A 50,182-nucleotide genomic window follows, 5' to 3' on the forward strand; every position below is an offset into this window, starting at 1 on the left:
CTTCTTCGACTGGTAGGAGAGGTCGGGGTGGTTGAAGGTGTGCAGGCCGATCTCGTGGCCCTCGTCCACCATGCGCCGGACGAGGTCGGGGTGGCGGCTGGCCATGGTGCCGGTGATGAAGAAGACGGCGTGCGCGTCGTACTTCTTCAGGACGTCCAGGACCCTCGGGGTCCAGCGCGGGTCGGGGCCGTCGTCGAAGGTGAGGACGATCCGGCCGTCCGGCACGTCCATGCTGGTGGCCCGTCCGCCACGGGTGTCGACGACGGGGCCGCCGTCCAGGATCCGGCGCGGCACCCGGTCGGCGGCGGCGTCGGGGCGGACCCGGTGGTCGGCGAGGACCTCGCTGTGGACGTACCCGCGCAGCATCAGCATCGCCATCATCGCCATGAGCACGAGCAGGGGGAGCAGGTGCCGCAGGCGTAACGGCCGGAGCAGACGCCGGCGGACGGTCCCGCGGGCCTCGCCGGGAGTCCCGCCGGGCGCCCCGCCGGATATCCGGCGCCCTGGCGACCGGCGGCGGCCGGGCGGTCCTCCGGGCCGCCCGGAGGACCGCCCGGAGGACCGCCCTGTGGAACGTCCGGCGGAACGGCGGCTGCGCGGGCGAGGCTCGGCGCACTCGGCCTCGGCCTCGGTGCCGTCGCCGTCGCCGGGTGTGGGATGGACGGACTGACCGGCGGGGCGTCGGGACGCGCGCCGGCTGGTGCGTGGGGACATGAGAAGTCGTTCTTTCGGGGAAATCGGCAGAACCGGGGAAATCGCAGAATCCGGGGATCCGGGGATCCGGGAATCCGGGAATCCGGGAATCCGGGAATCCGGGAATCCGGGATCTCAGGGACGGCGGTCAGGCCGCAGGGCCCTCGGCTCCTCCGGCCGGTGACGGGGAGGAGGCGGGCGAGGGTTCGGCGCTGGCCGAGGGCGACGGGTCCGGCGGCGGGGAGGCGGCCGGGCTGCTCGGCACCGGGGCCGGGCTCTCGCTGCCGGCCACCGGGGTCGGCCGGGCGGGAGCGCTCGGCGCGGGCCGCGGCGGTACGGCGGCCGCCGACGCGCTCGGCGTCACCGCACCGCCCGACGCCCTCGGCGCCGCGCTCGCCGCTCCCGGCGCCACCGCGGCGGGCCCGGAGGCGGTGACGCCCGGGCGGCCGGGCGCGGCGAAGCCCGGCGAGGCCGGGTCCGCCGCCGACGCGCTGGGTGCCGGGGAGGTGTCGACCCGGCCGGCCGGCTCGTCGTCCTTCTGGCCCGGCACCGGCAGCCAGGGCGCGCCGGCGTTGCCCGAGAGGAGCGTGGCGACGATGACGACGGCGTAGGCCGAGCAGGCCAGTGCGACGAGGATGCCGATCCGGCGGAACGTACGGCTGCGGCGGCCGGACTCGTCGACGAACACGGGCACGTCGGACGCCTCCGGGCCGTCGCCGCGCGCGCCCGGGACCCGGTGCGGGGAGTCGAGCTGGACGGTCACCTCGTCGGGATCGTGATCCTGCCCGCCCTCCCCGGTCACCGCGTCGGGCGGCAGCCCGTCCGCGATGCCGACGGAGACCTCCGCCCAGGGATCCCGAAGACCTCCGCTCAACCGTTCGTTTTCGGACAGGGCGTTCGAGGTCGCCGGGCGACCGGTTCGCGGCGATATCTCCGCCGATGCCCCCCGGTCACCGCCGAACGGCCCCGCGGTCGACACCGAGGACCGTGACGCCGACAGTGACGAGGACAGTGACGAGGACAGTGACGACGACAGCGAGGGCGAACCCGGGGCATTCACCCCCGGGACACCCGACGAGGACTGCTTCGCGACCTCGGTGAACGCCTGGGTGTTCCCCTCCACGACCGGTACGTCTCCGGTCGGCGATGCCGCCTCCGGCCACTCCGGTTGGGCATCTTCCCGCCAATTCTTCACGTGCGTGTTTCCCCCCACGGGACACCAGGGGTGAGGAACGGATGCGCCTGCGGCGACGTGGCAGATGTCGGCGGCCCCGGGCCCCCACCCGGTCCGCGCGCCCCCGTTCACCCCTTCTTGCTCAGGCCGCCGAATCTAGCGCAGGCGCTTCACCCGTACGCGCGATGTCTTATTTGTCCGTTGATATCATGTTCATGTCTATGGCTGGAATCCATCCCTTGACAGGTCGCTCCAGCCACGACTCGGCGAACCCGAGTTCGACCGCCGCGCGGCGCAATGCGTCGAGGGCCGGATGGACCAGCCCCTTTCGCCACACCAGCGACACGGGGGAGAGCGGGACCGGGTCGACGAGCGGCCGCAGCACCGTTCCAGGCATGGCCGGAAATCCCACCACCACGAGGATCGGAACGGCATCTTTTGCCATGATTCGCTGGAATTCCTCGACCCCGACGACCAGCGGGGCGGCCGGGGCGATCTCGATGCCGAACCCCTCGAACAGGAGCCGGGCCAGGTCGGTCCACTCCGGCGTCCGCCAGTTGCCGGCGCCCGCGTACACCCGCTCCCCCGCCAGCGCGCCCAACGGCACCTCCGCCGACGCGGCCAGCCGGTGCCCCTCGGGCAGCAGGACCGCCATCGGCTCGTACCGCACGAGCTGGTGCTCCAACTGGGCCCGCAGCGCCGCCTCCAGGCCCGCGAACCGGCCGAACGACGCGTCCAGCCGCCCCGCGACGATCTCGACGGCGGCACCGGTCAGGCCGCTCTCGTAGCGGGCCATCAGCTCCTGCTCGGGGGCGAGTTCACGGGCCCGGTACAGCACCCGGCGCCCGGTCTGCAGTCCCGGGGAGTTCAGGTCGACCAGCAGGGGGCGGGCCTGGCGGAAGGCCGCGAGCAGGTCCTCCTGGGCCTGGAGCACCCGGCGCGCGTGCGGTACGAGCCGTTCGCCGTCCGGGGTGAGCGTCACGTGCCGGGTGGTCCGCACGAACAGTTCGGTGCCCAGCTCGCGCTCCAGCCGCCGTACGTCCCGGCTGAGCGCCTGCTGGGCGACGTACAGCCGGGCCGCGGCACGCGTGAAGTGGAGTTCCTCGGCGACGGCGAGGAAGCCGCGCAGGAGTCGGGGGTCGAGGTGAGCGGGCATCCGGTGAACTTACAACGCCGGTGCGTCAATCGGTACGCAGAAGGTGTTGGACCCCCGGATCGGCGGCGGACGACGGTGGAACCATGCCTCACCTGCCGCAGCCCGGCCCCGACCGGACCCCGACCGGCGCCCCCCACCCGGCCCCCACCGGCGCCCCCGACCGACCCCCCGCACACACCCCAGCCGGCACCTACCGCCACCTCCTCGCCCTCCCCGGCGCCCGCGCCTTCACCGCGGGCAACCTCCTCGCGCGGCTGCCCATGGGCATGTTCAGCGTGAGCGCGGTCGTGATGATCGCCGGCACGCGCGGCTCGTACGCCCTCGCCGGCGCGGTCACCGCGACCGGGCTCGCCGCTACCGCGCTGGTCGGGCCGTGGACCGCCCGGCTCGTCGACCGGTACGGGCAGGCCCGGATCGCCGTGCCCGCCGCGCTGTTCGCGGCGCTGGGCAGCCTCGCGCTGGTGCTGTGCGTCCGCCGCGGCGCGCCGGACTGGACGCTGTTCGCCTCCTACGCGGCCACCGCGACGACGCCCAACACCGGCGGCATGTCCCGCGCCCGCTGGGCCCACCTGCTCAAGGACGTCCCGTCGGGCGGCGCCGCCCTGCACACCGCGAACTCCTTCGAACAGGCCGTCGACGAGCTGTGCTTCATGCTGGGCCCGGTCCTCGCGGCCTTCCTGTGCGGCACGTTCTTCCCCGAGGCCGGCACGCTCGTCGGCGTGGTGCTGCTGGTGACCGGCGTCCTGCTCTTCGCCGCCCAGCGCTCGACCGAACCGCCCCCGCACCCCCGTACGCAGGCCGGATCGCCGCTGCGCAGCCCCGGCATCCCCGCGCTGCTCGTGGTCTGTCTGGCGCTGGGTGCCGTGTTCGGGGCGACGGAGGTCGTCACGATCGCGTTCGCGGACGCGCGCGGGCACGCCACCGCGGCCGGGGCCGTCCTGGCGCTCCAGGCGGCCGGTTCGTGCGCGGCCGGGCTGGTGTACGGGGCCGTGCGGCCGTCCGGGCCGGCCGCACGGCGCCATCCGTGGACCGTGGCCGCGATGACCGCGCTGCTCACCCTCCCGCTGCTCGCGGCGACCGTCGCCGGCTCGCTCCCGCTGCTGGCGGCCGCCCTGCTCGTCGCGGGCATGGCCACCGCGCCCACGATGGTCACCACCATGACCCTCGTCCAGGAGCGCACCCCCGAAGGCCGCCTCAACGAGGGCATCACCCTGGCCGTGACCGGTCTGCTGGGGGGCATCGCCTGCGGCAGCGCGGCCGGCGGGTGGATCGTCGAACACGTCTCCCCGACCGCCGGGTTCGCCGTGCCGGTCACGGCGGCCGCGGCCGCCCTGCTGCTCTCCCTCGCCCCGGTCGCCCCGGTCGCCCCGCGCGCCGGAACCGGCCGTTCCCGTCCATCCCATTGACGCGCACACAACAGCCGCATACCTTCGCCCGTCGAAGCGCTTCGACGTCACGCGTCGAATCGGTTCGACGCACCGGTCGACGCACCGGTCCGACGTACACCGCGTGACGACCGTTCCTGCCCGAAGAACCATCCGGCTCCCCTGGAGGCACAGGATGTGGACGGCACGAAGGCGTGGGAAGGCGAGAGCGGCCGCGGCCCTTGCGGGGGCCCTGCTCCTGGCCTCCTGCGGAGGATCGGGCGACGGCGGCTCCGCCGACGCCCACACCCTGCGACTGTGGCACTACGAGGCTCCGAACAGCGCGATGGGCGTGGCCTGGGCGGCGGCCGTCGAGGAGTTCGAGGCCCAGCACCCGGGCGTGAAGGTCGAGTTCGAGGAGAAGAGCTTCGAACAGATCCAGAAGACCGCCCCGATGGTCCTGAACTCCTCCGACGCTCCCGACCTCATGGAGTACAACAAGGGCAACGCGACGACGGGCCTGCTCTCCCGGCAGGGCCTGCTCACGGACCTGACCGCCGAGGCGTCCGAGCGCGGCTGGGACAAGCTCATCGGTCCCGGCGTACGCACCACCAGCCAGTACGACGCCGACGGCGTGATGGGCTCCGGCAAGTGGTACGGCGTGCCGAACTACGCCGAGTACACGATGGTCTACTTCAACAAGGACCTGTTCGCGAAGTACGGGCTCGGCGAGCCGAAGACGTTCGACGACCTGGTCGCGGCGATGGACACGTTCGTCGAGAACGACATCACCCCGCTCGCCAACTCCGGCGCCGAGTACCTCGCCCACCAGTACCTGTACCAGCTCGCCCTGTCCAAGGCCGACCGCGCCTGGGTGGACGCGTACGAGCTGTACCGGGGGAAGACCGACTTCCACGACGCGGCCTGGACGTACGCCGCCGAGACCTTCGCCGACTGGGTGGAGAAGGGGTACATCGGCAAGAACTCCACCGGCGCCAAGGCCGAGGAGGCCGGCGTCTCCTTCCTCCGGGGCAAGGCGCCGATCCTGTTCTCCGGCAGTTGGTGGTACGGGCGCTTCCAGGACGAGGCGACGTTCGACTGGGGCACGACCCTGTGGCCCGGCTCGGACCTCACCCTCGGCTCCGGCGGCAACCTCTGGGTCGTCCCCGAGAGTGCCGGAAACAAGGAGCTGGCCTACGACTTCATCGACATCACCCTGTCGAAGAAGATCCAGAACCTGCTCGGCGACAAGGGCGGAGTCCCGGTCGCCGCGGACACCTCCGCCATCACCGACCCGAAGGCCAAGAAGCTCATCGCCGACTTCACCACCCTGTCCGACCGGGACGGCCTCGCCTTCTACCCCGACTGGCCGGTGGCCGGCTTCTACGACGTCCTGGTCTCCGAGACGCAGAAGCTGATCACCGGCAGCGAGGAGCCGGACGCCTACCTGGACGCGTTGCAGGAGGCGTACGACAAGGGAGTACCCAAGCGATGAGGGCGCGTGGCGCCCGCGGCTCCTACGCCCTGTTCCTCCTCCCCGGCGTCCTGGCCTTCCTCGCCGTGGTCGTCGTCCCGTTCCTGATGAACACGGGGGTGAGCTTCACCGACTGGCAGGGGGTGGGCAGCCCGACGTGGTCGGGGCTCGCCAACTACCGGGAGCTGTTCGACGACGCGGACTTCTGGGAGTCGTTCCGGCACAGCCTCTTCATGGTCGTCGCCATGGCGGCCGTGCCCACGGCGATCGGGCTGGTCCTCGCGGCCGCCCTGTTCGACCACGTCGGCCGGCACTTCGGCGCCCGGATCACCGCCGTCCTGCGCGCCTGCTTCTACCTTCCCCAGGTGCTGCCGATCGCGGTCGCGGGGATCGTCTGGAGCTGGATCCTCGCCCCCGACGACGGCTCCCTGAACGCGTTGCTGAAGGCGGTCGGGCTCGGGGGATGGCAGCGGGACTGGCTGGGCGATCCCGACCTCGCGCTGTACAGCGTGATGGGCGTGATGGTGTGGGTGCAGCTCGGCTTCCCGCTGGTGATCTTCATGGCCGGTCTGCAACGCGTCGACCCCCAGCTGCACGAGGCGGCCGAACTGGACGGCGCCGGCTGGTGGCGCCGCTTCCGGCACATCACGCTGCCGCAGCTCCGCCCGGAGATCCACGTCGTCCTGACCTGGTGCACGATCGCCGCGCTGAAGGTGTTCGGCGCGGTGTACGTCCTGACGAAGGGCGGCCCGGGCGGCGCGACGAACGTGCCCTCCTACTTCTCCTTCACCACCTACTTCGAGAAGACCCAGGTCGGCTACGGCGCCGCGATCTCCACGGTGCTGACCGTGATCGTCCTGGCCCTGTCCCTGGTCGGCCTGACCCTGCAGACGCGCGCCGAGGACGCCGAGGAAGGGGCACGCGCATGACGACGGGCACGCCTACGAAGACGGACACGCGCATGACGACGGGCACGCCTACGAAGACGGACACGCGCATGCCGACGGGCACGCCTACGACGACGGGCACCCGTACGACGACGGCCCTGCGCCGTTACCCGGTCCTGATCGCCCTCTGTCTCGGCGCGCTCTTCATGGTCGTCCCGTTCCTGATCGTCGTGGTGAACGCGGTCAAGTCCCCCGCGGAGTACGCCCGGAGCGGCCCGCTGAGCCTGCCCGACGGCCTCTACCTCGACGGCCTGAAGGACTTCTGGGAGCGGGTGGACTACAGCCGGAAGCTGTTCAACTCGTTCCTGATCAGCGGCGCGGTGGCGGTGCTCGCGGCGGTCCTGTCGGTCCTGAACGCGTACGCGATCGGCATCGGCAGGATCAGGGGCCGCGCCTGGGTGCTGGCCTTCTTCGTCCTGGCGACCGTGCTGCCGCAGGAGGCGCTGGTCTACCCCGTCTACCACCTGAGCAAGCAGGCGGGCCTGTACGACACCCGGCTGAGCGTGATCATCGTCTTCACGGTGCTCCAGGCGGCCTTCGGCACGTATCTGCTGTCGTCGGTGCTGCGCGAGTTCCCCCGCGAGATCATCGAGGCGGCCCGCATCGACGGCGCGAACACGTGGCAGGTGCTGTGGCGGGTCGTCGTCCCGGTCAGCCGGCCCACCCTCGGCGTGCTCCTGGTCCTCTTCTTCGTCTGGACCTGGAACGAGTTCCTGCTCCCGCTGGTCATGCTGGTCTCCAACGACAACCAGACGGTGTCGGTGGCCCTCGGCGTCCTCCAGGGCCAGCGGCTGATGGACGCCACGATGACCAACGCGGCCGCCCTGCTCGGCGTGCTCCCGGCCCTCGTCTTCTTCCTCCTCTTCCAGCGGACGCTCACCCGCGGCATCGCCGTCGGCGCCGTGAAGTAAGGACCCCCACATGAAGTTCACCGATGGTTACTGGCTGCTGCGCGAGGGGGTCACGGCCGCCCACCCGGCCGGCGTCCTCGACGTCGAGGCGAGCGACGGCGCCCTGGAGGTGCACGCGCCGACCCGGCCCGTCCGCTCGCGCGGCGACCTGCTGACGGGACCCGTCATGACGATCACCGTCCACACCCCGATGCCCGACGTCATCGGCGTCACCCTGACCCACCTCACCGGCGGACAGCCGCGCGGACCGGTCTTCGACGTCGCCGGCGGCGAGACCGACCCCCGGATCTCCCGCGACGACGACCACGCCACCCTCACCTCCGGCGCGCTGTCGGTGCGGGTGGCCCGCTCCGGTCCCTGGCAGGTCGAGTTCCTCGCCGACGGGCGCACCCTCACCTCCAGCGGCCCCAAGGGCATGGGCATCATGCGGGACGCGACCGGCGCCCACTACCTGCGCGAACAGCTCACCCTCGGCGTCGGCACGAACGTCTACGGCCTCGGCGAACGCTTCGGCCCGCTGACCCGGGGCGGCCAGGTCGTCGACATCTGGAACGCCGACGGCGGCACCGCCACCGAACAGGCCTACAAGAACGTCCCGTTCTACCTGACCGACGCGGGCTACGGCGTCTTCGTCGACCACCCCGGCAAGGTCTCCTTCGAGGTCGGCTCGGAGACGGTGTCGAAGGTGCAGTTCAGCGCGGAGACCCAGGAACTGACGTACTACGTCGTCCACGGCCCCACCCCGAAGGACGTCCTGCGCCGGTACACGGCCCTCACCGGCCGCCCCGCGCTCCCGCCCGCCTGGTCGTTCGGCCTGTGGCTGTCGACGTCGTTCACCACGTCGTACGACGAGGAGACGGTGACCTCGTTCATCGAGGGCATGCGGCAGCGCGGACTCCCGCTCTCCGTCTTCCACTTCGACTGCTTCTGGATGCGGGAGCACCACTGGTGCGACTTCCGGTGGGACCCGCGGGTCTTCCCGGACCCGGAGGGCATGCTGGCCCGGCTCAAGGCCAGGGGCCTGCGCGTGTGCGTGTGGATCAACCCGTACATCGCCCAGCGGTCCCCGCTGTTCGCGGAGGGCAAGGCCCTGGGGCACCTGCTCAGACGCCCCGACGGCGGTGTCTGGCAGTGGGACCTGTGGCAGCCCGGCATGGCCCTGGTCGACTTCACCTCCCGGGCCGCCCGCGACTGGTACGCCGCGAAACTGGAGGCGCTCCTCGCCCAGGGCGTCGACTGCTTCAAGACCGACTTCGGCGAACGCGTCCCGCTCGACGTGGTCTGGTCCGACGGCTCCGACCCGGAGCGCATGCACAACTACTACACGTACCTGTACAACCGGACCGTCTTCGAGGTGCTGCGCAAACACCGGGGGGAAGGGGAGGCGGTGGTGTTCGCGCGGTCGGCGACGGCCGGCGGGCAGCGGTTCCCGGTGCACTGGGGCGGGGACTGCGAGGCGACGTACGCGTCGATGGCGGAGTCGCTGCGCGGCGGCCTCTCCCTCGGACTGTCCGGGTTCGGCTTCTGGAGCCATGACATCGGCGGCTTCGAGGGGACGCCGACGCCCGCGCTGTTCAAGCGGTGGGTCGCCTTCGGGCTGCTGTCCTCGCACAGCCGGCTGCACGGCTCCTCCTCGTACCGGGTGCCGTGGCTGTTCGACGAGGAGTCCGTGGACGTGCTGCGCCACTTCACCCGGCTGAAGATGCGGCTCCTGCCCTACCTGTACGAGGCCGCGCGCGTCGCCCACGAGGAGGGCGTGCCGGTGATGCGGGCGATGGTCCTGGAGTTCCCCGACGACCCCGGCTGCGCCCATCTGGAACGGCAGTACATGCTCGGCCCGGACCTGCTGGTCGCGCCCGTCTTCGACGACGAGGGAGACGTCGCCTACTACGTGCCCGAGGGCGCCTGGACCCACTACCTCACCGGACGGACGGTGACCGGGCCGCGCTGGGTGCGCGAGCGGCACGACGTCCTCAGCCTGCCGCTGCTGGTCCGGCCCGGCGCGGTGCTCCCGGTGGGCGCGCACGCCGACCGGCCCGACTACGCCCACGCCGACGGGGTCACGCTGCGCGCGTACGGCCTGCGGCGCGGCGCCCAGGTGAGCGTGCGGGTCGGCGCGGTCACCTTCACCGTCGTCCGGGAGGGCGACACCCTGCGGGCCTCCGCCAGTGACCCCTCGGCGCCGTGGGCGCTGGCCGCGGGGGACCGGACGGCTCGGGCGCGGGCCGGCAGCGGCTTCCTCACCCTGGAGCTGGACCGATGGTGAAGATCACGGACGTGGCCCGGCACGCCGGGGTCTCCCCCAGCACCGTGTCGTACGCGCTCAGCGGCAAGCGCCCGATCTCCGCCGCGACCCGGCGGCGCGTCGAGGACGCCATCCGCGAACTGGGCTACCGGCCGCACGCGGGCGCCCGGGCCCTGGCCGGCAGACGCTCCAACGTGCTGGCGCTGGTGATGCCGCTGCGAACCGGCATCCACGTCCCGGTCGTCATGGGGTTCGCGGTGTCGGTGGCGGTGGCCGCCCGGCGCCACGACCACGATGTGCTGCTGCTCACCCAGGAGGAGGGCGAGGAGGGGCTGCGCCGGGTCGCGGACACCGCGCTGGTGGACGCCCTGATCCTGATGGACGTGCAGCTCCGCGACCCGCGGCTGCCGCTGCTGCGCTCCCTCGACCGGCCGTCCGTGATGATCGGGTTCCCGCACGAGGCGGCCGGGCTGACCTGCATCGACCTCGACTTCCGGGCGGCGGGCGAGGCCTGTGTGGAGCATCTGGCGCAGTTCGGCCACCGGGTCGTGGCGCTGGTCGGCTCGCCGCCGGAGGTGTATGTGCGCGGGACGGCGTTCGCGCAGCGTGTGGTGCAGGGGTTCACCGCTGCCGCCGACCGGGCCGGGCTCTCCTGCGCCGTCCACCCGTGCGAGGCGACGCCCGCCGCCGCCCGCCGGGTCGCGGAGCGGCTGCTGCGCGAGCAGCCCGCGCTGACGGGTGTGGTCGTGCACAACGAGGCGGTCCTGGAGCCCCTGATCGACGCCTTCGGGGAGCTCGGGCTGCGGGTGCCGGCGGATCTGTCGGTCACGGCGATCTGCCCCGACGAGCTCGCCGCGTCCCTGCGCGTGCCCGTCACCTCCGTGGCGCTGCCCGCCGCGGAGGTGGGCACGCGGGCGGTGGAGCTGCTGATGGCGCAGCTCTCCGGCCGCGAGGTGCCCGGGGCGACCCTGCTGCCGCCCCGGCTGACCCGGCGGGAGAGCACGGCACCGCGTCCGGCCTGAGCGGAGCCGGTGAGGACATACGCAGGCCCCGTCTCCCTGGAGGGGGAACGGGGCCTGCGTATACATGGGATGAGGGGGTCCGGGGGTCATGCCCCCGGAAAATACGGCGAGGTGGTTTGTGCTCGCTCTGTCCGCGAGCACAGGCCACCTCCATCTCGTGGAGATGGCGGGAATCGAACCCGCGTCCAACGGTGCAGAACCAGGGCTTCTCCGTGTGCAGTTCGCTTCGATTTTCTCGGCCCCGGCGATCACGCGAACAAGTCGCCGACGGGCCCAGTCACTGTTTGGTTTCCCTCTTCACCCCGTGACCGGGATGGAGGTTTAGTTCCCTAGCTGATGCCAGGATCCGGGTCGGGAACGAGCCCGGGCTGACACTCCCTTGTTAAGGGGCAGTTGCCTAGCTACCTGAGATCAGGCAGCGAGGGCGAACTGCGTCGCCTTGGGAGAATCGCTCTTAACAGTGGCGATTATTTTTTTCGGCCTGTGGTTTACGAGATCATGGCCGCTTCCTCGACACGCTTCCCCTGCTTCGACATCCGCTGTCGAAACCGATCATCCCCATGTTGATTTTTCAATCGTCGTGCCCGCTGTGAGGCACAGGTGCCATCGTACGTGACCAACGCACGACGATGCCAGCCTATTCCCACCGGGCGGCGACCCGCCGCCGGCCGGCCGGTGAACGCCCGGCTCCTACGCGCCCCGCTGCCGCCGCTTCGCCGCCGCGATCGCCCGGTCGGTGTCCCGGCGGTCCTGCTGCTCCCTCAGGGTCTGCCGCTTGTCGTACTCCTTCTTGCCGCGCGCCAGCGCGATCTCCGCCTTGGCCCGGCCGTCCTTGAAGTACAGGGCGAGGGGCACGATCGTGTGGCCCGTCTCCTCCGACTTCACGGCCAGCTTGTCGATCTCCTCGCGGTGCAGCAGCAGCTTGCGCTTGCGGCGCGCGGAGTGGTTGGTCCAGCTGCCCTGGCTGTACTCGGGGATGTGTGCGTTGTGCAGCCACGCCTCACCCCGGTCCACCTGGACGAAGCCGTCGGTCAGCGAGGCCCGCCCCTGGCGCAGCGACTTCACCTCGGTGCCGGTCAGCACCAGACCGGCCTCGTAGGTGTCGATGATCGCGTAATCGTGCCGGGCCTTCTTGTTCTGCGCGACGATCCGGCGCTTGCCGCCCTTCTCGCCGTCCTTGCCCGCGGTCTGCTTGCCCTGCTTCGGCTGGGACTCTTTCGGTACGTACATGCCCTTGCTCATAGTGCGGCCATTTTCGCACCTGCGGGGGGCCTGAGGGAAAGCCGATTACGCGGTCCGCCGCGCGGAGATCCGCGCCGGCTCAGGACGCGTCGCCGAACCCGCTCAGGACGCGTCGCCGAGCCCGCTCAGCACGGTCGCCGCCCGCTCCAGCGCGCCGTCGTCGGCCTCCAGGTCCGGGGTGATGCCGGTGCCGTCGACGGTGTGGCCGGACGGGGTGCGGTAGTGGCCGACGGTCAGCTCGGCGACGGAGCCGTCGGGCAGCTCGCTCGGCATCTGCACCGAGCCCTTGCCGAAGGTGCGGGAGCCCACGACGACCGCGCGGCCGCGGTCCTGCAACGCGCCGGTGAGCAGCTCGGCCGCGCTCATGGTGCCGCCGTCGACGAGCGCCACCAGGGGCCGGTCGGTGTCGCCGCCGGGCTCGGCGTGCAGGGCCCGCTGCTCGCCGTCGACGTCGTAGGTGGCCACCAGGCCGCCGTCGAGGAAGGCGGAGGCGGTGGAGACGGCCTCCGTGACCAGGCCGCCGGAGTTGCCCCGCAGGTCCAGCACGATCCCGGCGTCGGCCGGCACCGACCGGACGGCTTCGCGGACGGTGTCGCCGACGCCCCTGGTGAACGCGGTGACGGTGATGACGGTGACCCCCTCGCCGAGCGCGCGCACGGTGACCGGGTCGGCGGACAGGCGGGCCCGGCGCAGGGTCTGCGTCCACGCGCGCGTGCCGCGCTCCAGACCGAGGCGGACGGTGGTGCCCGCGGGCGCGTCCGTCGCGTCGCCGCGCAGCAGGGCGACGACCTCGGTGACCGGGCGGCCGTCGACCGCCTTCCCGTCGACGCTGCGCAGCCGGTCGCCCGCGCGGATCCCGGCGGCGGCCGCGGGCGACCCGGACCGCACCTCGGTCACCTCGATCAGCCCGTCCCGCTCACGGCGTGCCTCCAGGCCGACTCCGGTGTACCGGCCGTCGAGGGACTCCTCGAACTCCTCGTACTCGCCCTCCGAGTAGACGGCCGCCCAGCGGTCCCCACTGCGGCTGACGGCGCGTTCGGCGGCCTCCAGGGGCGACTTCCCGTCGGCCATCGCCTCCTCGGCGGCCCGGGTCACCGCCTCGGCCTCCGCGCCCGGGGCGGTCGCGCGCGACCGGTCGGCCGGTGCGCCGCGGCCGTCGACGGGCAGTGAGCCGGTCGCCGCACCCGCGACGAGGACGCTCGCGAACACCACCGTCAGGGCGGCCCCGCGGCCGAAGCGGCGGGGCGAACTCAGCGGATCACGGCCTGACATGGCGGCGAGTCTAGGGGAACGCCGAGGGGCCGCACGGTCGCTTGCCCGTACGGCCCCCTTGGCATGCGTCACACCTTCAGGTACTTGCGCAACGCGAAGAACGCGGCCAGCGCGGGCATCAGCAGGCTCGTGGCGAGGATGAGCGGAAGTTTCGTCAGCACGGCGTCCCAGCCGACGAAGTTGATCAGGTTGAGCTTGGAGGACAGGGCCATGCCGTGGTCGATGGTGAAGTACCGGCCGACGACCAGGAAGACACAGGCGAGCGCACCGCCGATCAGACCGGCGACGGCGGCCTCCATGATGAACGGCGCCTGGATGTAGAAGCTGGACGCGCCCACGAGCCGCATGATCCCGGTCTCCCGCCGACGGCTGAACGCCGAGACACGCACCGTGTTGACGATCAGCAGCAGGGCGACGATCAGCATGAGCGCCATGACGCCGAGCGCGGCCCGGTTCATCAGGTTCAGCAGCCCGAAGAGGTTGTCGAGGATGCCCTTCTGGTCCTGCACGGACTGCACGCCGTCGCGCCCGTCGAAGGCGGTCGCGATGACCTGGTACTTCTCCGGGTCCTTCAGCTTGATGCGGTACGACTCCTGCATCTGGTCCGGCGTGAGGGAGGCCGCCAGCGGGGAGTCGCCGAACTGCTCCTTGTAGTGCTTGTACGCCTCGTCCTGGGACTCGTGGGTGACCGTGTCGACGACCGACATCTTCTTCAGGTCGGACGTGATCTGCTTCTTCTGGTCCTCGGTCACCGCGCCCTTGGCGCAGTTGGGGTCGGACTCGGCGTCGCTCTTGTTGCAGAGGAAGATCGAGACGTTGACCTTGTCGTACCAGTAGCCCTTCATGGCGCCGACCTGGTCGCTCATCAGGAGCGACCCGCCGAACAGGGCGAGCGACAGGGCGACGGAGACGATGACGGCGAAGGTCATCGTCAGGTTGCGACGGAGACCGACACCGATCTCCGACAGTACGAACTGGGCGCGCATGGCGTGTTGTTCAGGCCTTTCCGTGGACGGTCGCGGTCAGTGCTGGTAGCCGTAGACGCCGCGTGCCTGGTCGCGGACGAGGCGGCCCTTCTCCAGCTCGATGACGCGCTTGCGCATCTGGTCCACGATGTTCTGGTCGTGCGTCGCCATCACCACGGTCGTACCGGTCCGGTTGATCCGGTCGAGCAGCTTCATGATGCCGACGGAGGTCTGCGGGTCGAGGTTGCCGGTGGGCTCGTCGGCGATCAGCAGCTTGGGCCGGTTCACGAAGGCCCGCGCGATGGCCACGCGCTGCTGCTCACCGCCGGAGAGCTCGCCGGGCATCCGGTCCTCCTTGCCGCCGAGCCCGACGAGGTCGAGCACCTGCGGCACGGACTTGCGGATCTCGCCGCGCGACTTGCCGATGACCTCCTGGGCGAAGGCGACGTTCTCCGCCACCGTCTTGTTCGGCAGGAGCCGGAAGTCCTGGAAAACCGTCCCCAGCTGGCGACGCATCTGCGGCACCTTCCAGTTGGACAGCCGCGCGAGGTCCTTGCCCAGGACGTGCACCTGACCGTGGCTGCACCGCTCCTCGCGGAGGATCAGCCGCAGGAAGGTGGACTTTCCGGAGCCCGAGGACCCCACGAGGAACACGAACTCGCCCTTCTCCACTTCGAGGGAGACATCCCTGAGTGCGGGGTGGCTCTGCTTGGGGTAGACCTTGGAGACGTTGTCGAATCGGATCACGGATGCACCACGGGTCGCCGGGGGTAGATGAGCGTGACCATACGCGAACCGGGTACGCGCGCGCAGGCACCGGTTGCGGTTGCGCGGAGGTTGTGCCCTTTTGTACCGAGGGGCCGCGTCGAAGGGCCCGGCCGGGCGGCTTGCGGGAGCTCCCGCGCAACCTCCGCGGGAACCTGGCACAGTGGGTGGGGGAACGTTCGCGCCTCCGCGAGCGTTGAGTACGTGAGACCGGTGCGAGGAGGGCGAGCGCATGACGTATGACCGGCTGGTGTGCGCCAACTGCGCGGCGCCCGTGAGCGAGGGCCGGTGCCCCGTGTGCCGTGCGAACCGCGAGCGGATGCAGCAGGAGAACTTCTTCGCGGGGCTCAACCCGATGGCGTTGATCGCACTGCTGGCGGTACTGGTGGCGGCGGTGGCGCTGCTGGCCCACCAGAGCGCCTAGCGGTACGACGCCGAAGGGGCCCGGAGCTGTCGGCTCCGGGCCCCTTGGAGTGTCCGCGTACCGTGGGTACGGGCGCGACTACCGTCAGGCGGCCGCCGCCCCGCCGCGGCCCTCGACGAGACGCGGCAGCACACGGAAGCCGATGCCGCCGGCGATCATCGTCGCCGCGCCGATGATCAGGAACGTGGTCTGGCCGGCACCGGTCTCGGCCAGCTCCTCGCCACCGCCCTGGGCGGTGGTGTCGGTGCTGGTGGAGTCCGAGGTGTCGGTCAGCGCGGAGGTACCGGCCTCCTGGACGGAGGTGCCGTCGGGCGTGGTGCCGGAGCCGCCGGTGGTGCTGCTGCCGCCCGTGGTGGAGGTGGAGCCGCCGGTGGAGGAGTCCGAGCCGCCCGTGGTGGTGGTGCTGCCGCCGGAGCTGGAGCTGCTGGAGCCACCGGAGCTGGAGCTGGAGCCGCCGCTGCTGCTGCTGGAGCTGCCACCGCTGCTCGAGTTCCCGTTGCCGTTGCCGCCGGCGTTGTTACCGGGCTCCTCCGTGCCGGGCTCCTCGGTGCCGGGCTCCTCCGTGCCCGGTTCCTCGGTGCCGGGCTCCTCCGTGCCGGGCTCCTCCGTGCCGGGCTCCTCGGTGCCCGGTTCCTCGGTGCCGGGCTCCTCGGTGCTGGGCTCCTCGGTGCTGGGCTCCTCGCACACGCCGACGTCGCAGGCCGGGTCCTCCGTCGAGTTCCCCTCGCCGGACAGGGTCTGGACGAGGCTGTCGTCGCCGCCCTCGTTCGTGCCGGCCGAAGCCACACCCGCCACCGTGAGAGAGGCGCCCGCGGCGATCACTGCGCCCGCGGCGATGCGCGCGATACGGACGCGCGTCTTCCTGGTCATATGGTTGCTACCCCCAGTAGCCGATTCGTCGAAGAGGCCGCGTTCTGGGCGGTGATCGACGGAGGCAGCTGGGATGTAGCCAAGGCCCCCGGTTCACATGCGCCCCAGAGATACGCATGCCAGACTTCACCCTTCCTATTTTTCTAAGCAACGTCAAGGTCGTTGCGTACGCGATGTCCAAGACGACACGCTTTGCCGGAAGTTGAAGCTGTGAGTGTGATGTAAAACCCAGACATCCGGGAAAGCGCGGGCACGACAAAAGGCAACCACCCCCTCCACGGGGGCAGTTGCCTTGTCGACAAACCTACGAGACTACTTCTCCTGCTGCTTGCGCCAGCGAATCCCGGCCTCCAGGAAGCCGTCGATCTCCCCGTTGAACACGGCCTCGGGGTTGCCGACCTCGAACTCGGTGCGCAGGTCCTTGACCATCTGGTACGGGTGCAGGACGTACGACCGCATCTGGTTGCCCCAGGAGTTGCCGCCGTCGCCCTTGAGGGCGTCCATCTTGGCCTGCTCCTCCTGCCGGCGCCGCTCCAGCAGCTTGGCCTGGAGGACGTTCATCGCGGTCGCCTTGTTCTGGATCTGCGACCGCTCGTTCTGGCAGGAGACGACGATGCCGGTGGGAATGTGGGTGAGGCGCACCGCGGAGTCGGTGGTGTTCACTCCCTGGCCGCCGGGTCCGGACGAGCGGTAGACGTCCACCCGCAGCTCGGACTCGTCGATCTCCACGTGGTCGGTCTGCTCGACGACGGGGAGGATCTCGACGCCCGCGAAGGAGGTCTGGCGGCGGCCCTGGTTGTCGAAGGGCGAGATGCGCACCAGGCGGTGCGTGCCCTGCTCGACGGAGAGGGTGCCGTAGGCGTAGGGGACCTGCACGGCGAAGGTGGTCGACTTGATGCCGGCCTCCTCGGCGTACGACGTCTCGTAGACCTCGGTCTTGTAGCCCTTCTGCTCCGCCCACCGCAGGTACATCCGCTGGAGCTTCTCGGCGAAGTCGGCGGCGTCGACGCCACCGGCCTCGGCGCGGATGTTGACGAGCGCCTCACGGGAGTCGTACTCGCCGCTGAGGAGCGTGCGGACCTCCATCTCGTCCAGCGCCTTGCGGACGGCGGCGAGCTCGGACTCGGCCTCGGCGCGGGTGTCCGGGTCGTCCTCCTCCTCGGCCATCTCGAACAGCACCGCGAGGTCGTCGATCCGGCCGCGCAGCGTGTCGGCCTTCCTGACCTCGGCCTGGAGGTGGGACAGCTTGCTGGTGATCTTCTGCGCCTCGTCCGGGTTGTCCCACAGGGACGGCGCGGCCGCCTGCTCCTCGAGCACGGCGATGTCTGCCCTCAGCCTGTCAAGGTCCAGAACGGCCTCGATCGACTCCATGGTCGAGGAGAGGGACTTGAGCTCTTCGGATACATCGACGACTGCCACGCATCCAGCGTAACGGCTCCGCCGGGCGGGGACGGCCGGGGACCGTGCCCCGGGTGCTCCCCGGCACGGACGCGGACGTCACCGGAGGCGGGGACCGCCGGGACGGGACGGGTCACGGCGAGGCCGGTGCCGAGTTCCCCGTGTCCCCGGGGCCGGTGCCGGCGTCGTCTCCCGAGGTCGCCGCCCAGGTGCCGACGCCCACCGCGGCGAGCAGCGCCACCGCGGCCACGCCCAGCGTGATCCGCCGGCGCCGGGTCGCCGCGCGGTTGCGTGCGGAGCCGGGGCGCGGCGCCCCGGCCGCCCTCGGCACCCGTGCCGTCCCGTGCGCGCCCCCGGCCAGCTCGTCCGGCGCCGGCACCCGCATCGACGTGTGCGTGTCCCGGGTGGAGTCCGGCTTGGCGCCGGGCACCAGGGGGACCGAACCCCGGCGGGTCCGCCCGGCGGGGGCGGGGGGCTCGGCGGCGGGTGCCGTCTCCTCCCGGCGGCCCTCCTGCGCCGCCTCCGCGTCGGGCTCGTCGACGTCCAGCGGCGGCATCCCCGCCAGCGTCGGCAGCTGCTCCCGCAGCCGCGCCGCCAGCTCGGAGGCCCGCAGACGGGAGGCCGGGGCCTTGGCCAGGCACTGGACGAGCAGCTGCCACAGCTCGTCGGGGATGCCGGGGAGCGGGGCGACCGTCTCCGTGACGTGACGGCGCAGCACCGCGCCCGGGTGCCCGCCGCCGAACGGGGTGAAGCCCGCGAGCAGCTCGTACAGGACCGTGGCGAGGGCGTAGATGTCGACCGAGGCGCGCGGCGGCAGGCCCTCGACGATCTCGGGGGCGAGGTAGTCCGGGGTACCGATGATCTTCGTGGCGCGGGTCCGCTTCGGGGTGTCGATCAGCTTGGCGATCCCGAAGTCGGTCAGCAGCGCCCGGTGCGAGCCGCCGGGGCCCAGCGGGCCCTGCATGTCCAGCAGCACGTTCTCCGGCTTGACGTCCCGGTGCACGACCCCGGCCGCGTGCGCGGCGGCGAGCCCCTCGGCGACGTCGGCGACGATCGCGACGGCGGCCTCGGGCGCGAGGCGCCGGTCGCGTTCCAGACGGGTGCGCAGGTCCGTGCCGCGGACGAGGTCCATGACCAGGGCCAGGTCGTTGCCGTCGACCACCAGGTCCCGTACGGAGACCACGTTCGGGTGCTCCAGGCCGAGCAGAGCGGTGCGCTCCTGCACGAAGCGGCCGACCAGCTCCTCGTCGGACGCGAGGTCCTCGCGCAGCAGCTTGACGGCGACGGGTCCGTCCGGCCCCTCGCCCAGCCATACCGTGCCGGCGCTGCCCCGGCCCAGGATCTGGTGGGCGGTGTACCGGCTGCCGATCTTCCGTGCCAAGACTGCTCCTACAGACGCGTGTTGCCGACAAAAGTACGCGTCCGACGAGCCAGCCTTCACCGCGAAGACGGAAATCACCCGTCAGGAGTCGACAAATCCCCGAACTCGCGGTCGGGTCCGGTCCCCGCGGCGGGGCCGCCGTCGCTCAGGCGCCACCGCTCAGGCGCCACCGCTCGTGCCGCCGCTCGATCCGCTGCCGCCCAGGTCCTCGATCCACCCGGCGATGTCGCCGACCCACGTGGTCAGCTGGTCCCAGTAGCCCTTGCCGGAGCCGATCCAGTCCTGGAGCGGGCTGAGCTCCCAGATGAGCCACCCGGCCACGAAGAGGATGACGATCGTGAACAGGCAGCCCTTGAGGCAGCCGAGCCCGGGGATCTTCATCGGGTTGGCGCTGCGCTGCCGGGGCTCGCGCGGCGGACGGGCCTGGCGGGGCTCCGGCGCCGGCCGCTGCGGGGGCTGCTGCGGCTGCGGCGCGTACCGCTGGGGCTGCCGCTGGGGCTGCGGGGCGTACTGCTGCGGCTGCTGCTGCGCATGGCCGTAGCCCTGCTGGGGCCGCTGCCGAGGGCTCTGCTGCGGGCGCTGCTGCTGGGGGCGCGGCTGCTGCTGGGGACGGGCGACCTGCCGCTGGGGGCGGCGGCGCAGCGGGTCCTCATTGGGGTCGAGGTACTGGACCTGGGTCTGTTCGTTGCGGTCGCGGGCGGCACGCAGCTGGTTCTGCCAGGGGTGCGGCTCCTCGGGCTGCTGCCCCTGCCCGCCCGGCTGGTGCGGCGGCACCGGCGGCAGGACGGCCGTGGGGTCGGCCGCGCCCGCCGGGCCCCCGGTGCGGGGCAGGACGGCGGTGGGGTCGGCGGCGCCAGGCGGGGTGCCGGGACCGGAGGTGTGCGGCAGGACGCTGGTGGCGGCGTTGGGGTCGTAGGCGCCGGCAGGGTCGCCCGGCACGGGCGCGGGCGCCGGGTCGGGCGCGAGCAGGTGGCCCACGCCGTCGGCGGCGGCGATCTGCATCGAGTTCGCGTGCACCCCGATGCCCTCGGCGACGATCCGCAGCCCGCGCGCGAGGCTCTCGGCGCCGGGGCGTTCGTCGGGGTTCTTGCGCAGGCAGCGCTCGATGACCGTCCACAGCGGGTCGGGGACGGTGGAGGGGCGGCGCGGCTCGGCGCTCAGGTGCTGGTGGAGGACCTCCAGGGCCGAACCGCCGGAGAACGGCGGGCTGCCGGTGACCAGCTCGTACAGCAGGATGCCGGCGCCGTAGACGTCGACGGCGGAGGTCTGCGGGCGGCCCTCGGCGGACTCCGGGGCGACGTACGCGGGCGTGCCGACGAACTCGCTGGTGCGGGTCAGGCCCGGGGAGTCGGCGAGGCGGGCGATGCCGAAGTCGGTGAGCAGCGGGTGCATCTGCCCGCCGTTCTGCATCAGCAGCACGTTGGCCGGCTTCAGGTCGCGGTGGACGACGCCGTCGGCGTGGCTGGCGGCGAGCGCGTCGGCGATCTGCGCGGTCAGCAGCGCCGCGGCGACGGGCGTGAAGGGGCCGTTCTCGCGCAGGTAGCGGTGCAGGTCGGGGCCCTCGACGAGGTCCATGACCAGCGCCAGCAGATCGCCCTCGACGACCAGGTCGCGGACCCGGACGATGTTCGGGTGGGTCAGGCGCAGCAGGACGGAGCGCTCCCGCAGGAAGCGCATCACGACGTCGGGGTCGCTCGCGAGCTCCTCCTTGAGGACCTTGATCGCGACGGTCTCCCCGGGCTGACCGGGCACGGCCGCCTCGGCGCCCGCGGTCTCGCTCCCCCAGTGCGCTGACGCGCCTGGGGGTGCCCCCAGGCGGGCTCGCCAGACGGTGCCCGTGGCGCCGCGTCCGAGCGGCTCCTCGAGCAGGTACTTGCTGCCGACTGGCCGCACGTCACGCGCTCCCTGCTGCTTGCTTGCCTGTGTTGCGATGTTCCGACCCACTGTAGTGCCGGGTCCTTCGTGGCAAGGGTTGGAAGGAAAGACGCACCCGCCGGTCCGGACGGTTGTCGGACCGGGACGTGACCGATCTCAACTGATCACGGGTGGGACACGGGTCAGGCACTTTTGCGGGCAGAGCCGACCAATCAAGATCACTTGTCTTCGGGTGGCGGGCGGATTGTCGGCGGCAGGTGCGAGGATGCGTGCAGTACTGGCCGAGTGCTCGTGCGGGGGTGGGGGAAGTCCGCGCCCGGGCAGAAGGGACCGCTGACGGCGATGCAGATCCGGCTGACGGTCGTAGACCCGACGGGACCGTCCTCCCCCGCGCTCGGCTTCGCTCGCGCGGGGGATCCCCCAGGCCGCGCCGCGAGCTGCGACGTCCTGGTCACCGCGCCCGCCGGCACGGCGCTGGCCGCGGTGGCGTCCGCCCTGGCCGCGGCGGTCTGCGGGGAGGGCGGCGCCGCTCAGTCCGGGGGAGCGCAGCCCGTGCTGTACACGGGCGCGGAGCGGCTGGACGCCGGGCGCTGCACGCTCGGCGAGCCGCCGCTGATCGACGGCGCCGTGCTGGCCCTGGGCGCCCCGGCCGACCCCGAGCCGCATCCGGAGGTCGACGACGCCCCGGCCCGGCTGGACGTGGTGGCGGGCCCGGACGCCGGCGGGGTCCATCTGCTGCACGGCGGCCAGGTCCGCGTGGGCCGCTCCGCCGACGCCGACGTCCCGGTCGACGACCCGGACGTCTCCCGGCTGCACTGCGCGGTCACCCTGGAGGCCGACGGCCGCGTCACGGTCGCCGACCTCGGGTCCACCAACGGCACCACCCTGGACGGCGTCCGCGTCCAGGGCCGCCCCCTGCGTTTCGCCCCCGGCTCCCTGCTCCGGGTGGGTGAGTCCGCCCTGCGGCTGGCTCCGCCCGGGGGACCGGGCGCCCGGGTGGCGACGACACCGGACGGGGAGGGGCACGTCCGGGTGGCGTGCAAGGGCGCGGTGGCCTACGGCGTACCGGAGGCGGGCGCGGCTCACGCGCGCGAGGCGGGAACGGCGGCGGGGCATCCGCGTGCGGCGGGCGCCGGCGGCGCGAGCGTCCCGGCCGCCCGCGCGGGCGGCACCATAGGCCTCCCCCACGCCTCGGCTCCCCGACGCCCTTCGGGCTCTCCCGCGCCCTCCGGCCTCCCTCGCCCCTCCGGCGACCCCTCTCACCCCGAGGGCTCCGCCTCTCCCTCCGGCGGCGCCTCGCACCCCTCGGGCCCAGCTCACCCCTCGGGCCCCACTCACCCCTCGGGCCCCACTCACCCCTCGGGCCCCACTCACCCCTCGGGCCCCGCTCACCCCTCGGGCCCCGCTCACCCCTCTGGCGCCTCGCACCCCTCGGGCCCCGCTCACCCCTCCGGCCCCACCCACCACGGCGACGGCGCGGTCGACTGGAGCGGTTCCGCCCCGGCCCGCCCGGCCCGGGGCGACCGGTCCCCCGGGCCCGGGAGCGCTTCCGTGGTGCCCGTCCAGGGCGCTGTCCCGCGCGGGGAGAGCCCTACGGGCTCCTGGCCCACGGCCGGGGGCGACGGCTCCGGAGACACCCACGGCGGCCGCGCCGGCCTCGGCTCCTTCGCGTCGGACGGGGCGCCCTCCGAGGCCCGCGGCCCGCACGCCCCCGCCCAGCGGCCCGCCGCCCCGCCGTACGGCGACGAGGGCGCCGCCGCCCGCCGCAAGGGCACCCCGCTGCGCGGCACCGACGTGCCGCAGGGCCTGCGCAGACGCGGCGGCCTCTCGGCGTGGGCGCGGCGCCTGACCGGCGGCCGCGGCGGCGACCGGGACACGGCCGCACCCGAGAGCCACCCCGAGGGACCGACCGGCCCCGAGCCGGCCGCCGGCGTGTCGCCGGTGCCGGACACCTGGCCGGACCCGGCCGCGCTGCTGCTGGCCGCGCTCGGCCCGGGCCCGCGGCTGTGGGAGCGCGGGCCGGGCCATCCGGAGGCGCTCGCGATCCGGCTCGGCACCGCCGACCGGGCGACGCCCGACGGCTCGGGCCTGCTGCCCGCCGTACCGGTGACCGTGGGCCTGCGCGAGGCCGGGGCGCTCGGCCTGGCCGGGCCGCGCCCGCGCCTGGCCGGACTGGCGCGGGCCGTGCTGGCCCAGCTCGCCGCGCTGCACTCGCCGGACCTCCTGGAGATCGTGCTGATCAGCACGGACCGCGCGCGTCCGGAGGAGGAGCGGGTCGCCGAGTGGTCCTGGCTGGGCTGGCTCCCGCACCTGCGCCCCGCGCACGGGCAGGACTGCCGTCTCCTCCTCGCCTACGACCACGACCAGGCCGCGGCCCGCGCCGAGGAACTCCTGCGCCGCCTGGAGGACCACCTCACCGACACCGGACGGCCGGCGACGAGCCCGCACACGCCGACAGGGACGGAAACAGGCACAGGCAGAGACACAGGGACCGGGACAGGCACAGGGACAGGCACAGGGACAGAGGCGGGGGCACGGGCAGGAGCGGGAGCGGGAGCAGGCGCTGACGGACGCGGGTCCGCGGCGTCCGTTCCGCCGCCCCGGGGCACCGGCCGGCGCCCCTCCTGGGCGCTGGCCGACGACGCCCGGGACGGCTCCCCGGGCCGGTACACGGTCGTCGTCGTGGACGGCGACCCCGGCGAGGCCGAACTGCGCGAGGGGCTGACCCGGCTGGCGGCGGCAGGCCCCCGCGTCGGCATACATGTCGTGTCGCTCGCCGAGACGGCCGCCGCCTCCCCCGCGCCGCCGGTGACGGAGACGTACGAGGCGGCCTGCGCGGCGGCGCCCACGTTCCGCGCGTGCGGGGCGGTCGCCCTGCTCAGCGGGGACGTGGCGACCGCGCTGCGGCTGCTGAGGGTCGCGCCGGGCGGCGCGGACGCGCAGCGGCCCGGCCCGGTGGGACACGGCACGACCGGGGCCGTGGACGCCGTCTCCCCGGCCTGGGCGGAGCGTTTCGCCCGGGCGCTCGCCCCACTGCGCCCGGACGGCGCGGGCGGCGGCGAGCGCCCCCCGCGCGTCTCCGCGCCCCTCCCCCAGTCGGCCCGCCTGCTCGACGAACTGGGCCTGGCGAGGGCGACGCCCGCGTCCCTGATGGCCCGCTGGGCGGACGCGGCCGACGACACCGAGGCCCTCGGCGGCCGGGCCTGGGCCGTGCTCGGCGCCGGGCCCCGCGGCCCGGTCACCGCGGACCTCGTCGCCGAGGGCCCCCATCTGCTGATCGAGGGCCCGCCCGGCAGCGGGCGCACCGAGCTGCTGCGGGCGGCCGTCGCCTCGCTGGCCGCCGCCGAGCGCCCCGACCGGCTGAGCATCGTCCTGCTCGACGGCCGGGACACCGTGGGCAAGGGCGCCGGCGGCCACGGCGACGGCCTGCGCGTCTGTACGGACGTACCGCACGTCACCACGCACCTCACCGCCAACGACCCGGTGCGGATGCGGGAGTTCGCGCAGTCGCTGAGCGCCGAGCTGAAGCGGCGGGCGGAGCTGCTCGGCCGGTCCGACTTCACCGAGTGGCACACGCACCGCGCGGTCTCGGGCCGTATCGTGCCGCAACGGCAGCCGGGCGGCCCGCAACGGCAGCCGGGCATGGCGCCCTGGCAACCGGGCGGCCCGCAACGGCAGCCGGGCGTGGCGCCCTGGCAACCGGGCGGCCCGCAACGGCAGCCGGGCGTGGCGCACCGGCAACCGGTCGTCCCGCAGCGGCAGCCGGGCGTGGCGCACCGGCAACCGGTCGTCCCGCAGCGGCAGCCGGGTGTGCCGGGGACCGGCGCCGCCGATCTCGACACCCCGCCCAGCTCGACGCTGCGCCTGCGCCCCAAGGCGGCGGCCCGGCAGCGGGCGGAGGCGGCACCGCCGCTGCCCCGGCTCGTGGTCGTCGTCGACGACCTGGACGCCCTGGTCGCACCGGCCCTCGGCTCCCCCGGCCGGCCCGCCGCGGGCTCCGTCATGCGCGCCCTGGAGGCGGTGGCCCGCGACGGCGAGCGGCTCGGCGTCCATCTGGTCGCGGCGGCCGGTCCCGGCGGCCGTACGGCCGAGTCGGAGCCCGCCCGGCAGGCCACGCTGCGGATCACCCTCGACGCCCCCGGTTCCGGCGCTGACGAACCGTCACCGGGGCGCGGGCGCCTGAGGGGCGCGGACGGGCGCCGCACGCCCTTCCAGGGCGGCCGTGTCACGGGCCGCATCCCGCGCACGGCGACCCTGCGCCCCACGGTGGTCCCCCTGGAGTGGCAGCGCATGGGCGACCCCCCGGCCCGCAGACCGGTGCGGGAGCTGGGCAACGGCCCGACCGACCTGGCCCTGCTGGCCAGCGCGCTGGAACGGGCGGCGCGCGAGGTGTCGGCGGTGGAAGTGCCGTCGCTGCTGTAGCGCCGCCCGGCCGTACGGCGCCGCGGCGGGCGGCGTACGGCCGAACGTGCACCCCGCAGTCACGACGCGGTCACGATCGCCCACTTGACACCGCATGCGTACTTGCCGACCTTTCGCACCCGGCGTAGACCAGTGCCCACGGGACAGCGCTCGGACGTTCGACGAGGACGAAGAACGGGGCAGTGATGCGCAGCACGAGCAACACCATCCGGACACGCAGGACCGTAAGGGCCGCCGCCGCACTCCTCGCGGGAGCGCTCGCGCTCACCGCGTGCGGCAGTGACGACGACAAGAGCAGCGGAGGCGAGAGCAGCCCGGGCCAGGAGTCGGGCAGCTCCCTCACCCTCCCGAAGCTGGACGGCACGACACTCTCGGTCGCCGCCGTGTGGACGGGCGCCGAGCAGGCCAACTTCAAGAAGGTCCTGGCCGAGTTCGAGGAACGCACCGGCGCGAAGGTCACCTTCGTGCCCGCCCAGGACCCGATCGTCAACTTCCTAGGCTCGAAGATCGCGGGCGGTCAGCCGCCGGACGTCGCGATGCTCCCGCAGCCGGGCGCGATCCAGCAGGCCGTGGAGAAGAAGTGGGCCAAGCCGCTGGGCGCCGAGGCGAAGGCGGAGCTCGCGAAGAACTACTCGCAGGGCTGGCAGGACATCGGCGCGGTCGACGGCACCCAGTACGGCGTCTACTTCAAGGCCGCCAACAAGTCGCTGATCTGGTACAACGCCCAGGTCTTCGAGAACGCGGGCGCGACCGAGCCGGCCACATGGGACGAGCTGCTGACGACCGCTCAGACGGTCTACGACTCCGGCGTCACCCCGTTCTCCATCCCGGGCGCGGACGGCTGGCCGCTGACCGACTGGTTCGAGAACGTCTACCTCTCCCAGGCCGGCCCGGAGAAGTACGACCAGCTAGCGAAGCACGAGATCAAGTGGACGGACCCCTCCGTGACGAAGGCCCTGACCACGCTGGCGCAGATCTGGGGCCAGAAGGACTACGTGGCGGGCGGCGCCGGCGGAGCCCTCCAGACGGAGTTCACCGAGGCGGTCACCCAGACTTTCACCGGCGGTGACCAGCCCAAGGCCGCCATGGTCTACGAGGGCGACTTCGTGCAGGTCAACATCGGGCAGACGAAAGCCGAGGTGGGGACGGACGCGAAGGTGTTCCCGTTCCCGAAGGTCGGCGACACCGCGCCCGTGGTCTCCGGCGGTGACGCGGCGGTGATCCTCAAGGACTCCGAGGGCGCCCAGGCGCTGGCGACCTTCCTGGCCTCGCCGGACGCGGCGGAGATCCAGGCGAAGCTGGGCGGCTATCTGTCGCCCAACAAGAACGTCGACCTCTCCGCGTACCCGAACGACGTGCAGCGCACGATCGCCGAGGCGCTGATCGAGGCGGGCGACGACTTCCGCTTCGACATGTCCGACCAGGCCCCGCAGGCCTTCGGCGGCACACCCGGCAAGGGCGAGTGGAAGGACCTCCAGGACTTCCTGAAGAACCCGACGGACGTGGCCGGCATCCAGCGGAAACTGGAGTCGGACGCGGCAGCGGCGTACGGGAACTGACCCGGCGATGAAGTCGGCCGCGGCGGCGGGGGCTCCCGGAGCCCCCGCCCCTCCCCGCTCGCGCAAGAGCGTGACCGGCACCCGCCGGACGGTGGCGGCGCTGTTCCTGCTGCCCGCCCTGGTGCTGCTGGGCGCGCTCGTGGTCTACCCGATCGGGTACTCGGTCGTGCGCAGTCTCTACGACCAGTCCGGCGACGATTTCGCCGGCATCGACAACTACCGGGTTCTCTTCACCGACGACGGCATCCGCACGGCGCTGAGGAACAACGTGATCTGGGTGGTGTTCGCGCCGACGGTCGCGACCGCGCTCGGTCTGGTGTTCGCGGTGCTGACCGAACGGATCCGCTGGGGCACCGCGTTCAAACTGGTCGTCTTCATGCCGATGGCGATCTCGATGCTCGCCGCCGGCATCATCTTCCGGCTGGTCTACGACCAGGACCCGGACAAGGGCGTGGCGAACGCGGTGTGGGTCGGGATGCACGACACGTTCGCGCAGTCGTCGGCGTTCCCCAAGGCCCACCCGGGCCGTGAGTCGCCGCTGCGGGCGGAGAAGGGCGGCGCGTTCCTCACCGCGGAGCCCGTCCGCGCGGGCGACCCGGTCGCCCTGCCCCTGGTCGGCGTCGCCCCCGACCAGATGCCCGACGGCGCGCAGCGGGCCGTCCGGGCCAAGACCGAGCCCGGCAAGGTCACGGGCACGACCTGGCAGGACTTCACCCGCGGCAAGGGCGTCGGCACGCTCGGCGCGCCGGACCCGTCGGAGCTGGGCTACGCGGGCATGCGGATCGAGGCGGTCAAGGACGGCGAGGTCGTCGCGTCGGCCGAGGCCGCGGCCGACGGCACCTTCACCCTCCCCGCGGCGGCGGACGGCGCCCGGCTGCGGCTGCCCGCGAGCAACTTCCAGGAGCCGTACAACGGCGTGGACTGGCTCGGCCCGTCGCTGGTCACGCCGGCGATCATCGGCTCGTACATCTGGATGTGGGCGGGCTTCGCGATGGTGCTGATCGCGGCCGGGCTGGCGAGCGTGGAGCGGGAGCTGCTGGAGGCGGCGCGGGTCGACGGGGCGAACGAGTGGCAGGTGTTCCGCAGGGTCACCGTGCCGCTGCTCGCGCCGGTCCTCGCGGTCGTCGTCGTGACCTTGATGATCAACGTGCTGAAGGTGTTCGACCTGGTGTTCATCATCGCCCCCGGCTCCTCCCAGGACGACGCCAACGTGCTCGCCCTGGAGCTGTACCGCAAGGGCTTCTCCGAGGACCGGCCCGGTGTCGCCAGCGCCATCGCGGTGTTCCTGCTGCTGCTGGTGATCCCGGTGATGTGGTTCAACATCCGTAGGCTCCGACGGGAGGTGCGGCGATGAAGGCCTCCGACGGGCCGGTGCGGGCCGAGCGGTCCCTGGCCACGAGGATCGTGGAGAAGCTGGGCGGCGGTCTGGTCCGGGTGTTCCTGCTGCTGGTCGGTCTGTTCTGGCTGGTGCCGACGATCGGTCTGCTGATCTCCTCGCTGCGCTCGCCGGAGGACCTCGGCGCGAGCGGCTGGTGGAAGGTGTTCACGGAGCCGTCGCAGCTCACCGTGGACAGCTACCAGAAGCTGCTGGAGAACGGCGACATCACCGACTCGATCGTCAACACCGTGCTGATCACGGTGCCGGCGACGGTGCTGGTGGTGGTCGTCGGCTCGCTCGCCGGCTACGCGTTCGCCTGGATGGAGTTCCCGGGCCGGGACTGGTGGTTCCTGGGCGTGGTGGGCCTGCTGGTGGTGCCCGTGCAGGTGGCGCTGATCCCCATCGCCGAACTGTTCGGCGCGGTCGGCCTGTTCGGGTCGGTGCTGGGGGTGATCCTGTTCCACGTGGGCTTCGGTCTGCCGTTCGCGGTGTTCCTGCTGCGGAACTTCTTCGCGGAGATCCCCCGCGAGCTGCTGGAGGCGGCCCGCCTCGACGGCGCCGGCGAACTGCGCCTTTTCGTGCGGGTCGTGATGCCCCTGGGCGGGCCGGCCATCGCCAGCCTGGGCATCTTCCAGTTCCTGTGGGTGTGGAACGACATGCTGGTGGCGCTGGTGTTCACCGACGCCGGCAGCCAGCCGATCACGGTCGCCCTCCAGACCCAGGTACGGCAGTTCGGCAACAACGTCGACGTGCTGGCGCCCGGCGCGTTCGTCTCGATGGTGATCCCGCTGGCCGTGTTCTTCGCGTTCCAGCGGCAGTTCGTGTCCGGTGTGATGGCCGGCGCGGTCAAGTAGGCGTCCGCACAAGGGGGGTGGACCGTCACCGGTCCGCCCCTCGCCGTTCACCCGGTGTCCCCCGGATGCCGTAGGCGAACGTAACCAAGTCACTCCGTCGGCCGTTGCCGGGCCAGGCCCTGTCGTCCCGCGCCGACCCATGGATGTCCCTTGCCCAGGTTCAGTGTCATCGTCCCCGCGTACAAGGTTCAGGCGTATCTGCACGAGTGCCTCGAATCGGTGCTGTCCCAGTCGTACCCCGACCTCGAGGTGATCGCCGTCGACGACCGCTCGCCGGACGCCTGCGGCGAGATCATCGACGAGTTCGCGGCACGCGATCCGCGCGTGCGCCCCCTGCACCTGGCGGAGAACGCCGGACTGGGCCCGGCCCGCAACGCCGGTCTGGCCCGGGCGACCGGCGACTACGTGCTCTTCCTGGACTCCGACGACACGCTCACCCCGGACGCGCTGGAGTCCATCGCCGACCGGCTGAAGGAGACCGGCGAGCCGGACCTGCTGGTCTACGACTACGCCACCACGGACTGGACGGGTGAGGCGCGGCGCCACAGGTTCGCCGCGCAGCTCACCGAGGAGGGCCCGGCGCCCTTCCGGCTGGAGGACCGGCCGGGCCTGCTCAGGGTGCTGATGGTGGCCTGGAACAAGGCCTACCGGCGGGACTTCGTCACCCGCGCGGGCCTCACCTTCCCGCCCGGCTTCTACGAGGACACCCCCTGGACGTACCCGGCGCTGCTGGCCGCCGAGTCGATCGCGACGCTGGACCGGGTCTGCGTGCACTACCGGCAGCGCCGCCGGGGCAGCATCCTGTCCACCACCAGCCGACGGCACTTCGACGTCTTCGACCAGTACGACCGGGTCTTCGCGTTCCTCGACGAGCGGCCCGCGCTCGCCCGGTGGCGGCCGGTGCTGTTCCGCCGGATGGTCGACCACTTCACGACCGTGTTCACCCGGCCCGGCCGGCTGCCCCGCGGGGCGCGCGCCGAGTTCCTGCGCCGGGCCCGCGCCCACTACCGCCGCTACCGGGCCCCCGGCGCGCCCGTCCCGCCGCGCACCCGGCTGCGCCACGCCCTCGTCCGCCTCGGCCTGCACCGCACCTACCGGGCCCTCCAGGCCGCCGCCACCGCGGCCCGCCGCGCCCGCGGGCTCGCCGGGAAGCTGGGCCACGCCCTGCGGGCGGGTCTGCTCCAGGCCCACTACCGCGTCCAGCTGCGGCTGCCGCTGCGCGCCGACCGGGCCGTCTTCGCCGCCTACTGGGGGCGCGGCCACGGCTGCAACCCGGGCGCGCTGGAGGCCGCGTTCCGCGCCCACGCCCCGCAGGTGCGCACGGCGTGGATCGCCCGCCCCGAGCACCAGCGGGACATCCCGCCGGGCCCGCGCCCGCTGCGCCCCGGCACCGCCGCCTACTGGACGGCGCTGGCCCGCTCCAAGTACCTCGTGAACAACGTCAACTTCGACCGCCGGCTGGTCAAGCGCCCCGGCCAGGTCTTCGTCCAGACCCAGCACGGCACCCCCCTCAAGCGCATGGGCCTGGACCTCCAGGAGTACCCGGCGGCCGCGCGGGACATGGACTTCGCCGAGCTGCTGCGGGGCGTCGACAAGTGGGACTACGTCCTGTCCGCCAACCGCCACACCACCCTGACCTGGGAGCGCGTCTACCCCGGCGGGTACACCACGCTGGAGTACGGCTACCCCCGCAACGACGTCTTCCAGCAGGCGACGGACGCGGACGTGACCCGGCTGCGCGAGGCGCTCGGCATCCCCCGCGACACGGTCGCCATCCTCTACGCGCCGACCCACCGCGACCACCGCCGCACCCAGCGCGCCGTCCTCGACCTGGAGCGGATCCTGCGCCGCCTGGGCCCGCGCTTCGTGATCCTCGCCCGGTCCCACTACTGGCAGCCCGCCCTGCCGCCGCGCGACGGCCGCGTCCTCGACGTCAGCGGCCACCCCAGTGTGGAGTCGCTCTGCCTGGCCTCGGACGCCCTGGTCACCGACTACTCGTCGATCATGTTCGACTACGCCAACCTCGACCGGCCGATCGTCGTCCACGCCCCCGACGACGACTGGGCGGCCTACGAGGCGGCCCGCGGCACCTACTTCGACCTGCGGGCCTGCCCGCCGGGCGCGGTCGCCCGCAGCGAGGACGAGCTGATCGACATCTTCGCCACCGGCCACTGGCGCGGCTCCCGCTCCGCCCAGCTGCGCACCGCGTTCCGCGAGCGGTTCTGCCCGTACGACGACGGACGGGCCGCCGAGCGCGTCGTACGGCACGTCGTGCTGGGCGAGACGGCGCCGCCGCCGGTCGTGCCGCTCGCCGAGCGCCGGCCCGTGCCGTCGGCGGCCTCGGCGTTCACCCGCACCCCGCTCACCACCGTGCCGCAACCGTCCGGCCCGCAGCCGTCCGACCGCCGAGCCGTCACCGACCGGCTCTGACCGTCACCGGCCCCGGCTCCGACCGTCACCGGCCGGCTCCGAGGGCCGCCCGCCCCCGCGGCCCGGCCGGGCCCGGCCTCCGGGACCCCCGGCCCCGCCGGCCCCTCCAGCCCCTCGACAGAGAAAGAGCAGTATGCCCCGCTTCAGCATCATCGTCCCGTCCCACGGTGTCGCGGGCCGGCTGTCCCTGGCGCTGGACTCCGTCCTCGCCCAGTCCTTCGGCGACTTCGAGCTGCTCCCGGTCTGCGACGCGCCCGGCACCCCGGCCGCGGACGTCGCCGCCGGGTACGCCGCGCGGGACTCCCGGGTGACGCCCGTGCACTCGCCCCCGTCGGCGGGCCTGGCCGGGGCGCGCAACGCCGGGCTGCGGGCGGCGACCGGCGCGTACCTGCTGTTCCTCGACGGCGACGACACCCTCGCCCCGGGTGCGCTGACCGCCCTGGACGCCCGCCTGGCCGAGACCGGCGAGGTCGACGTCCTGTACGCCGAGCACGAGCGCTGCCCGTGGTGGGAGGGCGAGCCGGCCAACCCGGCGGCCCCGCTGCTGGCGGGCGCGCCGCGGGGCGCCTTCGCCCCCGCCGAGGCGCCCCGGGTGACCGGCGTGGAGCTGCCGGCGTGGAGCGCGGCCTACCGGCGGTCCTTCCTCACCGGGCACCGGCTCGCCTTCCCCGACGGCCACTTCACCGACATCGGCTTCGGCGGCCTGGTCACCCTGCGCGCCGAGCGGATCGCGGTCCTGCGCCGGGTCGTCGTACGGCATCTGCTGCGCCGGCAGGGCGGCCGGCTCAACCTGCCGGGCGAGCACCACACCGAACTCCTGGACCGGGCCGAGGCGGTGCTGACGGCGGCGGCCGAGCTGTCCGTGCCGGCCGAGCGGTCGGGGCCGCTCTTCGAGCAGCTCTTCGCCGCCGTCCTGAAGACGGCCGCGCACCCGGCACGGCTGCCCGGGCCGCTGCGCCGCGCCTTCTTCCGCCGGGCGGCCCGGCTGTACCGGCTCCACCGCCCGGCCGGCTTCCGCGGGCCGGGCGGGAGCATGGGGGTGCAGCACCGGCTGCTGGCGGCGGGGGCGTACACGGCGTTCCGCGCGCTGCGGGACGCCAACCGGACGGCGTCGGCGGCCGCCCGGCGCGTCCCGCGCCCCCGGGGGCTGCGCACGCGCCTGTACTACCGGACGCAGCTGCGCCGCCGTATCGACCCGAACCTGGCGGTGTACTGCGCCTACTGGGGGCGCGGATACGCCTGCAACCCGGCCGCGATCCACGCCAAGGCCGCCGAACTCGCCCCGCACATCCGGTCGGTGTTCCTCGTCGAGGCCGACCGGGCGCACACCCTCCCCGAGGGCGTCGACCACGCCGTCATCGGCTCCCGCCGGTACTGGCGGGTCCTGGCGCGCGCCAAGTACCTGGTGAACAACGCCAACTTCGCGGAGGGCGTCGTCAAGCGCCCCGGCAGCGTGCACGTGCAGACCCAGCACGGCACCCCGCTGAAGAAGATGGGCGTCGACCAGTCGACGTACCCGGTGGTGGCCGCCGCGACCGGCAGCTTCACCAAGCTGCTGGGCCGGGTGGACCGCTGGGACTTCAACCTCTCCGCCAACACCCACTCCACGCAGATGTGGGAGCGCGCCTTCCCCGGCTCCTACGAGCACCTGGAGTACGGCTATCCGCGCAACGACGTCTTCTGCACGGCGACCGCCGAGGACGTGGCCCGGATCCGGCGGGAGCTGGGCGTGCCCCACGGGAAGACGGCCGTCCTGTACGCCCCCACCCACCGCGACTGGCGGACCGGCTTCGACACGGGCCTGGACCTGGAGGCGTTCTGCGAGGCCGCCGGAGAGGACGTCGTGGTCCTGCTGCGCGCCCACTACTTCTACGACCGGGGGGTGCGCGCCGGCACCGGCCGGATCATCGACGTCACCGGCCACCCCTCCTCCGAGGAGGTCTGCCTCGCCGCCGACGCGCTGGTCACCGACTACTCGTCGATCATGTTCGACTACGCCGTCCTGGACCGCCCGATCGTGGTGTACGCCGACGACTGGGACGTCTACACCGAGACGCGCGGCGTGTACTTCGACCTGATGGCGGCCCCGCCCGGACCGGTCGCCCGGACGCCTCGGGAACTGGCGCGCGTGTTCCGCGACGGCTCGTACGCCTCCGCCGCGTCCGCGGAGCTCAGGGCCGCCTTCCGGTCCCGTTTCTGCGCGTTCGACGACGGCCGGGCCGCCGAGCGCGTGGTGCGCCGGGTGCTGCTCGGCGAGCCCGCGCAGGCGCTCCCGCCCGTACGGCCGCTCGCCGAGCGCGTCCCGGCCCCCGCCGCCTCCCCCCTCGTAAGGAGCTGACCGCAGCAGTGCCCCGCTTCAGCATCATCGTCCCCTGCTTCAAGGTGCAGGGCTTCCTGCGCGAGTGCCTCGACTCGGTCCTGGAGCAGTCGTACCGGGACCTCGAGGTGATCGCCGTCGACGATCGCTCCCCCGACGGCTGCGGCGCGATCCTCGACGAGTACGCGGCCCGCGACGACCGGGTGCGGGTCCTGCACCTGCCGGAGAACGCCGGCCTCGGCCGCGCCCGCAACGCGGGCCTGCCGCACGCCACCGGCGACTACCTGTTCTTCCTCGACAGCGACGACACCCTGGCCCCGGGCGCGCTGCGCGCGACGGCCGACCGCCTCGACGAGACCGGCGACCCGGACGTCCTGGTCTTCGACTACGCCCGCACCTACTGGTGGGGCGGCACCCGCCGCAACGCGCTCGCGCACGTCCTCGCCGACTGCGGCGAGGACACGTTCACGGCCGCCGAGCGGCCCGAGATCCTCGACCTGCTGATGGTCGTGTGGAACAAGGTGTACCGGCGGGACTTCGTCGAGTCGAACGGCTTCCGCTTCCCGCCCGGCTACTACGAGGACACCCCCTGGACGTTCCCGGTGATGCTGAGCGCGCAGCGGATCGCCACGCTGGACCGGATCTGCCTGTACTACCGCCAGCGCCGCCAGGGCAACATCCTGTCCACCACCAGCCGCAAGCACTTCGACATCCACGACCAGTACGAACGGGTGTTCGCCTTCGTCGGCTCCCGTCCGGAGCTGGCGGGCTGGCGGCCCTACCTGCACCGCAAGATGGGCGAGCACTGTCTGGACATCCTCGCCAAGCCGGACCGGCTGCCGCCGTCGGACAAGGCCGAGTTCTTCCGCCGCACGGCCGAGCTGTTCCGCGCCCACCGGACGGCCGAGCCGGTCCCCGACGAGCTGCGCGTGCTGGAGGGCGGCTACCGGGCCTACCGGGCCCGGCGGCTGGCCGGGCGGGCCGGGCGCGAGCTGGCCCGGCGCGCGGGGCAGGCGCGCGCGGCGGCGGGGGCGCGGGCGCAGCGGGCCGCGGGCGCCGTCCAGGCCCGGCGCCCGCTCGATCCGCACCTCGTCGTGTACTCGGCGTTCTCGCACCGGGGCGTGCTCGGCGATCCGGGGGCCGTCTACCGCAAGGCCCGCGAGATCGCCCCGCAGCTGCGGGGGGTGTGGGTGGTGCGGGACGAGGAGACGGCCGCGCGGCTCCCGGACGGCGTCGAGCACGTGCTCCTCGACTCCCCCGCCTACCGGCGGGTGACCGCGCGGGCCGGCTTCTTCGTCAACAACGTCAACTGGCCCGGCTCGCTCGTCAAGCGCCCCGGCAGCGTCCACGTCCACACCCACCAGGGCACCCCGCTGAAGTACATGGCGGCCGACCTGCTGGACCGGCCCGGCGCCCGGTACGGCGTGGACGTGCCGCAGATGCTGCGCCGCGCCGACCGCTGGGACCACAGCCTGGTCGCCAATCCGCACTCCGAGCTGGTGTGGGAGCGGGCGTACCCGTGCCACTTCGCGTCGGCGCGGACCGGCAGCCCGCGCAACGACGTGCTGGTGAACGCGGCCGAGGGCGCGGGCGCGGCGGTGCGGGCGCGGCTGGGCGTCCCGGAGGGCCGCACGGTCGTGCTGTACGCGCCGACGCGCCGCGAGTACGTGCGCGGCGGGCACGTCGACCGGATCGACCTGGCCCGGTTCGCCGCCGACCTCGGCGAGGACCACACCCTCGTGGTGCGGCTGCACCCCTCCCTGGCGGCCGGTCCGGCGCGCGGGACGGGCCTGGCCGAGCTGCACCGGCGCGGGATCCTCGTCGACGCGACCGACGAACCGCACGTCGAGGACGTCCTGCTCGCCGCCGACGTCCTGGTCACCGACTACTCGGCCCTGATGTTCGACTACGCCAACCTGGACCGGCCGGTCGTCGTCCACGCCGACGACCGGGCCGCGTACGCGGCGAGCCGGGGCACCTACTTCGACATCACCGCCGAGCCGCCCGGCCATGTCTCGCGCGACTACCGGGAGCTGGCCCGGCTGTTCGCCTCGGGCAGCTGGCGCGACGAGGAGTCGGCGCGGCTGCGGGCGGCCTTCCGGGAGCGGTTCTGCGTGTTCGACGACGGGCGGGCGGCCGAGCGGGTCGTACGGACGCTGCTGCTGGGCGAGCCGATGCCGCAGCGGGCCACGGTGCGCGTCCCGGGTCCGGCGACGGCCCGCGACCTGCTGGCGTCCACATGAGGCTGCGCCCGCGGTCCGCAGGTGGCCGGGTGGGTCCGCGTCGGCGGCCGGCCGGCGTGCGGGCCTGGTTCCGTCCGCGGCCCACCGGCGCACGGGTGTCGTTCCGCTCGCGGCCCGCCGGTGGCCGGGTAGGGACGCGTCCGCGGTCCGCCGGCGTCCGGGCCTGGTTCCGGCCGGCCGGCGTGCGGGTGTCGTTCCGCTCGCGGCCCGCCGGTGGCCGGGTGGGGACGCGTCCGCGGCCGGCCGGCGTCCGGGCCTGGTTCCGTCGGCGGCCCTGTGCCCGGGTGCTGGTCCTGGCCGTCGTGTTCGCGCTGCTCCAGCTCGCGAACGTCACCGGCCGGGACACCCCGGACAGCAAGAACTACCTGTCGTACGCGCTGAGCCTGCGCGGGGAGGGCAAGCGGGAGGCGGCGGCCGCCACGATCGACTGGGCGTGCGCGGGGCAGGCCTCGATCGCCGTCCGGCGGCAGAGCGTGGACGTGATCCGCTTCCACCGTCCCGACCCCCGCGCCCGGGTGGGCGGCGACTGCCGGGCGCGGGAGTGGCGCAACGCCGGGGCGCGGCTGGCGGCGGGGCAGACCGGCGGGCACACCGTGCCGTTCATGTCGGAACGCTTCATGCGGATCTTCGAGGTGCGGCCGGGCTATCCGGTGTTCCTCGTCCCGTTCGTCACCGTGTTCGGCGTGGTGTGGGGGATGTGGGCGGCGGGCGTCGCGGTGACCGTGGCGGGCGGGCTGCTGGCGTTCCTGATCCTGCGCACGCTGCGCGCGCCGACCTGGGTCTGCCTGACCGGGCAGGCGCTGTACTACGTCCTGCCGTGCGGCACGACCGCCATGCGCCCGATGACCGAGGGGCTGCTGCTGGCGCTGACGCTGACGGCGGTGTGGGGGTGCGCGCTGGCCCTGGACGGGCGGGTGCGGTGGGGGGCGGGGCTGGTGGGCGGCGCGCTGGCCGCCCTGTTCGCGGTCAAGCACTCGCAGGCGCTGTTCCTCGGGCTGTGTCTGGCGGGTGCGGGCGCGCTGGTCGCCGTACGGCGCCGGCGGGCCGGAGGGCCGGTGGGGCGCGCGGTGGCGGTGCTGGGCGTGGCGGGCGGGTGCGGGGTGCTGGGGACGGTGCTGCTGGCACGGCTGCTGCACTACCCGTCGGCGTCGGAGAGCCTCCAGGACCTGCTGACCCACCACTTCACCCGGCCCGACCGCCTCCGTCCGTGGCCGGAGTTCTGGCAGCTCCAGGGGAACTTCTGGGGGGAGTGGCTGCGGCGGCAGCTGTGGGAGCCGCTGTTCCTGGCGGCGCTGGCGGCCGGGGCGTGGGGGGCGCTGCGCGGCCGGCGGCGGACGTTCGGCGTGTTCCTGGTGGCGGCCGCCTGCACCGGGTTCCTCACCCAGGCCGGGCACCCGGACATCACCATCTGGGGCGGCCGGCTGGTCGTGCTGGCCTGGCTGCTGCCGGTGCTGGGCCTGCCGCTGCTGCTGGAGTCCGCGCTCCGGGAGCGGGCCGCGCCGCCGGCCCGGGAGCAGCGGACCGGGACCGTACGGGCTCACTCGATGAGGTGATGGTCGGCAAGGCTGTTGACGCGGGCGGGAACACATACGGCCGATGCCTCCCACGTCCCCTCCCCTGTTCCCGCTCCGCCCGGTCCGATGAGCGTCGGCGTACTGATCCGGCGTCCGGTGCGCGGGGCGACGGCGCTGCGCGGCGGGCGCCTGTGGCGTCCGACGCCGTACCAGGTGTTCGGGTTCCTGTTCTGGCTGGTGGTGTCGCTGGCGTTCTGGCGGGTGCCGCTGTGCTGCGACGCCGGTCAGCACGCGGCGGTCGTGGAGCGGCTGACGGCCGACCTCCTCCGTCCGCGCCATCCGACGGCGGACCTGCCGGGGGCGGGCAGCCCCTACTACTCGCCGTACGCGGTGGCCGAGGGCGCCTTCGCCCGGCTGACCGGTCTGCGGGGCTGGGAGGTGCTGCGGGTCGCGGGGCCGGTGAACCTGCTGGTGCTGCTGACCGGGATCGGCCGGTTCACGCGGGTGCTGACGCCGCGGCCGTGGGCGCCGGTGTTCGCGCTGGGCGCGATGACCCTGCTGTGGGGCACCGAGCGGGCCTGGTGGAGCGGCTACCTGGGCCTGATGTCGATGACCGGCAACCTCGGCTACCCGTCGACCTTCGCCATCGGGCTCGCCTTCTGGGCGTGGGCGCTGACGGGGGCACGCGCGCGGGACGCGCGGCGGGTGCGGTTCGTGGGGCCGGGCGGGCTGCGCGGCTTCACCGGGTACGCGGCGGTGGGCGCGCTGTACGGGGTGGTGCTGCTGGTGCATCCGATCACGTCGGTGGCGGCGGTGACCGGGGGCGCGGCCCTCGTCCTGGGCCGGCAGCGGGGGTGGCGGCCGGCGGTGGTGCTGCGGTGGGCGGGCGCGGGCGCGGCGGCACTGCTGGTCGCGGCGTCCTGGCCGTACTTCGACGTGTTCGCGCTGGCCGGGGACGGCAGCGTGGACGCGATGCACCGGCGGCTGTACGAGGGGCTGGTGGACCACTTCGGGCTGGCGCTGCTGGGGCTGCCGGCGCTGTGGCTGCGCGGACGGGCCTCGGCGCGCGATCCGCTGGTGCTGATGTTCGCCCTGGACTGCCTGGTGGTGGGGTACGGCTGGGTCAGCGGTCACTACACCTACGGGCGGATCCTGGGGCTGACGCTGGTGGCGCCGCAGTTCGCGCTGGCGGTGGAGCTGGCGGCGCCCCGGCCGTGGGGTGCGGGGCGGCGGGTGCTGGGGGCGGCCGCGGCGGGCGCGGCCTGCCTCGGCTTCCTCACCGTGCACGCCGGGGCGGTCGTACCGCGCTCGCTGGATCCGGTCGGCTTCGACCAGCCGCCGCGCTGGCCCGCGTACGACTGGGCCGCACCGTACATCCGGCCCGGCGAGGTGGTGATCACCGACGGGTACTACGCCGTCCACGCGATCGCCGGGTACGGGCCGAACCTCGCCGCGCCCGCCTGGCCGGACGCGGCGGTCGGGGAGGGGGAGCGGCTGCGGCGGCTCGCGGACGTCCGCGCCTACCTCTCCCCGGGGTCGACCCGCGCCGAGCGGTCGGCGATCGTCCGCCGCCACCGCGTCCGCTGGCTGCTGCTCACGCGCCGGCAGCGGGTGCCCGAGGAGGCGGTGGTGGTGGCGTGGAGCCGGCGGACGGGGGAGGTGCTGGCGCGGGTCGGGTGAGGTCGCCGGGGGTTTCCGGCCGTCACTCGACGACGAGGTCGACCTCGATGTTGCCGCGGGTGGCGTTGGAGTAGGGGCAGACCTGGTGGGCCTGCTCGACCAGCTTGCGGCCGGTCTCCTCGTCCACGGTGTCCGGCAGCTCGACGCGGAGGGTGACCTTGAGGCCGAAGCCCTCGCCCTGCTTGCCGATGCCGACCTCGGCGGTCACCGCGGCGTCGCTGACGTCGGCCTTCGCCTGACGGCCGACCAGGGCGAGGGCGCTGCCGAAACAGGCCGCGTACCCGGCGGCGAAGAGCTGCTCGGGGTTGGTGCCCTGGCCGTTTCCGCCGAGCTCCACCGGCATGGCCAGCTGGAGGTCGATCCTGCCGTCGGAGGAGACGGTGCGGCCGTCGCGGCCGTGGGTGGCGGTGGCGACCGCGGTGTAGAGCGCGTCCATGGATGAACCATCCCTTGCGGAGATCGGTGTCGGGGGGTGGCCGGCCCTCGCGCGGTGGCGTCCGGGCCGTCCCACCCTAGAAGTGAAGCACACAATCAAATTGTGCACAACTAAATAGCCCCCAAGAGCTACCCTGGAGGCATGACCCCGCCGCCGACGCCCGACACCGGCACTCCCGCCGCCCCCGAGGAGAACTGGCTCCGCCTGGACCGCCAGATCTGCTTCTCCCTGCACGCCGCCTCGCGCGCCTTCAACGGCGTCTACCGCGTGATCCTCAAGGACCTCGGGCTGACCTACCCCCAGTACCTGGTGATGCTGGTGCTCTGGGAGGAGGGCGAGCTGCCCGTCAAGAAGCTGGGCGAACACCTGCGACTGGACTCCGGTACCCTCTCGCCGCTCCTGAAGCGGCTGGAGTCGGCCGGTCTGGTCCGGCGGGAGCGCAACGCGCGCGACGAACGCTCGGTCGTGGTCCGGCCGACCGAGGAGGGCACGGCGCTGCGCGAGCGGGCCCTGCGGGTGCCGCGCCGGATCGCCGGCGCCACGGGCTTCGACCTGGAGGAGATCCGCGCGCTGCGCGAACGCCTCGACCGGCTCACCGAGGCGCTGGACGCGGCGGCGGTGGCGGAGGGCGCCGGGGGCGGCGAGGCGGGGCGCGACCAGCCGGTGCGGGAGGGCCCGCCGGCTGTCCGACCGTGAGGCGACCCGCGGCCGTCAAGGGGAGGCACACATGACCGACCCGGTCGGTCACGGGCGGCGCCGGCCGGGGGAGGCACGGATGACCTGGTCGGTCACGGGCGGCGCCGGCTACCTCCCGACGGCCCCCGCGTCCGGGTCCACATCCACGTCGTCGCCCTGGCCGGGGCCCATGCCACCGCCGCCCGCGCGCTCCGGGCGCCGCCCGGCCACACCCTCACCCTGAAGCGCTCCGGGCACCGCCCGGCCACACCCTCAACTTGAAGCACTCCGGGCACCGCCCGCCACACCCTCACCCTGAAGCGCTCCGGGCGCCGCCCGGCCACTCCCCCGCTCTGGACCGGGCTCGGCGTCCCGGCCAGCCCCCGCTCACAGGGCCTTGATCGCCTCGGCGGTCGCGCGCGCCAGGGCGTCCAGGTACCCCTTGGGCAGCTTCGGGCTGCGGATCACGACCGAGCGCCAGTACAGCGGCCCCGAGATCAGGTCGAGCGCCAGTTCGTCGTTGAGGCCCTCGCGCACCTCGCCGCGCCGGGCCGCCGCCGCCACGATCTTCAGCGCGACCCCCTCCTGCCCGTCCCGCAGCGCCTTCTGCATCGCCTCGGCGATCTCCGGGTTGCGGGCCGCCTCGGCCTGGAGGTCGGGGATGATCTGCGAGGCGACCGGATGCCGCAACGCCCGGGACGTCACCTCGTACAGCAGCCTGAGGTCCCCCTCCAGACTCCCGGTGTCCGGGGCCGGCAGTCCCTGTACGGCGATCGCCGAGACGACGTCCAGCACCAGGTGCAGCTTGGAGCGCCAGCGCCGGTACACCGCGGTCTTGCCGACACCGGCGCGCCGGGCGATGCCCTCGATGGACATCCGCGCGTAGCCGACGGTCGCGAGCTCCTCGAACACGGCCGCCCGGATGGCCTCCGTCACATCCTCCCGGAGCACGGCCGCTCCGGCGGGGGTCCGGCGGCGCGGACGCGTCTGGGGACCGTCGGCGTTCGTCGTCATGCGGACAGCATAGGGCGTTGCGACGATACGGGCCCGTCCCCACGCGCCCTCCCCGCCCCCTTCCCCGCGCAACCCCGGCGGGACGACGCCACCGTGACGACGAAACGGTTGCGTTCCGACGCCCATTCGCCTTACGCTCACGTTGCGACGATACGGTCCCGTCCCGACGTAAGAAAACGTGAAGAGAAGCGTAAGAGAACGCCGGGTGACGACGGGCGCACGCCGGACGCACGCACCCCACCCCCCGAGTGAAAGCAGCGGATGTGAGCCAGGTCCTCCACACACCGCCCCCGACGCGGCCAGAGGTCCACGAAGACCTCGCGGCTCTCGCGGCCCGGCACGGCCTGTCGGTCAGCGGCGCCCGCCCGTCCCTGCCGGTCTACGTCCGCCAGTTGTGGGACCGCCGCCACTTCATCAGCGCGTTCGCCACCGCCAAGCTCACCGCGCAGTACAGCCAGGCGAGGCTCGGCCAGGTCTGGCAGGTCATGACCCCCCTGCTGAACGCGGCGGTCTACTACTTCATCTTCGGCGTCCTGCTGGAGACCAAGGAGGGCGTGCCGGACTTCATCCCGTTCCTGGTCACGGGCGTGTTCGTGTGGACGTTCACCCAGAGCTCGATCATGGCGGGCACCCGGGCGATCTCCGGCAACATCGGCCTGGTGCGGGCCCTGCACTTCCCGCGCGCCGCCCTGCCGATCTCCTTCTGCCTCCAGCAGCTGCAACAGCTGCTGTTCTCGATGGCCGCGCTGGTGGTCATCCTGCTGTGCGTCGGCGTCCCGCCCGCCGTCTCCTGGGTGCTGGCGGTACCCGCCCTGCTGCTCCAGTTCGTCTTCAACGCGGGCGTCTCGATGATCCTGGCCCGCCTCGGCGCCAAGACTCCCGACATCGCCCAGCTGATGCCGTTCGTCCTGCGCACCTGGATGTACATCTCGGGCGTGATGTGGAGCATCGACAACCTGCTCCGCCAGCACAGCGACCTGCCGGCCTGGGTCGGCGACCTGCTGCGCGCCAACCCGGCCGCCATCTACATCGACCTGATGCGCTTCGCGCTGATCGACACGTTCACCGCGAGCCAGCTGCCCCCGCACGTGTGGGCCTGGGCGGCCGGCTGGGCCCTGCTCGCCGGCGCCGGCGGCTTCATCTACTTCTGGAAGGCTGAGGAGACGTACGGCCGTGGCTGACACCGCAGGACTCACCGAGCCGACCCCGACCCCGACCCCGACCCACGAGCGCGTCCCCACCGACGGGCGCGTCCCCACCGTCGTCGCGGACGGCGTCGACATCGTCTACCGGGTCAACGGCACCGGCGCCGGACGCGGCTCCGCGACCGCCGCCCTCAACCGCATGCTGCGCCGCAAGCAGACCGAGAAGGCGGCGGGCGTCCGCACCGTGCACGCCGTCAAGAACGTCTCCTTCGTCGCCCACAAGGGCGAGGCGATCGGGCTGATCGGCACCAACGGCTCCGGCAAGTCGACCCTGCTCAAGGCGGTCGCGGGCCTGCTCCCCGTGGAGCGCGGCAAGATCTACACCGACGGCCAGCCCTCCCTCCTCGGCGTCAACGCGGCCCTCATGGGCGACCTGACGGGCGAGCGCAACGTCTACCTCGGCGGCCTGGCGATGGGCATGTCCCGCGAGCAGATCAAGGAGCGCTACCAGGAGATCGTCGACTTCTCCGGCATCAACGAGAAGGGCGACTTCATCTCCCTGCCCATGCGCACCTACTCCTCCGGCATGGGCTCCCGGCTGCGCTTCTCCATCGCCGCCGCCAAGGACCACGACGTGCTGCTCATCGACGAGGCGCTGTCCACCGGCGACGCGCGCTTCCAGGCGCGGTCGGCCGAGCGCATCCAGGAGATGCGCAAGCACGCGGGCACCGTCTTCCTCGTCAGCCACAGCAACAACGCGATACGCACCACCTGCGACCGCGTGCTGTGGCTGGAGCGCGGCGAACTGCGCATGGACGGCCCCACGGAGGAGGTCATGCAGGCCTACGAGGCGTTCACCGGCGACAAGCCGAAGAAGAAGCCGCGCCCGAAGCAGCCGGCGTAGCGGCCCGCCCGCCTCTTCCGCACGCGGGCCTCTCCCGCCTGCACCGCGAACGACGCGAGGGCGCGCCCCCCGAGGCCTCGGGGGGCGCGCCCTCGCGCGGTGCGGTCAGACCCTACGAATGCGTCCGCAGCAGGGTCCGCATCGTCCGCATCGCCACCGACAGGTTGGCCAGGTCGAACGTCTCCGACCCCTGGATCTCCTCCAGGGTGACGCGCGCCCGCCCCAGGATCGCCGCGTTCTTCTGCTCCCAGGCCGTGAACCGCTGCTCGGGCGTCGAGGTGCCGTTGCCGACGGACAGGATGTCCGCGGTCAGCGCCGCGTGGGCCGCGTACAGGTCCTCGCGGATGGAGGCGCGGGCCATGGACTGCCAGCGGTCGGCGCGCGGCAGCTCGATGATGCGGTCCATGAGCTGGGTGATGTGCAGCCGGTCGGCGAGGTCGTAGTACACCTCGGCGACGTCCAGCGGGTCCTTGCCCGTGCGGTCGGCCACCGACACGATGTCGAGCGCCGGGAACACCGACGAGAAGCCGGCCACCCGGGTGGCGAGCTCGTCGGGCACGCCGGCGCCGGTGAGCTCGTCGTGGATCATCTGCCACCACTCCAGGTCCGCACCCCGCAGCAGCTTCGTCAGCTGCGACCAGACCTGCTCGACGCGGTCGGCGAAGAAGTCCACCGTCTCGGCGAGCTCCAGCGGCTGCGGCCGGTTGTTGAGCAGCCAGCGCGTGCCGCGTTCCACCAGGCGACGCGAGTGCAGGCGGATGCGGGTCTGGACGGCCGCCTCGACCCTGTTGTCGAGATCCTCCACCGCGTCCCACACGGGAGCCGAACGGAAGATCGCCCGGGCCGCGGTCTGCGCCCGCACGATCTCCTCCAGCGAGGCGCCGGTCTCCTCCCGCAGCCGGTGCAGATAGGTCGTACCGCCGGTGTTGACGGTGTCGTTGACCAGGACGGTCGTGGTGATCTCGCGGCGCAGCGGGTGGCTGTCGATGTGCTCGGGGAACCGCTCGCGCAGCGCGGCCGGGAAGTAGGCGTACAGCAGGGTGCGCAGGTAGGGGTCGTCGGGCAGCGAGGTGTGCAGCAGCTCGTCCGACACCGTGATCTTCGTGTACGCCATGAGGACGGCCGTCTCCGGCCCGGTCAGGCCCTGGCCGGCGGCGAGGCGCTCGCGGATCTGCCGGTCGGCGGGCAGGAACTCCAGCGCCCGGTCGAGGTGGCCCTCGCGCACCAGGTGGCGCATGAACCGCTGCTGGGCGTGGAGCATGTCCTTGGACTGGGCGAGGGCGTTGGCGATCGCCGTGTTCTGCGCGTAGTTGTTGCGCAGCACGAGCCGGCCGACCTCGTCGGTCATCTCGGCGAGCAGCTTGTTGCGCTGCTTGACGGTCATGTCGCCGTCGGCGACCACGCCGTTGAGCAGGATCTTGATGTTCACCTCGTGGTCGGAGGTGTCCACGCCCGCGCTGTTGTCGATGGCGTCCGTGTTGATCCGGCCGCCGCGCCGGGCGAACTCGATCCTCCCGAGCTGGGTCAGGCCCAGGTTGCCGCCCTCGCCGACGACCTTGACGCGCAGGTCGGCGCCGTCGACGCGGATGGCGTCGTTCGCCTTGTCGCCGACGTCGGTGTTCGACTCGGTGGACGCCTTGACGTAGGTGCCGATGCCGCCGTTCCACAGCAGGTCCACCGGCGCGGCGAGGATCGCCCTCATCAGGTCGGCCGGGGTCAGCTTGGTGACGCCCGCCTCGATGCCGAGGGCCTCGCGGACGTGTGCGTTGACCGGGATCGCCTTCGCCGTACGGGGGAAGACGCCGCCACCGGCCGACAGCAGCCCGGTGTCGTAGTCGGCCCAGCTGGAGCGGGGCAGTTCGAACAGGCGGCGGCGCTCGGCGTACGACGTCGCCGCGTCCGGGTCCGGGTCGATGAAGATGTGCCGGTGGTCGAAGGCGGCGACCAGGCGGATGTGCTCGGAGAGCAGCATGCCGTTGCCGAACACGTCACCGGACATGTCGCCGATGCCGACCACCGTGAAGTCCTCGACCTGCGTGTTCACGCCCAGCTCGCGGAAGTGCCGCTTCACGGACTCCCAGGCGCCGCGCGCGGTGATGCCCATCGCCTTGTGGTCGTACCCGGCGGAGCCGCCGGAGGCGAAGGCGTCGCCGAGCCAGAAGCCGTACGTCTGGGCGACCTCGTTGGCGATGTCGGAGAAGGTGGCGGTGCCCTTGTCGGCGGCGACGACCAGGTAGGTGTCGTCCCCGTCGTGGCGGACCACGTCCGCCGGGGGCACGACCTCGCCGGCGACCATGTTGTCGGTGATGTCGAGCAGGGCGGAGATGAAGGTCCGGTAGCTGGCGATGCCCTCGGCCATCCAGGCGTCGCGGTCCGCGGCCGGGTCGGGCAGCTGCTTGGCGACGAAGCCGCCCTTGGCGCCGACCGGCACGATGACGGTGTTCTTCACCATCTGCGCCTTGACCAGGCCGAGGATCTCGGTGCGGAAGTCCTCCCGCCGGTCGGACCAGCGCAGACCGCCGCGCGCGACCTTCCCGAACCTCAGGTGCACGCCCTCCACGCGCGGCGAGTACACCCAGATCTCGAAGGCGGGGCGGGGCGCCGGCAGGTCCGGGACGGCCTGCGGGTCGAACTTCATCGACACGTAGTCGTGCGGTGTGCCGTCGGCGGTCCGCTGGAAGAAGTTGGTGCGCAGGGTCGCCTTGAGGACGGTGAGGAAGGAGCGCAGGATGCGGTCCTCGTCGAGGGAGGCCACCTGGTCCAGGGCGGCCTCGAGCTCCTCCAGGAGGGCGTCGACGATCTCGTGCCCGGCGCGCTGCCGGTCCGGCGACATCCGCGCCTCGAACAGGGAGACCAGCAGCCGGGTGGTGTGGACGTTGTTGCGGAGGGTGTCCTCCATGTAGTCCTGGCTGAAGGTGGAGCCGGCCTGCCGCAGGTACTTGGCGTACGCGCGCAGCACCATCGCCTGCCGCCAGTTCAGGCCGGCGCTCAGCACCAGGGCGTTGAAGCCGTCGTTCTCCGCCTTGCCGGTCCAGGTCGCGGCGAACGCCTCCTGGAACCGCTCGCGGCCGTCGTCCCCGAGGTGGTCGCCGTTGCCGCCGCCCAGGGAGCGCGGGATGCGCAGACCGAAGTCGTAGATCCAGGCGACGCTGCGGTCGGCCAGGCGCAGCTCGTAGGGCCGCTCGTCGACGACCTCGACGCCGAGCCGGCTGAGGACCGGCAGCACGGCCGACAGGGAGATCGCGTCGCCCTTGCGGTAGATCTTGAAGCGGCGCTCGTCGGGGCCGGCGCCCACCGGCTCGTACAGGCTGAGCGCGAAGTTCCGCTCCTCGTCGAGCCGTTCGAGGTGGACCAAGTCGGCGACGGCCGCGCGCGGGATGTGGTCGGCCTTGTAGCCCTCGGGGAAGGCGTTGCCGTACCGGCGCAGCAGCTCCGCGGCCCGCTCCTCGCCCAGTTCGGCGGTGAGCGCCTCGGAGAACGCGTCGGCCCAGGACCGGACCGCCTCCACCAGCCGGGCCTCGATGCGCTCCTTGTCGCTGTCGGACAGCTGCGGCAGCTCGGTGCCCTGCGGGACGCGGACGACGAAGTGCAGGCGGGAGAGGATCGACTCGGTGTTCCAGGCGGTGAAGTCGACGCTGATGCCGCCGAGTTCCTCCTTGAGGATGTCGATGATCCGCAGCCGGACACCGGTGGTGTAGCGGTCGCGCGGCAGGTAGACGAGCGCGGAGTAGTAGCGGCCGTACTCGTCCTGCCGCAGGTAGAGGCGGAGCCGCCGGCGTTCCTGGAGGTAGAGGACGGAGGTGACGATGGACTGGAGTTCGCCCACCGGCGTCTGGAACAGCTCGTCGCGCGGGTAGGTCTCCATGATCTGGAGCAGGTCGCGGCCGTCGTGGCTGTGGGGTGAGAAGCCGGCGCCCTTCAGGACGGCGTCGACCTTGCGCCGGACGACCGGCACCCGCAGCACCGACTCGGTGTAGGCGGCGGAGGAGAACAGGCCGAGGAAGCGCCGCTCCCCGACGACGTTGCCGTCCGCGTCGAACTTCTTGACGCCGACGTAGTCGAGGTAGGACGGCCGGTGCACGGTGGCGCGGCTGTTGGCCTTGGTCAGCACGAGCAGCTTGTGCTCGCGGGCCTTGGCGCGGGCGTCGGCCGGGAGCCGCTCGAAGGAGGGGCTGACGGGGTGGGGTTCGCCCTCGGCGTGGTGCGGGTCGGAGCGCAGGATGCCGAGGCCGGTGCCGGGGACGGCGGCGAGGGAGTCGTCCTCCCGCAGCTGGTACTCCCGGTAGCCGAGGAAGGTGAAGTGGTCGGCGGCCAGCCAGCGCAGCAGCTCGCGGGCCTCCTCGACCTCGGGCGCGGGCAGGTCGCCGGGGACGGGCTCGTCCTGGAGCCGGTCGGCGACGCGCAGGGCCGCGTCCCGCATCTTCTCCCAGTCCTCGACGGCCTCACGGACGTCGGACAGGACGCGCAGCAGGTCGGCGGTGATCTGCTTGAGGTCGGCGCGGTCGGTCTCGCGGTCCGTCTCGACGTGGATCCAGGACTCGACGTGCGCGTCGTGCGGCAGGCCCGCGGAGGGCGGTGCCGCGAGCACCTCGACGAGCTTGCCGGTGAGGTCGCGGCGGACGACGACCTGCGGGTGGATGACGAGGTGGATGCCCCGTCCCTGCCGGGTCAGCTCGTTCGTCACCGAGTCGACCAGGAAGGGCATGTCGTCGGTGACGACCTCGACGACGGAGTGGCTGCAGGTCCAGCCGTTCTCCTCGACGGTCGGGGTGTGCACGCGGACGTTCGCGGTGCCCTGCGGGCGGTTCTCGGCCAGCCGGTAGTGGGAGAAGGCGGCTCCGAAGACGTCGACCGGGTCGCGGTCGGTGAGGTCCTCCGGGGCGGTGTGCAGGTAGTAGCGCTGGAGGAACGACAGCACGGCCTCGTGGTCCGGGATCCCCGGACCGCTCCCGTCCGTCGTCCCGGTCGGTAGGTGCCCCCCGGCCGGGCTGTTCTCAGCGACCCGGGCCGCCCTTTCGAGCAACTCGGCCTTGGCTTCGTCCAGCTTGGTCTGCATTGTCCTCTGACTCCTGTCGCGCGCCGTTGCGTGACGTAGAAGGAAGTACGGTCTCTTCCCCTGCGGCTCGACGCCACGTCCCGGGGTCTCCGGTCTGCTCCGACGCTATGCCGCAAGGGGAGATGCACGGGGCGTTATCAGCCATTCTCGACGCCGCTCCGGGGTGTGACGCTGATCTCCGCGCCGCCTGTGCCCGGGGTGTGTACGGCGTCCTGGGGTCCCTCGTGGCCCCGTCCCGCCCGTGCGGACCAGCGACTGCCACCCGGCCGCGGTCGTCGTCCGCGGTCACCGGGCGCGGGGCAGGGGCGACATCGCCCCCGCGAGCTATCGCGCTGATCACGCCACCAAGGCTATCGCTCCCCACGGGGGGCCCGTCATGAGCCGTATGTGTACAAAACAGGGGCTGCAAGTTTGACGTTCTGCACAGCGGTGGGGCGAGGCGTTGTGTGTGTGGCGGAGAACACGGGGGCCGCGGCCCCGGACGGAAAAGTCGACGCGCGGCCCGCTCCCGGGCAACCTGAAAGCACCCCACCTCTTGGCAGGGCCGCCACCAAGAGGCACGTTGCTGGAAGAGCGCCCGCCCGAGAGGAGCCGTCCGTCATGACCGCGAAGATCCTCATCGTCACCGGCGACGCAGCGGAGTCCTTGGAGGTCCTCTACCCCTACCAACGCCTGCGCGAGGAGGGCTACGAGGTCCATATCGCCGCCCCCGCCCGCAAGCAGCTCCGCTTCGTCGTCCACGACTTCGAGCCCGGCTTCGACACCTACACCGAGAAGCCCGGCTACACCTGGCCGGCCGACCTGGCCTTCTCCGAGGTCGATCCCGGCCAGTACGCCGCCGTGGTCGTCCCCGGGGGCCGCGCCCCCGAGTACCTGCGCAACGACCCCGAACTCCGCAAGATCGTCAAGTCGTTCTTCGACGCGGACAAGCCGGTCGCCCAGATCTGCCACGGCCCCCTCCTCACCGCCGCCACCGACAGCCTCCGCGGCCGCCGCGTCACCGCCTATCCGGCGCTGGAGCCCGACATGCAGACCGCCGGCGCCACCTTCCAGGACACCGAGGCCGTGGTCGACGGCACGCTGGTCTCCTCCCGCGCCTGGCCGGACCACCCGGCCTGGATGCGCGAGTTCCTCACCGTGCTGCGCGCGAAGGCACCGGCGGTCTGAGCCGCTCCCGGACACCACCGGACCCGCAGCGGCCGGCTGCCGGATCCACGGCCACCACCGGATCCGGGGCCGCCACCGGATCCGCGGCCGCCGCCATCGATCCACGCCCACGACCGGATCAGCAGCCATCACCGGATCCACGCCACAACCGGCCGGACCAGGAGTCATCACCGGTTGCGCAGTCGACGCGGGTGCGGCGCTCCCAAGGGC

Annotated in this window: 34 protein-coding genes and 1 other RNA gene (1 of these 35 running past the window's edge); 20 read left to right on the forward strand and 15 right to left on the reverse strand. The window is 73.1% G+C overall.

Annotation, left to right across the window (positions count from 1 at the left end; translation table 11 throughout):
- The 3 genes from ACFV9M_RS05560 to ACFV9M_RS05570 form a co-directional block, all read right to left on the reverse strand.
- On the reverse strand, window positions 1-387 hold the beginning of the coding sequence (locus ACFV9M_RS05560) for a bifunctional polysaccharide deacetylase/glycosyltransferase family 2 protein (RefSeq protein WP_385073606.1). It extends 1,695 nt beyond the left edge of the window; 387 of the gene's 2,082 nt are visible here — the first part of the coding sequence; the start codon lies at window positions 385-387; its stop codon lies off the left edge, out of view.
- 454 nt (window positions 388-841) lie between these two features.
- On the reverse strand, window positions 842-1,567 hold the full coding sequence (locus ACFV9M_RS05565) for a hypothetical protein (protein WP_385073603.1): 726 nt from the start codon (window positions 1,565-1,567) through the stop codon (window positions 842-844).
- A gap of 490 nt (window positions 1,568-2,057) precedes the next feature.
- Window positions 2,058-3,023: a LysR family transcriptional regulator gene (locus ACFV9M_RS05570; protein WP_385073600.1), complete on the reverse strand. Its 966-nt coding sequence runs from the start codon at window positions 3,021-3,023 to the stop codon at window positions 2,058-2,060.
- A gap of 83 nt (window positions 3,024-3,106) precedes the next feature.
- Here ACFV9M_RS05570 and ACFV9M_RS05575 point away from each other — a divergent pair, with 83 nt between their 5' ends.
- The 6 genes from ACFV9M_RS05575 to ACFV9M_RS05600 all read left to right on the forward strand — a co-directional run bounded on the left by ACFV9M_RS05575 (window position 3,107) and on the right by ACFV9M_RS05600 (window position 10,986).
- Window positions 3,107-4,429, forward strand: a complete 1,323-nt coding sequence (locus ACFV9M_RS05575) for an MFS transporter (RefSeq protein WP_385073597.1) — start codon at window positions 3,107-3,109, stop codon at window positions 4,427-4,429.
- Between the two features lie 154 nt (window positions 4,430-4,583).
- Window positions 4,584-5,882, forward strand: a complete 1,299-nt coding sequence (locus ACFV9M_RS05580) for an extracellular solute-binding protein (RefSeq protein ID WP_385073594.1) — start codon at window positions 4,584-4,586, stop codon at window positions 5,880-5,882.
- Entirely contained in the window at window positions 5,879-6,790 is a 912-nt protein-coding gene (locus tag ACFV9M_RS05585) for a carbohydrate ABC transporter permease (protein WP_385073591.1), read from the forward strand. Before ACFV9M_RS05580 ends, ACFV9M_RS05585 begins: the two co-directional genes overlap by 4 nt.
- Window positions 6,791-6,858: 68 nt before the next feature.
- Window positions 6,859-7,719 carry a carbohydrate ABC transporter permease gene (locus ACFV9M_RS05590; RefSeq protein WP_385073632.1) on the forward strand — a complete coding sequence of 287 codons (861 nt, stop codon included), beginning with the start codon at window positions 6,859-6,861 and terminating at the stop codon, window positions 7,717-7,719.
- A gap of 10 nt (window positions 7,720-7,729) precedes the next feature.
- Window positions 7,730-9,985 carry an alpha-xylosidase gene (yicI, locus tag ACFV9M_RS05595; RefSeq protein WP_385073588.1) on the forward strand — a complete coding sequence of 752 codons (2,256 nt, stop codon included), beginning with the start codon at window positions 7,730-7,732 and terminating at the stop codon, window positions 9,983-9,985.
- Window positions 9,979-10,986, forward strand: coding sequence for a LacI family DNA-binding transcriptional regulator (locus tag ACFV9M_RS05600; RefSeq protein ID WP_385073585.1), 1,008 nt, complete (start codon window positions 9,979-9,981; stop codon window positions 10,984-10,986). Before yicI ends, ACFV9M_RS05600 begins: the two co-directional genes overlap by 7 nt.
- Before the next feature lie 155 nt (window positions 10,987-11,141).
- On the opposite strand, the gene ssrA is transcribed toward ACFV9M_RS05600, so the two are convergent.
- The 5 genes from ssrA to ftsE all read right to left on the reverse strand — a co-directional run bounded on the left by ssrA (window position 11,142) and on the right by ftsE (window position 15,212).
- Window positions 11,142-11,546: a transfer-messenger RNA gene (gene ssrA / locus ACFV9M_RS05605) on the reverse strand.
- 130 nt (window positions 11,547-11,676) lie between these two features.
- Window positions 11,677-12,216: an SsrA-binding protein SmpB gene (gene smpB / locus ACFV9M_RS05610; RefSeq protein ID WP_385073582.1), complete on the reverse strand. Its 540-nt coding sequence runs from the start codon at window positions 12,214-12,216 to the stop codon at window positions 11,677-11,679.
- Window positions 12,217-12,330: 114 nt separating this feature from the next.
- A complete protein-coding gene (locus ACFV9M_RS05615; RefSeq protein ID WP_385073579.1) occupies window positions 12,331-13,500 on the reverse strand; it encodes a S41 family peptidase in 1,170 nt (389 codons plus the stop codon).
- 68 nt (window positions 13,501-13,568) lie between these two features.
- The gene (ftsX, locus tag ACFV9M_RS05620; protein WP_385073577.1) at window positions 13,569-14,486 is read right to left on the reverse strand and encodes a permease-like cell division protein FtsX; all 918 of its coding nucleotides are present in this window, start codon (window positions 14,484-14,486) and stop codon (window positions 13,569-13,571) included.
- A 36-nt stretch (window positions 14,487-14,522) separates the two neighbouring features.
- Window positions 14,523-15,212, reverse strand: a complete 690-nt coding sequence (gene ftsE / locus ACFV9M_RS05625; RefSeq protein WP_385073575.1) for a cell division ATP-binding protein FtsE — start codon at window positions 15,210-15,212, stop codon at window positions 14,523-14,525.
- Between the two features lie 250 nt (window positions 15,213-15,462).
- Between ftsE and ACFV9M_RS05630 the strand changes: the two genes are divergently transcribed.
- The gene (locus ACFV9M_RS05630) at window positions 15,463-15,654 is read left to right on the forward strand and encodes a hypothetical protein (protein WP_385073572.1); all 192 of its coding nucleotides are present in this window, start codon (window positions 15,463-15,465) and stop codon (window positions 15,652-15,654) included.
- An 84-nt stretch (window positions 15,655-15,738) separates the two neighbouring features.
- Here the strand turns inward: ACFV9M_RS05630 and ACFV9M_RS05635 are convergent, their stop codons facing one another.
- From ACFV9M_RS05635 to ACFV9M_RS05650, 4 genes are all read right to left on the reverse strand, one after another.
- Window positions 15,739-16,524 (reverse strand): hypothetical protein, encoded by a 786-nt coding sequence (locus tag ACFV9M_RS05635; protein WP_385073569.1) that lies wholly within the window; start codon window positions 16,522-16,524, stop codon window positions 15,739-15,741.
- A 312-nt stretch (window positions 16,525-16,836) separates the two neighbouring features.
- Window positions 16,837-17,943 (reverse strand): peptide chain release factor 2, encoded by a 1,107-nt coding sequence (gene prfB / locus ACFV9M_RS05640; RefSeq protein ID WP_385073566.1) that lies wholly within the window; start codon window positions 17,941-17,943, stop codon window positions 16,837-16,839.
- A 112-nt stretch (window positions 17,944-18,055) separates the two neighbouring features.
- Complete coding sequence (locus ACFV9M_RS05645) at window positions 18,056-19,303, reverse strand: serine/threonine-protein kinase (RefSeq protein ID WP_385073563.1); 1,248 nt, start codon at window positions 19,301-19,303, stop codon at window positions 18,056-18,058.
- 159 nt (window positions 19,304-19,462) lie between these two features.
- Complete coding sequence (locus ACFV9M_RS05650) at window positions 19,463-21,196, reverse strand: serine/threonine-protein kinase (protein WP_385073560.1); 1,734 nt, start codon at window positions 21,194-21,196, stop codon at window positions 19,463-19,465.
- 324 nt (window positions 21,197-21,520) lie between these two features.
- On the opposite strand from ACFV9M_RS05650, the gene ACFV9M_RS05655 reads away from it, so the two are divergent.
- The 9 genes from ACFV9M_RS05655 (at window position 21,521) to ACFV9M_RS05695 (ending at window position 39,575) form a co-directional block, all read left to right on the forward strand.
- The gene (locus ACFV9M_RS05655; protein ID WP_385073557.1) at window positions 21,521-25,600 is read left to right on the forward strand and encodes an FHA domain-containing protein; all 4,080 of its coding nucleotides are present in this window, start codon (window positions 21,521-21,523) and stop codon (window positions 25,598-25,600) included.
- 185 nt (window positions 25,601-25,785) lie between these two features.
- Complete coding sequence (locus tag ACFV9M_RS05660) at window positions 25,786-27,159, forward strand: ABC transporter substrate-binding protein (protein ID WP_385073554.1); 1,374 nt, start codon at window positions 25,786-25,788, stop codon at window positions 27,157-27,159.
- Between the two features lie 7 nt (window positions 27,160-27,166).
- Entirely contained in the window at window positions 27,167-28,513 is a 1,347-nt protein-coding gene (locus ACFV9M_RS05665; RefSeq protein ID WP_385073551.1) for a carbohydrate ABC transporter permease, read from the forward strand.
- The gene (locus ACFV9M_RS05670) at window positions 28,510-29,391 is read left to right on the forward strand and encodes a carbohydrate ABC transporter permease (protein WP_385073548.1); all 882 of its coding nucleotides are present in this window, start codon (window positions 28,510-28,512) and stop codon (window positions 29,389-29,391) included. The genes ACFV9M_RS05665 and ACFV9M_RS05670 overlap by 4 nt, the downstream gene beginning before the upstream one ends.
- Before the next feature lie 150 nt (window positions 29,392-29,541).
- Window positions 29,542-31,821 carry a CDP-glycerol glycerophosphotransferase family protein gene (locus tag ACFV9M_RS05675; protein ID WP_385073545.1) on the forward strand — a complete coding sequence of 760 codons (2,280 nt, stop codon included), beginning with the start codon at window positions 29,542-29,544 and terminating at the stop codon, window positions 31,819-31,821.
- Window positions 31,822-31,954: 133 nt separating this feature from the next.
- Entirely contained in the window at window positions 31,955-34,159 is a 2,205-nt protein-coding gene (locus ACFV9M_RS05680) for a CDP-glycerol glycerophosphotransferase family protein (protein WP_385073541.1), read from the forward strand.
- 8 nt (window positions 34,160-34,167) lie between these two features.
- Complete coding sequence (locus ACFV9M_RS05685) at window positions 34,168-36,381, forward strand: CDP-glycerol glycerophosphotransferase family protein (RefSeq protein WP_385102345.1); 2,214 nt, start codon at window positions 34,168-34,170, stop codon at window positions 36,379-36,381.
- A gap of 284 nt (window positions 36,382-36,665) precedes the next feature.
- Complete coding sequence (locus tag ACFV9M_RS05690; RefSeq protein WP_385075201.1) at window positions 36,666-37,934, forward strand: hypothetical protein; 1,269 nt, start codon at window positions 36,666-36,668, stop codon at window positions 37,932-37,934.
- 87 nt (window positions 37,935-38,021) lie between these two features.
- Window positions 38,022-39,575, forward strand: coding sequence for a hypothetical protein (locus ACFV9M_RS05695; protein WP_385075199.1), 1,554 nt, complete (start codon window positions 38,022-38,024; stop codon window positions 39,573-39,575).
- A 22-nt stretch (window positions 39,576-39,597) separates the two neighbouring features.
- Here ACFV9M_RS05695 and ACFV9M_RS05700 read toward each other — a convergent pair whose 3' ends face one another.
- Window positions 39,598-40,011 (reverse strand): organic hydroperoxide resistance protein, encoded by a 414-nt coding sequence (locus tag ACFV9M_RS05700; protein WP_385075197.1) that lies wholly within the window; start codon window positions 40,009-40,011, stop codon window positions 39,598-39,600.
- A gap of 141 nt (window positions 40,012-40,152) precedes the next feature.
- Between ACFV9M_RS05700 and ACFV9M_RS05705 the strand changes: the two genes are divergently transcribed.
- Window positions 40,153-40,707 carry a MarR family winged helix-turn-helix transcriptional regulator gene (locus ACFV9M_RS05705; protein WP_385075194.1) on the forward strand — a complete coding sequence of 185 codons (555 nt, stop codon included), beginning with the start codon at window positions 40,153-40,155 and terminating at the stop codon, window positions 40,705-40,707.
- 366 nt (window positions 40,708-41,073) lie between these two features.
- On the opposite strand, the gene ACFV9M_RS05710 is transcribed toward ACFV9M_RS05705, so the two are convergent.
- Window positions 41,074-41,700 (reverse strand): TetR/AcrR family transcriptional regulator, encoded by a 627-nt coding sequence (locus tag ACFV9M_RS05710; protein WP_385075191.1) that lies wholly within the window; start codon window positions 41,698-41,700, stop codon window positions 41,074-41,076.
- Between the two features lie 263 nt (window positions 41,701-41,963).
- Here ACFV9M_RS05710 and ACFV9M_RS05715 point away from each other — a divergent pair, with 263 nt between their 5' ends.
- Both ACFV9M_RS05715 and ACFV9M_RS05720 read left to right on the forward strand, forming a co-directional pair.
- On the forward strand, window positions 41,964-42,881 hold the full coding sequence (locus ACFV9M_RS05715; RefSeq protein ID WP_385075188.1) for an ABC transporter permease: 918 nt from the start codon (window positions 41,964-41,966) through the stop codon (window positions 42,879-42,881).
- 100 nt (window positions 42,882-42,981) lie between these two features.
- Window positions 42,982-43,749 carry an ABC transporter ATP-binding protein gene (locus tag ACFV9M_RS05720; protein WP_385075207.1) on the forward strand — a complete coding sequence of 256 codons (768 nt, stop codon included), beginning with the start codon at window positions 42,982-42,984 and terminating at the stop codon, window positions 43,747-43,749.
- 112 nt (window positions 43,750-43,861) lie between these two features.
- Here ACFV9M_RS05720 and ACFV9M_RS05725 read toward each other — a convergent pair whose 3' ends face one another.
- A complete protein-coding gene (locus tag ACFV9M_RS05725) occupies window positions 43,862-48,805 on the reverse strand; it encodes an NAD-glutamate dehydrogenase (protein ID WP_385075186.1) in 4,944 nt (1,647 codons plus the stop codon).
- A gap of 600 nt (window positions 48,806-49,405) precedes the next feature.
- Between ACFV9M_RS05725 and ACFV9M_RS05730 the strand changes: the two genes are divergently transcribed.
- Window positions 49,406-49,972: a DJ-1/PfpI family protein gene (locus ACFV9M_RS05730; protein ID WP_385075184.1), complete on the forward strand. Its 567-nt coding sequence runs from the start codon at window positions 49,406-49,408 to the stop codon at window positions 49,970-49,972.
- Window positions 49,973-50,182: the final 210 nt, after the last annotated feature.

It is taken from the genome of Streptomyces sp. NPDC059895 (assembly GCF_042731035.1).
Lineage (GTDB): Bacteria > Actinomycetota > Actinomycetes > Streptomycetales > Streptomycetaceae > Streptomyces.

What these genes read in the sequence shown, in the direction of transcription:
- ACFV9M_RS05570 (WP_385073600.1), bottom strand. Translation starts at nt 3,023, where the DNA reads ATGCCCGCTCACCTCGACCCCCGACTCCTGCGCGGCTTCCTCGCCGTC.
- ACFV9M_RS05575 (WP_385073597.1), top strand. Translation starts at nt 3,107, where the DNA reads ATGCCTCACCTGCCGCAGCCCGGCCCCGACCGGACCCCGACCGGCGCC.
- ACFV9M_RS05580 (WP_385073594.1), top strand. Translation starts at nt 4,584, where the DNA reads ATGTGGACGGCACGAAGGCGTGGGAAGGCGAGAGCGGCCGCGGCCCTT.
- ACFV9M_RS05585 (WP_385073591.1), top strand. Translation starts at nt 5,879, where the DNA reads ATGAGGGCGCGTGGCGCCCGCGGCTCCTACGCCCTGTTCCTCCTCCCC.
- ACFV9M_RS05590 (WP_385073632.1), top strand. Translation starts at nt 6,859, where the DNA reads ATGCCGACGGGCACGCCTACGACGACGGGCACCCGTACGACGACGGCC.
- yicI (WP_385073588.1), top strand. Translation starts at nt 7,730, where the DNA reads ATGAAGTTCACCGATGGTTACTGGCTGCTGCGCGAGGGGGTCACGGCC.
- ACFV9M_RS05600 (WP_385073585.1), top strand. Translation starts at nt 9,979, where the DNA reads ATGGTGAAGATCACGGACGTGGCCCGGCACGCCGGGGTCTCCCCCAGC.
- smpB (WP_385073582.1), bottom strand. Translation starts at nt 12,216, where the DNA reads ATGTACGTACCGAAAGAGTCCCAGCCGAAGCAGGGCAAGCAGACCGCG.
- ACFV9M_RS05615 (WP_385073579.1), bottom strand. Translation starts at nt 13,500, where the DNA reads ATGTCAGGCCGTGATCCGCTGAGTTCGCCCCGCCGCTTCGGCCGCGGG.
- ftsX (WP_385073577.1), bottom strand. Translation starts at nt 14,486, where the DNA reads ATGCGCGCCCAGTTCGTACTGTCGGAGATCGGTGTCGGTCTCCGTCGC.
- ACFV9M_RS05630 (WP_385073572.1), top strand. Translation starts at nt 15,463, where the DNA reads ATGACGTATGACCGGCTGGTGTGCGCCAACTGCGCGGCGCCCGTGAGC.
- ACFV9M_RS05635 (WP_385073569.1), bottom strand. Translation starts at nt 16,524, where the DNA reads ATGACCAGGAAGACGCGCGTCCGTATCGCGCGCATCGCCGCGGGCGCA.
- ACFV9M_RS05655 (WP_385073557.1), top strand. Translation starts at nt 21,521, where the DNA reads ATGCAGATCCGGCTGACGGTCGTAGACCCGACGGGACCGTCCTCCCCC.
- ACFV9M_RS05660 (WP_385073554.1), top strand. Translation starts at nt 25,786, where the DNA reads ATGCGCAGCACGAGCAACACCATCCGGACACGCAGGACCGTAAGGGCC.
- ACFV9M_RS05665 (WP_385073551.1), top strand. Translation starts at nt 27,167, where the DNA reads ATGAAGTCGGCCGCGGCGGCGGGGGCTCCCGGAGCCCCCGCCCCTCCC.
- ACFV9M_RS05670 (WP_385073548.1), top strand. Translation starts at nt 28,510, where the DNA reads ATGAAGGCCTCCGACGGGCCGGTGCGGGCCGAGCGGTCCCTGGCCACG.
- ACFV9M_RS05680 (WP_385073541.1), top strand. Translation starts at nt 31,955, where the DNA reads ATGCCCCGCTTCAGCATCATCGTCCCGTCCCACGGTGTCGCGGGCCGG.
- ACFV9M_RS05695 (WP_385075199.1), top strand. Translation starts at nt 38,022, where the DNA reads ATGAGCGTCGGCGTACTGATCCGGCGTCCGGTGCGCGGGGCGACGGCG.
- ACFV9M_RS05700 (WP_385075197.1), bottom strand. Translation starts at nt 40,011, where the DNA reads ATGGACGCGCTCTACACCGCGGTCGCCACCGCCACCCACGGCCGCGAC.
- ACFV9M_RS05705 (WP_385075194.1), top strand. Translation starts at nt 40,153, where the DNA reads ATGACCCCGCCGCCGACGCCCGACACCGGCACTCCCGCCGCCCCCGAG.
- ACFV9M_RS05710 (WP_385075191.1), bottom strand. Translation starts at nt 41,700, where the DNA reads ATGACGACGAACGCCGACGGTCCCCAGACGCGTCCGCGCCGCCGGACC.
- ACFV9M_RS05725 (WP_385075186.1), bottom strand. Translation starts at nt 48,805, where the DNA reads ATGCAGACCAAGCTGGACGAAGCCAAGGCCGAGTTGCTCGAAAGGGCG.
- ACFV9M_RS05730 (WP_385075184.1), top strand. Translation starts at nt 49,406, where the DNA reads ATGACCGCGAAGATCCTCATCGTCACCGGCGACGCAGCGGAGTCCTTG.